A 56579-nucleotide genomic window follows, 5' to 3' on the forward strand; every position below is an offset into this window, starting at 1 on the left:
CGCCCTACAACGCCGCCCTGATCGGTGTCCAGCGCCCCGGCAGCAGATTCGTGCTCACAGCGCGGGCCTGGCGGAAGAGGTTCGGGCGACGGGTGGCCCCCGGAGCCAACCCGCTGGTGATCCTCAAGCCCTTCGGCCCGGTGCAGTTCGTCTACGACGTCGCGGACGTCGAAGGCGAGCCGCTGCCCGACGAGATCATCAGCCCCTTCGCCTCCCGCGGCCCGGTCACCGAGGACGGGTTTGCGCGGTTCACTCGCGCACTGCCCTCCGCCGGCATTGCCTACGCGGAATCGCAGCGTGGGCCCGCCTCCGCGGGCGTGCTCGCGCGGCTCGGGACGCCTCGTTGGCGGCGGGTGGGCGATAGAGAGACCGAGCTGGCCTACGAGATGGTGGTCAACCGTGATCTTGACGTCAACGCGAAGTTCGCGACCGTCGCCCACGAGCTGGGCCACCTGTATTGCGGCCATCTCGGAGCCTTCGCGCCGCCCGTCACGGTCGACCGCCGCGGCATCCGGAGCCGCCCCAAGGTCGTGATCAAGGACAGATCCCGGCTGGGGCATGCCGCCATGGAATACGAGGCCGAGAGCGTTTCGTGGCTCGTGTGCGGGCGGGTCGGGGTCGACACTCCGTCGGCGGAGTATCTCGGCGGGCTGCCGCAGGACGGTTCGGCGTCGAAGGTCTCGCTCGAGGCGATCCTGGGGGCCGTGCACCGGGTGGAATCGCTGGGCGGAGGCGCGGAAAAGCTCGGAGCGATGATCCGCGTGGACATACCGGCCCTGTTCACGGCACGGGCCACCGCCGTTCGGTGATAGCAATTATGTGGTTCTGATATCAATCGCTGGGGGGCGAAAAGAACGAGCCGTCGGTAGCGCACAAGCCGGTGGGGGAGCTACCGATGGGCAAACCTCGGGAGGCGTGCATGGCCGCCATCACGATCCGCAACCTCTCCGCGGAGACGCACCGCGCGCTCAAGGCCCGGGCTGCAATGCACAACCGCAGCACCGAGACGGAGGTGCGCGCGATCGTCGACGCCGCCGTGCTCCCCGCCGACCGCGTACGGCTCGGCAGCCTGCTCGCGGGCATCGGCGAGGAGATCGGCGGCATCGACCTGGACATCGAACGGGATCGCTCGCCGCACGACCCGATGGACCTGACGTGATCATCCTCGACACCAACGTGCTGTCGGAGCCGATCCGCAGTTCTCCGCACGCGGGCGTCATCCGGTGGCTCGACGCGCAGGCGATGGAGACGCTGTGGCTCACGGCCATCACCGTCGCGGAGATCCATTACGGGATAGCGTCACTGGCGGACGGGCGGCGGAGGATCGCGCCCGGCGGCCGGATCGACAACGAGGTGCTCCCGAAGTTCGGCGGGCGGGTGCTCGAATTCGGCCTGGCTGAAGCGGTCGCGTATGCGGATCTGCGGGCCGATGCCCGGCGCGTGGGCCGTGCCATAGGTGGCCTCGACGCGCTGATCGCCGCGATCGCGGTCTCCCGCTCGGCCACGGTCGCCACTAGAGACGCCGCCCCGTTCGTCGCTGCCGGCGTCCCGGTGATCAACCCGTTCGTCGTATCCGATTGATAGCTGTGGAAGGCGGCCCGACATGGAGCCGGCTCGAAATGCGGCACTGCACGATCAGCGGGCGCGGCCGACGTGAGCGTCCGCCCTCACGCCCCGCAGTAGCGCGTGTACCCGTACCGGTCGCTGCACCAGAAATAGCCCTGGTCCCGGTCTGCCGGGTCCTCGCCGGGGCGCGTGAAGTGGAGGGCGGTGGTCGTCCCGTCGGGCTGCATCAACGCGCCCGCGTAGGTATATCCCTGCGACAGGTCGCCGAGCCCGCCACCGGTCGAATCGAGCCGTTCGACGAGGGTGACGGTGATCCCGTCGCCGTCGGTCTCCCAGTGCACGGACCACGTTTCGCCCGTGCAGCAACCGCTGAACAGGGAGATGGTGCCGGTGCCGTCCGGTGCGAGGTCCATGGTGCGGGTGTGGCCGGTCCACTCGCCGGTGACGGCTGCTGCGGTGCCCGAGCCGCTGCCCGGCGTGGTGGCCGGGGCGGCGTCCGTGGTGCCCATGGCGGCGGGCGGGGTGGTGACGGTGGTGGGCGCGGCGGTGACCGTCGGCGGGATGCCGGTGTTCGTCGCGCTGGTGGCAGGCGACGTGGGGGAGACGGTGGTGACGGCGGGCGCGGGCGTGGTGGTGACGGCGGGAAGCGCGTCGCCGCCGGTGGACGACGAGCACGCGGCCAGAGCCAGTGCGGCGGCGAGCACCATAGCGAGTCGTGCACCGCCATGAAGGGCCGTCATGTGCTGAGATTAGCGCCGATCGGCACTGTCCACCGGGTGATGGCGACTGTGCATGCAGGCCACGAACGGCAGTCGTGTAGCACTTCTGGTGCTACGCGTGGGGGTGTGAAGGTCATCGGCGTGCGTGAACTGCGACAGTACGCGTCGCGATGCATCGCCGAGGTGGCAACGGGGGAGGAGATCACGGTGACCAACAGGGGGCGGGCAGTGGCGAGGACCGTGCCCGTGGCGGCGGTGGAGCAGATTCGTGACGACCGGTGCTCCGCTCCCCGGGCGCGATTCATCTGGCGTCGGCGCTGCGGCCGGCCGGAGCTCTCACAGCTTTCGTGGCGTATGACCTGCGCTTGGCCGACGCCGCGGAATCCGCGGGGCTCGAGGTGGCCGCACCGGACTGACGGCGCGCTCACGGAGTCTCCCTGAGGGAAGGGGCGCTAGCGGCCCGTGAACTCCGGCTTCTGCTTCTGCGCGAACGCCCGCGGCCCGATCTTCGCGTCGTCGCTGCGGAACACCTCGACGCCGATCTTCGACTCGATGCGGAACGCGTCCTCCTCGTGCATACCCTCGGTCTCGCGGAGGGTGCGCAGAATCGCCTGCACCGCGACGGGGCCGTTGCCGGCGATGGTCTCCGCCAGCTCGAGCGCCTTGTCCAGCGCGGCGCCCTCGTCCACGACGTGGCCGATCAGGCCGTACTCGCGGGCCTCGTCGGCGCCGATGAGCCGCCCGGTCAGCAGCATGTCCGCGGCGAGTGTGTAGGGGATCTGCCGCGCCAGCCGCACCGCCGAGCCGCCCAGCGGGAACAGTCCCCACTTGGCTTCGGCGACGCCGAACCGCGCGCTGCGCCCCGCCACCCGGATGTCGGTGCCCTGCAGGATCTCGGTGCCCCCGGCCACGGCCGCCCCCTCGACCGCCGCGATCAGCGGCTTGGTCAGCCGACGTCCCTTGAGCAGGGCCGGCAGCCGCGTGACGTCCAGCCCGCCTGCGGACGAGCCCCCGCCGCCCTGGCCCGACTCGTCGCCGGAGCGCATCGACTCGCCGGGCGGGGCGCTGTTCATCGACTTCAGATCCATGCCCGCGCAGAACGCGCCGCCGGCGCCGGTGAGGATCGCGACGCGGATATCCGGGTCCTCGTCGACGAGATCCCACGCGGCCTGCATCGTCGCCATCATGTCCGCGGACAGCGCGTTGCGGGCCTCGGGGCGGTGCATGGTGACGATGAGCGTGTGGCCGCGCTTGTCGACCAGGCAGTGCTCGCTGCTGATGTCCAGGCGGGTGGTCGTGGCGGTCATCGGTCCTCCAGGTCGGCGCTGCGGGTGAGGATGCGGGCGCCGCCGTCCAGGTCCGGGTGTGGCGCGCAGCGGCATCGGTGCTGTTCGTGACGTGGATCTCGAAAAGCTCTTGCCTAGAACCGTAACACGTTCTAGTTTGGATCGTGTGGCCCTGAATATCGCTGACCTCATCGAGCACTGTGTCGACCTCGTGCCGGATCGGATCGCCATCGAGTCCGGCGACCGTGCGTGCACCTACGCGGAGATGGACGAGCGCGCCAACAGGCTTGCGCACCATCTGATCGCGGAGGGCGTGCGCCCCGGCGACCGCGTCGGCCTCTACAGCCGCAACACGATCGAATGCATCGTGGCCATGATCGCCATCTTCAAGGCGCGCGCGGTCATGGTGAACGTGAACTACCGGTATGTGGAAAAGGAGCTCACCCACATCCTCGACGACTCCGACGCGGTGGCGCTGATCTACGAGCGCCAGTACTCGGACAAGGTCGCGGCGATCCTGCCGGGCCTGCCGCTGATCGCCGCCACCGTGGTCATCGAGGACGGCACCGACACCCCCTACGGGACGCACGGTGCGGTGCGGTACGACGACGCGCTGGCCGCGCAGCCGGGCGGGCGATCCTTCGGCGAGCGTTCCGGAGACGACCTCTACTTCCTCTACACCGGCGGCACCACCGGCATGCCCAAGGGCGTGATGTGGCGCCAGGAGGACGTGTGGCGGGTGCTCGGCGGCGGGATCAACTTCGTCACCGGCGAGTACGTGGCGGACGAGTGGCAGCTGGCCCAGGAAGGCGCCGGCAACCCGCAGATGGTGCGCTACCCCATCCCGCCGTTCATCCACGGCGGATCGCAGTGGGCGGTGTTCCAGAGCCTGTTCACCGCGGGCAAGGCCGTGGTCTATCCGGAGTTCGACGGCGACGTCGCCTGGCGGATCATCGAGAAGCACGGGGTCAACGTGCTGTTCATCGTCGGCGACGCGATGGCCCGGCCCATGATCGACGGTCTGCTGTCCGGTGACTACGACACGTCCACCCTCTACGCCATCGCCTCGAGCGCAGCGCTGTTCTCGCCGTCGGTCAAGCGCCAGTACCTCGACGCGCTGCCGAACACCGTGCTCACCGACTCGATCGGGTCGTCGGAGACGGGATTCTCCGGCATGGGTCTGATCACCAAGGACACCGAGCTGGATGCGGGCCCGCGGGTGAAGATCGACGATTCCACTCAGGTCCTGGGCGAGGACGGCGACCCCGTCGAGCCAGGCTCGGGCCAGGTGGGCCTGCTCGCGCGCTGCGGCATCCTGCCGATCGGCTACCACAAGGACGAGGCGAAGTCGGCCAAGACGTTCAGGACCATCAAGGGCGTCCGCTACTCGATCCCCGGCGACTACGCGACCGTCGACGCCGACGGCACCGTGACGATGCTGGGCCGCGGCTCGGTGTCGATCAACACCGGCGGCGAGAAGGTCTTCCCCGAGGAGGTCGAGGGCGCCGTCAAATCGCACCCCGGCGTGTTCGACGCGCTGGTGGTGGGCATCCCGGATGACAGGATGGGCAGTGCCGTCGCCGCGGTGGTGGCGGTGCGTGACGATGCGGTGCCCTCGTTCGAATCGGTGGACTCCGCCGTGCGCGAACACATCGCCGGCTACAAGACGCCGCGCGCCCTGTGGTTCGTCGACGAGATCAAGCGGTCGCCGGCCGGGAAGCCCGACTACAAGTGGGCCAGGTCCGTCACCGAATCCCGCCCCGCCGATGCCCGCAAGGCCGCTGCGGCCTCCAACTCCTGAGGACATTCATGCGCACCCCTATCTGCGAGCAGCTCGGCATCGAACGGCCGGTGTTCGGCTTCACCCCTTCCGAACACGTGGCGGCCGCCATCAGCCGGGCCGGCGGGCTGGGCGTGCTCGGCTGCGTCCGGTTCAACGACCCCGACGAGCTCGAGGCCACGCTGGCCTGGATGGACGAGAACACCGACGGCAAGCCCTACGGGGTGGACGTCGTCATGCCGGCCAAGGTGCCCACCGAGGGCGGGCAGACCGATCTCGAGTCGATGATCCCGCCGGAGCACCGCGCATTCGTCGACCGCACCCTGAACGACCTCGGCGTGCCGCCACTGGACACGTCGGACGAGCATGCGGCCGGCGTGCTCGGCTGGCTGCACTCGGTGGCCCGCGCACAGGTGGACGTGGCGCTGCGGCACCGTCCCGCGCTCATCGCCAACGCGCTCGGCTCCCCGCCGGCGGACATCATCGGCGAGGCGCACGAGCACGGCGTCCCGGTGGCGGCGCTGGCCGGCGCGGTGTCGCACGCGCTGCATCACGTGGACAGCGGCGTCGACATCGTCATCGCCCAGGGGTACGAGGCGGGCGGTCACACCGGTGAGATCGCGTCGATGGTGCTCGTCCCCGAGATCGTCGATGCCGTGCAGGCGGCCGCCGGCGACCGGGTCTCGGTGCTCGCGGCCGGCGGCATCGGCAGTGGCCGGCAGATCGCGGCGGCGCTGGCCCTGGGCGCGGCCGGCGTGTGGATGGGCTCGTACTGGCTCACGGCCTCCGAATACAAGCTGGGCAGCGCGTCGGGGGAGGGGCCGTCGACGATCCAGCGCGCGCTGCTCTCCGCCACGTCCTCGGACACGGTGCGCAGTCGCGTCTACTCGGGCAAACCCGCACGGTTGCTCAAGACCAAGTGGACCGAGGCGTGGTCCGCGCCCGGCGCGCCCGATCCGCTTCCGATGCCGCTGCAGAACATCCTGGTCAGCGAGGCTCACCAGCGGATTTCCGCCGCGGACGACCCGGAGGTGGTGGCCATGCCGGCCGGCCAGATCGTGGGCCGGATGAACGCCATCCGCCCGGTGGCCGAGAGCATGGACCTGCTCGTCGGCGAGTACGAGACGGCGGTGCGGCGGCTGGCGGGGTTGTAGAGCACGCTCAGTCCGTCACCCGGAATATCCCGTGCGCCCCGCGCTCGGCGTCCACCATCGAATGGTCGACGAAGGGATAGTGCCCGGCCTCGGGGAAGGTGAGCTCGACGAAGCCGCCCTGGGCGGGCCCCAGGTCCAGCGCCTGGCTGCCGCCCTTCGACGGGTTCCCCGGGCGCAGCAGGTAGGCGCCCTCCTTCCATACGGTGTCGAACTGCCCGCCGATCACGTGGAACGTGGTGCCGTCGTTCGGCCCGGCCGCCAGCACCCAGATCCGCACCCGCTCACCGGCCTTCGCGGTGAGCGGGTCGTGGTCGTACTGGTTCGGGTAACCGTTGAACACCACCAGGTCCGGCCGCTCGGCGTTGATCTTGGCCTGGTCCGCGATGGCGCCGTCGGCGCCCAGGTACTCCTCGGACTGCACCAGCACGTACTCCTCGTCCACCGGGGGCAGGTCCGGCGGGTCGATGACGACGGCGCCGAACATACCGTTGGCGATGTGCAGCGACATCGGCATGGTGGAGCAGTGGTAGAGCCAGATGCCGGACTTCGTCGCGGTGAACGTGTATGTGAGCGATTCGCCCGGCGCGATGCTGCGCATGGGTCCGTCCGGCGCCAGGCTGCCGGCGTGGAAGTCGATCGAATGGTCCATGGTGGCGTCGTTGCGGAGCGTGATCTCGAACGTGTCGCCCACCTTTCCGCGCAGCACGGGCCCGGGGACGGTGCCGGCCTGCCCGTCGATGCCGTAGGGCCACAGCGTCTGGGTGAACCCCGGCGCCACCTGGATCTTCTCGTCGCGTACATCCAGCGTGACGCGGTGCACCGTGGGCCCGGCGCCGGGCGATTCGACGGCCGGGGCCACGGAGGCATCGCGCGCCCGGAAACCGGGGCCGGGGTCGGCGAGCAGTTCCGGCAGGCCGGGCACGGGGGCACCGCCTGCCCGCGCCGCGTCCGGGCCGGTTGCGGGCTCCGACTCGTCCGCGCCCACCGCGTCGATGCGCAGCACCATGCCCATCTGCCGGTGGCCGGCGATGTCGCACCAGCCGTCGACGTCGCCGTCGATCACGCCCGCGTCGATGCGCGCCGATTGCCCCACCGCCAGCCGCGGCGAGCGGGCGCCGTTGGCGAGGACGAGATCGTGGCGCTGATCGCCGGTGTTCGTCAGCTCGATGATCAGGTTGTCGCCGCGCGGAACCTCGATCGGTGTGCCGGCGCCGAGGGTGCGGCCGTCGGCGCCGACGAACCGCATGCCCTGCACGTGCAGCGCTACCGTCGTCGTCTCGCCCGTCGACCGGCCGTCGGGCCCCGCCGCCTGCGCGGCGGCGCCGGAGTCGAGGCCCGCGGCGGCCGGGTCGACCGCGACCCCTGCCGCCGCGACGAGCACCGCGACGGCGAGCCCGGCGAGCGCGTGGCCCAGGCGCCGGCCCTGGTAGTGGTCGACGCGTGCGCGGCGGTCGGGCGGGGTCATCGGGCCCGACCCGGCCCGGCGCGCCATCACCCATGCCCGCACCAGCAGCGGGATGAACGCGGCGAGCCCGACCACCACGACGATCCAGGAGAACTGCTGCACGCGGGGCGGCGTCGGCAGCACGGCGAGCAGCAGCGCCGCGTTGACCATGGCGATCCGGGCGACGGCGAGGGTGTCGAGGACCTTCGTCGCCTGCTGCGTCGCCGACGGCCGCGAGCCGAGGACCACCGGCATGAGATATGACAGCGCCCCCAGCAGCACCTGCGCGAGGAATCCCGCGACCAGTGCGGGGACGATGCCGCGGAGCGTGTCCTCGGCGGACGACCACGCGGCGGGGCCGCTGTGCGAGGCGGCCACCGCCATGCCCACGGTCAGCGTGACGAGGGACCCGGCCAGCCAGGCGACCCCGGCGAGCACCGACAGCGGCGGGAAGTGGAGCGGCTTCTTGCGGCGGGCCTCGTCGAGGTGCGGCCACAGCACGTACCCGACGGCGGCGGTGTAGGCGGCGACCCCGGCGGCGGTGAGCCAGGCGAGTCCGCCCAGCGCGCCCCCCACCGCGACGGCGAGCGCGGCGATGAGGGCGGGCAGGCCCCGCTTGGCCGCGTCCTCCACTCCGGAACCGATGCGGGTGCGCAGGATCGTCGCCCAGAGCGTGACGAGGGTCCCGAGCACGGTGAGCCCGATCCAGCCGAGCACGTTGAGCATGGCGTGCGCGACGATGAACCGCGAATACCAGTCGCCGGGCAGCCGGCCCCAGGCCATCGCGGCGCCCAGTCCCGCGCCGATCGGCAGCATCAGGCCGGCGGCGGCGTAGAAGCGCACCATGGGGCCGAAGCGCGAGGGCAGTGCGTGGCGCAGCCGGTGGGCCATGGCCGCGCCGTGCCACAGGGCCACGACGCCCACCACGGAGGCGCCGGCCGCGGTGGCCTGCCAGGTGTCCGTGAGAACTCCGGCGACCACCGTGACCGCGCCGGCGTTGAGCCCGGCCAGCCGGGCGGTCTGAGTGCGCCGGCCCTGATCGCGGCCCATCTTGAGCATCGCCTCGGTGAAATACCAGCTCCAGATGAGGATGGCGTTGGTGGCGGCGCCCAGCCCCAGCAGGTGCACGAGAAGCCAAGGCGACTGCGGGATCTGCTCGTGGGCGGCGGCCACGACGGCGAGCGCGACCAGCCACGCGGCGACCACCGAGCCGGTGCGCAGATGCCAGGTGCTCAGCTTCACGGCGCCTCCGCCTTCTGTGGAACGGGTTCGGGGGCCGAGGTGCCCTTCGTGCGCCGGTCCGGCCGCGAACCGAACAGCACCGATCCGGCGGCCACGACGACGAAGGCCAGCAGCGCGGCCACGTTGAGCACGCCGCCCCACTGCAACAGTGCGTCGACGCCGCGGGCGTCACCGCCGATGATGCGCAGGGCCAGGGACGCGTGCAGGAGGATCGCCGGGGCGTACATGGCCGGGCGGTAGGGGAGGGGGCGGCGCAGAACCGCGGGGAAGATGATCGGGGCGTGCGCCATGATCATCGAGATGACGAACCCCAGCAGCACGGCGTGCACGGACGCGTCGTAGAGCGGGCCCGAGCGCACGGGGCCGGCGACGACCCAGATCAGCGCGGTGACGGTGAGCCAGGCGTACCCCGCGAGCAGGCAGGCCGCCGAGAACCGCGGCAGGCCGGAGGCGCGGACAGTCTTCATCGCGATGTCGTAGCGCAGCAGCCAGGCCACCAGCGCCGCGAGCGCGAGCCCCAGAAGCGGATAGCCGACCTGGGGCCAGAGCAGCGTCGCGAGCGTGCCCAGGATGACGGCACCCGCGATCCCGAGCGCGTAGGGCTGTGCGCGCGGATCGGTGAGCGCCACGTGCGCCAGCTCCAGCCGCTCGCCGGCGATGGTGAGCACCAGGAACCCGACCAGCCAGGGCAGCAGCCACGGGACGTCGACCCCGCCGAGCCACAGTCCGGTCCCGCCCAACGCGAGAACGCCGCCGGCGGCCTGCACCAGCACCGCGGGCTGCGCATTGCGGCGCCACAGCGGGAGGTACACGGCGACCAGCGCGGCCGTGCCGACGACGAAGAGCACGGCACCGACGTCCCGGGGTGCGGGTGTCAGCAGCAGGATCGCCCCGCCGCCCAGCGCCGCCGGGGCGAGAAAGCCCCATGTGCGGCCCAGTGCCACCGCGCGCTCTACGGACACGACGGTGCCGACGAAGCCGAGCACCATGAGAACGCCGTGCAGCGAGGTGAGCGACAGGTCCCGGACCGGGGCGCCCACCCCCAGCAGCAGGAGTGCGGCGTCGAGCCCGGCGAGCAACGCGACGCCGCCGGGCGCCAGCAACAGCAGGCGCACCCGGCGGGTGGCCTGCAGGCCGTCGGAGCTCACGCCGGGTCCTGCGGTGCGCCCGCGGGGCCCTGCCCTCCGCAGCCGCAGCCCGAGTCCGTGCCGCCCGGGTTGTCGCGGGGCCGGACGGGGGTGATCTCCAGGCGGCACGCGTCCGGCTCGGCGAATGCGGTCAGCGTGCTGGCGTGCGGGTCTCCGCCGAACTCGGCGAGCGCGCCGCGCACGATGCCGCGGTGCACCGTGCAGACGACGTCGGGATAGGTGCGCGCGGCGTCGATCAGCGGGCATTGGCGCAGCGAAACGCCGTCGCCGCGGAGCGTGGGCGCGAAGCCGAGCTCGGTGAGCAGCTGCACCAGGCGCTGCTCGGGGGTGCCGGTGCCGCGGTGCTCTCGGGCGAGGTTGCGGCCCCACTCGACGCCCGCTGCGAGACCGTCGCGCTCCACGTCGGTGCTGACCCGCCGGAGGATCGACGCGAGCGACATCGCGAGTCCGGCGTAGTCGCGCAGCCGCGGATCGGCGTGCGGGGTCGCGGGTCCGGCGGAGTCCCCCGCGGCGTAGATCCACGCGGGGCGGCCGCGACCTCGCGGGGCCGCACGGCGCCGTTCGACGTATCCGTCCGCGGCCAGCGCATCGAGGTGCTCGCGCAGCGTGTTGGCGTGCAGGCCCGACTCCTCGGCGAGCTCGGATATCCGGGCGCCGTCCGGATGGCGCCGCAGCCGGTCCAGGACGGCGGCACGCTGGTCGGACAGGTGGGCGACGGGGGGCGGCGCCGCGCGGGGGCCGCGGTGGCGTAGCGCGGCCCTGCGTCCGGTCGGGCGGGCGCGTCCCGCCGGGCCTTCCCCGCCCGCCGGGTCCCGGTGCCCTCCCGGATCCGCATTATTAATCACGGAATCCACTGTAGTAAATTACGGGTGAGGAGGCCACAATGAGTCTGACCACGTACGGACAGCCTGTGACCATCTGCAGGCAAGACCTGATGCGCAGGCAGGACCTGAGCGCAGACAAGGCCTGACCGCGCGCGGACAGGCCAGGAGCGATAGCGGCGAGAGGACCCGGACACGATGACGACCAACGATGTGGTCATGGCGACCAGCGCAGACGACGCCCACGCGGTGGACGGGCTGCGGGTGCAGCATGCGGAGATCACCGGGCGGCTCGCGGGGGTGGCCGACGCACTGCGCGGCGCCGCGGGATCGGCCGGGCCGGAGTTCGACCGGGCGTTCACGGGGGCGCGCGATCATGTGGGCGGCGGCCTGCGCGCCTACCTCGACGCGGCGGACGACGCGATCTACGCGGCGGCCCGCACGGTCCCGGCGACGAGGCTGCTCGCCGAGGCGCACCGCGTGTCCGGCCCCGGGATCCACGAGCAGATCCGCAGGCTGGTCGATGCCACCGAGCGTCCCGAGGCCATCGCCGCCGCCGACGCGGTGTCCGCGCTGGTGCGTGCGCGCCTGGCGGTGGAGGACGAGGTGCTGCTGCCCGCGCTCGCGGGGGAGAAGGACGTGGACCTGGCCGCGTTGGCAGCGCGGCTTCCCGACCCGTTCGCGGGCAGCACGCCGCCCGCGGCGGGCGGGGCCGGCGGCCACGTGGGCTGCGCGTGCGGCGAGCACGACGGGCCGGAGGCGCCCGAGCTCGACGTGCGCGCGATCCCGCACGCGATCCGGCACGCGACGGTGTTCGGCGCCTTCGACGCCGTCCCGGCGGGCGGTTCGATGGTGCTGGTCGCGCCGCACGACCCGATCCCGCTGCTGCACCAGCTCAACGAGCGTGCACAGGGGCGCCTCGAGGTGTCCTACGAGGAGCGCGGCCCCGAAGCCTGGCGATTGCGCCTGGCGCGGATCTGATCGGACTCCCCGGGGCGGGGCCGGGACCGACCGCCATCGGTCCCGGCCCCATCCGGCGTCGCCCCGCCGGAGCAAGCGGAGTCAGCCCGCGATCTGCGCGCCGATCCGGGTCAGTTGCGCAGTGGCGGACCCCAGGCGGAACTCGCCGGTCTTGGCGGCGAGGAAGTACCGGTGCACGGGGTGGTCCCGGTCCAGTCCCACGCCGCCGTGCACGTGGACGGTGGTGTGCGCCACGCGGTGCCCGGCGTCCGCGGCCCAGAACTTGGCGATGCGCACGGCGTCGTCGGCGTCGAGCCCCTCCGCCAGCCGCCAGGCGGCCTGCTCGAACGTCAGCCTGGCGGCCTTGACGTCGATGAACGCGTCCGCCAGCCGCTGCGCGACGGCCTGGAAACTGCCGATGGGCCGGTCGAACTGTTCGCGTTCGCGCGCGTACTCGGCGGTCAGCTCGAGGGAGCGTTCGAGTACGCCGAACTGCTGGGCGCACAGCCCCACGGTGCCGTGCTGCAGGATGCGGGTGAGGACGGCCTGACCGTCGGCGTCGGGTCCGGGCCCGTCCACGGCGCCCAGCCGGGCGCCGTCCGGCACCGTGACCGCCTCCAGGTCGACGGCGGCGAGGCTGCTGTGGTCCGTGCCGTCCTGCCGGGTGATCCGCACCTCCGTCGCCGGCACGACGAACACGCCGACCGGTCCCTGGTCCCGGTCCGCGCCCACGAGCGTGGCCGGGACCAGCATCGCCTCGCACTCGTCGGCGAAGGGCACGGCGGTCTTGCCGCCGCTGAGCACCCAGTGACCTCCGTCCGCGCTCCGGGTGGCGGTGGTGGCGGGTGCGGACGGGTCCGCGGTCAACGACTCCTCGAGTGCCGCGGTGAGGATCGTCTCGCCGTCGGCGGCCCGGCAGGCCAGCTCCACGTGTGCGGGGGAGCCGTACGTCGCCAGCGCATCCGCCGCCATCACGATCGACGGAAGGTAGGGGGTGCCGGCCAATGCGCGGCCGAGCTCGCGCAGGACGGCGGTCTGCTCGAGAATCGAGAACCCGCCCCCGGCGGGGGCGGGCACGGCCGCCGAGAGGATCCCCGCATCGGCCAGCGCGGCATGCAGGGCGCTGTCGAAGCGGCCGGGCACCTCGTCGAGTTCCTGCTGGCGATCGGGGGTGCTGAGCTTCTCGCAGATGTCGCGGGTGAGGCCGGCGAGATCGTCCTGGGCCTCGGTTCGGGTGAAATCCATGTGTGGTCCCTGTGGTCGGGCGCCGGAAACGGCGCCGGATGGTCCGTGCGCCGGGCGTCAGCGGCGGGAGGCGGGCTGGCCGAGTGCTGCCATCGCGATGATGTCGCGCTGGACCTCGTTGGTGCCGCCGCCGAACGTGAGGATCAGCGACGAACGGTGCATGCGCTCGAGACGGCCGCGCAGGATCGCCCCGGGCGAGTCCTGGCGCAGAAGGGCGTCGGGCCCGAGGACCTCCATGAGCAGCCGGTAGGCCTCGGTGGCGAACTCGGTGCCGAACACCTTGCAGGCCGACGCGTCGCCGGGGCTCGGCGCGTGCTCGGCGCTCCACGCGATCTCCCAGTTCATCAGCTTCAGGTACTCGACCTTGGCGTGGACGCGGGCCAGGTTCAGCTGCACCCACTCCTGGTCGATCACCCGACGTCCGTCGGTCAGGCGTGTGGACATCGCCCAATCGGTGGCCGCCTCGAGCGCCCCGATGATGGGCGCCGCGGAGGTGAGTGCGACCCGCTCGTGGTTGAGCTGGTTGGTCATCAGCTTCCAGCCGCCGCCGACCTCGCCGACGACGTTCTCCGCGGGGACCCGCACGTCCTGGTAGTAGGTCGCGGAGGTGTCGGGCCCGGCCATGGTGTGCACCGGGGTGTAGGAGAAGCCCTCGGCGTCGGTGGGCACGATCATCATCGTGATGCCGCGGTGCTTCTTGACTTCCCGGTCGGTGCGGGCCGCCAGCCACACGTAGTCCGCGTAGGCGATGAGGCTGGTCCACATCTTCTGCCCGTTGACGATCCAGTCGCCGGAGGCGTCGTCCCGCACCGCGGACGTGCGCAGGCTCGCGAGGTCGGTGCCGGAACCGGGCTCGGAGTAGCCGATGGAGAAGTGCACCTCGCCGGCGGCGATCCGCGGCAGGTAGAACGCCTTCTGCTCCGGCGTGCCGAAGTGCATGATCGTCGGGGCCACCGAGTTGATGGTGAGGAAGGGGACGGGTGCGCCGGCGATCGCCGCCTCGTCGGTGAAGATGAGCTGATCGATGGCGGACCGGTCCTGTCCGCCGAACTCCTCCGGCCAGCCCAGCGCAAGCCAGCCGTCCTCGCCCATCTGGCGGACCACGTCGCGGTAGGCGGTGCCTTCGCCGTACTCGCCGCTCTGCACGGAGAGCGCTTCGCGTCGCTCGGGCGTGATCAGGCGGGAGAAGTACTCGCGAAGCTCGGCGCGCAGCGCCTCCTGCTCCGGACTGTAGGCAATGTGCATGTGACCTCCGTGTACGGGAAGAATGCGTCGCCGGACGGCTCACGGTGCGCCGGCGTCTGTGCGGTGCGTCACGACCGATCATTGCACATGGCTGGAACACGTTCTAGTGTGTGGTGCACGCCGCCTCGGTGGAGGCGATCCGGATCTCAGGAGGAGTGAGCCGATGAGGGTGAAGGTCGACCTGAACCTGTGTGAGGCCAATGCGATCTGCTGCGGGCTCGCACCCAAGGTGTTCGAGCTGGACGACGAGGACATCCTGCACGTCAAGGTGGACGAGGTCCCCGAGGAGCTGGAGAAGCGCGTGCAGATGGCCGTGGACCGCTGCCCCAAGGCGGCGCTGAGCAAGTACTGACTGCCGGCGACGCCGTGCGTGCGGCGTCGCCGCGGTGATGGTCGAGGAATGTGCGCCGGCCGGATGTTCCGGCCGGCGCTCCGCTGCCGGGGTGCCCTGCGGACCGGCGGTGCGACGACGGAGAGGTCGTCCGTTCGGTGCAATCGGGCCACCCCCCGGTGAGGCGGGTCACAGGTGCTGTACGGTGCTTACTGCAACACGTTCTCGTTCGTAGCGGGGAGGCCCGCACGAGGGCCGGGCGATCGCCGGAGTCCGGAGTGCCGGCCGGTGGGCCCGCCGGTGCGGGTGACACGGGTACGGCACGGGGTCACGGATGCGGGCGTCCGCCTGGTGGATACTGTGTCCGCGCCGCGTGAATAGGACGCAGGTCACGTGGCGCGCCCGTGAATCGCAGGTTGAAACGAGTAGCTCTAGGGAGGAGGTCCGGTGAACAAGGTCATGGAAGGCCCCGTCAAAGGCATCGGCGGGTTCTTTGCGATGACGCTGGACTCCTTCCGCTACACCTTCTCCCGGCCCATCCAGTGGCGGGAGTTCATCGAACAGGCGTGGTTCATCGCGCGGGTCTCGATGATCCCCACGATCCTCGTCGCGGTGCCGTTCACGGTGCTCGTCAGCTTCACGCTGAACATCCTGCTGCGCGAGATCGGCGCATCCGACCTCAGTGGCGCCGGCGCGGCGTTCGGCACGATCAGCCAGGTCGGCCCCATGGTGACGGTCCTGATCGTCGCCGGAGCGGGGGCCACGGCGATCTGCGCCGACCTGGGCGCCCGCACCATCCGCGAGGAGATCGCGGCCATGGAGGTGCTCGGCATCGACCCGGTCAAGCGGCTGGTGATCCCGCGGATGTGGGCCTCGATGCTGGTGGCGATCCTGCTCAACGCCATGGTGTCCACCATCGGCATCTTCGGCGGGTTCGTGTTCTCGGTGTTCCTGCAGGACGTCAACCCGGGCGCCTTCGTCAACGGCATCCCGGTGCTGACCGACCTCGGCGACCTGATCATCTCGGAGGTGAAGGCGGGTGTCTTCGGCGTGATCGCGGGCCTGGTCGCCTGCTACCGCGGGCTCACGGTCAAGGGCGGGCCCAAGAGCGTGGGGGACGCCGTCAACGAGACGGTGGTCTACGCGTTCATGGCGCTCTTCGTGGCCAACGTCATCATCACCGCCGTCGGCGTGAAGATCGCGGGGTGACGGCATGGCAGTGATCACCGGCAGGTTGCCCCGCACGCGCAGGCAGATGGGGCGCGCCTCGGACAGCGTCGACGACTTCGGCAGGCAGGCCTTCTTCTACTGGCAGGCCATCATCAACATCCCCTTCGCGCTGCGCAAGTACAAGAAGGAGACGTTGCGGCTGATCGCGGAGATCAGCATGGGCACCGGCGCGCTCGCCATGATCGGCGGCACCGTCGTGATCGTCGGATTCCTGACCCTGATGGCGGGCGGCACCATCGCCACACAGGGGTTCGCCTCGCTCGGCGACATCGGTGTCGAGGCGCTGACGGGCTTCTTCGCGGCATTCATCAACGTGCGCATCGCCGCGCCGGTCGTGGCGGGCATCGGCCTGGCGGCCACCATCGGCGCGGGTTCCACCGCGCAGCTCGGTGCCATGCGGGTCAGCGAGGAGATCGACGCGCTCGAGGCGATGGCCATCGCGTCCGTGCCGTACCTGGTGAGCACGCGTGTGGTCGCCGGCATGATCGCGGTGATCCCGCTCTACTCGCTCGCGGTGATCGCCTCGTTCATCGCCAGCCGCTTCTCCACGGTGGTCCTTTTCGGCCAGTCCGCGGGCATCTACGACCACTACTTCACGACGTTTCTGCAACCATTGGACATCCTGTGGTCGTTCTTCCAGGCGATAGCCATGGCGATCGTCGTGATGCTGGTGCACACCTACCACGGCTACAACGCCTCCGGCGGGCCGGCCGGGGTGGGCGTGGCAGTGGGTAACGCCGTGCGCACGTCGCTGATCTGCGTCGTCACCGTGACCCTGCTCATCTCCCTGGCGATCTACGGAACGTCCGGCAACTTCCATCTCTCGGGTTAGGGGGCGGTGACGATGAGTACGCGCCCCGGAGCCCGGGTCAATTACAAGCTGTTCGCGCTCGTCCTCGCGGCAGTGCTGGTGGGTCTGATCGCCATCGCCGTCACCTCGTTCCTCGGCGGGTTCCAGTCCAAGGAGCACGTGCAGTTGCGCGCGGACCGTGCCGGGCTGGTGATGGAGCCGGACGCCAAGGTCAAGATGCGCGGCGTGCAGGTCGGCTTCGTCGAGTCGATCTCGCACGAGCTCGGCGGCGCGGTGCTGGACCTGGCGATCTACCCGGACCAGATGGACCTGATCCCCGCCAATGTGAAGGCCGACATCCGCTCCACGACGGTGTTCGGCGCCAAGTACGTCAATTTCGAGGAGCCGGCCGAGCCGTCGGCCGAGCACCTGCAGGCCGGCGACGTCATCGATTCGCAGAACGTCACGGTCGAGTTCAACACCCTCTTCCAGCACCTGACCGACGTCCTCAACACCGTGCAGCCGCAGAAGATCAACGCCACGCTGGGCGCTGTGGCGACGGCGCTCGACGGCCAGGGCGAGGCGCTGGGGGAGACCCTCGTGGGCGTCGACGACTACCTCGAGAAGATGAACCCGAGCCTCCCGGACCTGCGCAACGTGCTGCAGAAGTCGGCCCCGGTCACCGACACCTACGCACAGGTCGCGCCCGACCTCATGTCTCTGCTCGACAACACGACCGCGGTGGGCGGGACCATCGTCGACAAGTCCGACGTGCTGGCGCAGAGCCTGGCCGGCGCCAAGACGACGGCGGACACCGGCAAGGCGGTGCTGGACGCCGCGGGCGACGACTTCGTCACCTCGGCGGACCTGCTGCAGCCCACCGTGGGCCTGACCCGCGAATACTCGCCGGTGCTCACGTGCTTCATCGTCGGCATCGCCAACGCCAAGGACGCCGGCCAGGCCGCGTTCGGCGGGGCGCAGCCGGGGCTCTCGCTGACCTCCGGTTTCCTCCCTGGCGCGCCGTCATACCAGTACCCGGAGAACCTTCCGAAGGTCAACGCGAAGAACGCGCCGAGCTGCTACGGCCTGCCGTGGGTGGGCGAAGGCGTGCACGCCCCCTACGTGGTCACCGACTCGGGCGCGAACCCCACCGTCACCGAGCAGCAGCGGGCCAACCCGCAGTCGCTGTGGGCGTTCCTGCTCGGCCCGCCGCCACCCGGATGGACGTGGTGAACCGATGAACAAGACACCCTTGAAGTTCACCGCCCTCAAACTGGGCGTGTTCACGCTGGTGATGCTGCTGATCCTGGCCGGACTGGTCGTCGTGTTCAGCCAGTACCGCACCGGCACCACCGAGGACTACCACGCCGTGTTCGAGAACGCGTCGAGCCTGGAGAGCGGCGACAAGGTCGCCATCGCCGGCGTGACAGTGGGCACTGTGAACGGTGTGCACATCACCGACGACAACCAGGCGATGGTCGACTTCAACGTCGATGAGAAGTACCGGCTCTCCACCACCACGGAGATGGCCGTGCGGTACAAGGACCTCGTCGGCAACCGCTATGTGGAGCTGATCAAGGGCGCCGAGCCGGGCACGCCGCTGGGTATGGGCGCCACGATCCCGGTGGAGCGCACCGAGCCCGCTCTCGACCTGGACACGCTGCTCGGCGGTTTCAAACCGCTGTTCAAGGCGCTGGATCCGCAGCAGGTCAACATGCTGGCGAAGTCGCTCATCGACGTGTTCCAAGGCCAGGGCCAGCAACTCGTGAGCCTGCTGGGCAGCACCAGCTCGTTCTCGAAGACGCTCGCGGACCGAGACCAGTTGATCGGCGACGTCATCGGCAACCTCAACGCGGTCCTGGGGACGATGGACCAGCACAAGCAGGAGTTCAGCGGCATCGTCGACAACGTCCAGAAGGTCGTCAGCACGCTCGCGGCGAGCCGCGACGCGGTGGTGGGAGGCACCAGCAGCATCAACGACGCGACCGGCACGATGGCGTCGCTGCTGGAGGACACGCGCCCCGACCTCAAGGGCGACGTGGCCGAGCTGGACCGGCTCATGGGGCTGTTGTCCACGGACGAGGCCACCTCGGAGTTCGACTGGGTGCTCTCCAACATGCCGGCCGCGTTCCGTCAGGTCGTGCGCGTGGGCACGTACGGCGCGTTCTTCAACTTCTACCTGTGCGGCGTGACGTTCAAGGTGGGCGACGAGAACAACCCCATCTACATTCCGCTCAAGAACCAGACGACGGGAAGGTGTGCGCCCGTTGATGACTAAGCGATCCCGACGGAGTCCTGAAGGCCAGGGCACCCGGAGGAAGCCCGGATTGTGGACGCGCATGCGGTCGCTGCCCCGATTCCGTGACATGAACCCGATCCCGATCGCCATCATCGGGCTGGTCCTCACCGCCGCCGTGGTGCTCGGGGCGTTGCAGTACGACAAGCTGCCGTTCATCAACTCGGCCAACAGCTACCAGGCGCAGGTGGCGGACGCTGCGGGCCTCAAGTCGGGCGACGACGTGTTCGTCGCGGGACTCAAGGTCGGCAAGGTGGGCTCCATCGGGATCCAGGACGACCACGTGGTGGTCGACTTCTCCGTCGATTCGGACATCCGGCTGGGCAAGGACACGGTGGCGGCGATCTCCACCGAGTCGATGCTGGGCAAGCGGGGCCTGCAGGTGCGCCCGGAGGGCGCCGGCGATCTCGGCGACGGCGGAGTGATCCCGTTGTCGCGCACCTCGACCCCCTACGCGCTCACCGAGGCTCTCGGCGACCTGGCCACAAACGTGGGGGAGATCGACACCGACGCGGTCACCGAGGCGCTCGAATCGTTCTCCGACAGCTTCGCCGGTGCGCCGGAGGAGCTCCGCGGGGCGCTGGACGGCGTCACCCGGCTGTCGAAGAGCATCAGCTCGCGCGACCAGCAGTTGCAGCAGCTGCTGAAGAAGGCGAACGGCGTCACCGGTGTGCTCAAGGACCGCAGTGACCAGCTCAACGCCCTGGTGGTGGACGCGAACTCGCTGATGGCCAAGCTGGACGAGCGCAAGCAGATGCTGAACCAGCTGATCGTGCACATCGGCGCGGTGTCCACCCAACTCACAGGCTTTGTGAACGACAACGAGCAGCAGCTCAAGCCGGCGCTCGACAACCTGCACACGGTGATGCAGGTGCTCGAGAAGAACTACAGCAACATCTCGGACTCGCTCGACGGCGTGGCCAAGTACATGTACGCGCTGGGCGATTCGGTCGCCAACGGCCCGTACTTCATGGCGTTCATCCAGAACTTCCTCAACGCCATGGACTATCCGGGCGGAGTGCAGACCACCGACATGCTCAAACCGCTCCTCGCCCAGATGGCGCAGCAGACCCCCGCCGCGGCGCAGCTGTTCGATGCGGCGAAGCAGCCGGCCGGGGCGCCCGCGCCCGGAGGCGATGCGGGCGCAGCGCAGGACGCCGCCGGCGGCGCGGCGCAGCCGGGCGGCGCGCCGGCTGAGAACGACACGAACGGGGGCGGGCGATGACGGCCTACAAGGGCTACCTCCGCTCGGTGATCGCGGTGGTGCTGGTTCTGCTGGTCGGGGTGAGCGCGTGGCTGGTGTGGCCGGGCAACCAGCGGTACACGGTCACGGCGTACTTCACCTCGGCGACGGGGATCTACGAGGGCGATTCGGTCCGGGTCCTGGGCGTGCCGGTGGGCGAGATCACCTCGATCACCCCGGACGGCACCCGCAGCAAGTTCGAGCTTTCGATCGACAAGGGCGTGGACCTCCCCGCCCAGGCCACTGCGATCGTCGTCGCGCAGAGCCTGGTGACCTCACGTTTCGTGCAGCTCACCCCGGTCTACACCGGCGGCGAGAAGCTCGAAGACGACGCGGTGATCCCCATCGACCGCACCGCGGTTCCGGTCGAATGGGACGAGATCAAAAAGGAGCTGTCCAAACTCACCGAGGCGCTGGGGCCGAAGGGCGACGAGCCCGGCGCTCTCACGGACTTCCTCAACGTCACCGGTGACACGCTCGACGGAAACGGCCAGCGGATCCACGACACGATCAAAGAGCTCGCCGCCGCCATGAACACCTTCTCCGACGGCAGCACGGACCTGTTCGGGACCATCAAGAACCTGCAGGTGTTCGTCAACGCTTTGGCGGACAGCAACCAGCAGATCGTGTCCGTCAGCGGCCATCTGGCCCGGGTCTCCGACGTGCTCGCGGACAGCAATCAGCAGCTGGACTCGTCGCTCAAGAGCCTCGATACGGCGGTGCAGGACGTCAAGGGGTTCCTCACCGACAACCGTTCGGAGCTCAGCCGTTCGATCAAGGAGCTCTCGGAGTTCACGAGCGTCATCGCGAAGAAGAAGGACCGGCTCGGTCAGCTGTTGCACGTGGGACCCACCGGTCTGGTGAACTTCTACAACATCTACCAGCCGTACCAGGGCACCTTCACCGGTGCGATCGCGCTGAACAACACGAGCAATCTGGTGGACATGGTGTGCGGCGCGATGGGCGGTTCGGACGGAACCGGCCCCAACCCGGACGTCGACACATGCATCAAGGCGCTGGCGCCAGTCATCGGTTCCATTGCGATGAACTACCCGCCCGCGGGCACAAACCCGATCACGGGCATCACGGCGACCCCCGACCAAGTGGTCTACACCGATCCGAGCATGCACGACGTCCCCAAGCTCGAACCGCCGCGGCTGTTGCCTAACGCGACCCCGCTGAGCGATGCGGACATCCGGCGGACCGACGGCGGCGACGGCAAGACCGACGCGGACGCGACGCCGGGCAGCGGCCTCGGCGACCTGCTCAATCCTGTGCTGCCGGAAGGAGGCGGTGACTGATGCGAAGCCGGCACTGCACCGGACGGCGATTGATCGCCGCGACTGCACTCGGATGCGCCGCCCTGCTCGCGAGCGGATGCACATGGAACGGCCTGAACTCGCTGCCGCTGCCCGGCACCGTCGGGACGGACGACGATTCGTACGAGATCACCGCGGTGGTGCCCAATGTGGGCACGCTGACGCAGAACTCGCCGGTGATGATCGACGATGTCACCGTGGGCAGCGTCCGCAAGATCGTCGCGGACGAGAACTGGAACGCGCGCGTGACGATCGGCCTCAAGGCTGGGACGAATGTTCCGCGTGGGACCCGCGCGATGGTGGGCCAGGCGAGTCTGTTGGGCTCGCAGTACCTCGAGCTCGATCCGCCCGAGGGGACGGACGCGGGGGCGGGGTATCTCAGCGCCGGGGACGTGATCCCGCTGCAGCGCGGCGGCCGGTTCCCCAGCACGGAGCAGACGCTGTCGACGCTGTCGGTGGTGCTCAACGGCGGCGGTCTGGCGCAGCTGCAGGACATCACCACGGAGCTGAACGCCGCGCTCGGCGGCAACGAGGGCAGCCTGCACGATCTCATCCCCAGGCTCGATGAGCTGGTGTCGACGCTGGACGAGCAGCGCGGCGACATCGTCGCGGCGATGGACGGCGTCGATCGCCTGAGCGCCACCGTCAACGAGCAGAACGACGTGCTGGCGAACGCGCTGACCGGTCTGGAACCGGCCACCAAGGTGCTGGCCGACCAGAAGGACACTCTGACCGATGCGATCGTGGCGCTGGGGAACTTCAGCGCGAAGGCCGACACGGTGCTGACGGAGAGCGGCTCGGATCTGCGCTCGCTCACCAAGGACCTGAAGCCGATCCTCGCGGCCCTGGCGGACGCGGGCAAGAAGCTTCCGGAAACGCTCTCGCTGCTGTTCACCTTCCCGTTCCCGATGGAGACGTTGTTCAACGCGATGCGCGGCGACTACACCAACCTGTGGGACGAGGTGGACCTGACGGGGCAGCGCATCCAGCGCTCGCTGCTCGTCGGCAGCCCCGCCCAACCGTGGTCCGACACCGATTGGGCGAAGAAGATGGCGGACGCCGGCGGTGAGATCGGCGACCCGTTCAATCCGCGGATGCCCGATCCGGCAGCGGTCGAGGCGCCCGGGGCCGCACCGGCGGCGGGCGGTCAGGGCACCCCGGGTGCCCCCGCCCCGGAAGCGCAGGCCCCGGAAGCACAGGCCCCGAACGTGCAGGCCCCGAACGTGCAGGCCCCGAATACTCAAGCCTCTGACACGCAGTTGCCGGGCGCGGCAGCGGGCGGGAACGGCCCGGGCGCGGCGCCGTCCGCGGAGCCTGAGCCCGTGTTCGACGCCCCGGTCGAGGATCTCTTCGGCCCGCCGGCGACAGGAGAAGGCAAATGATGCTCAGCCGGTTCATCCGGATCCAGCTGGTGATCTTCCTGATCCTCTCTGTCATCGGCGTGACGGTGATGGCCACGCAGTACATGCGCGTGGGGGATCTGCTGGGGATCGGACAGGACTCGATCACCGTCGACCTGCCCAGCAGCGGCGGACTGTATGAGAACGCGAACGTGACCTACCGCGGCAGCAACGTGGGAAGGGTCAAATCGGTCGATCTCACCCGCGACGGCGTGAAGGCGCGCCTGTCCGTCGACGGCGACGCGCGGATCCCCGTCGACACGGAGGTGGCCGTCCGTAGCGTGTCGGCGATCGGCGAACAGTACGTGGAGTTCCTGCCGCGCACCGACGAGGGGCCGTACCTGGGCGACGGGGCGGAGATCCCCGAGGAACGGGTGAGCATGCCGGTAGACATCGGGCCGATCCTCGACAAGGCCGACGCGCTGCTGTCCACGGTCCCGCGCGACAAGCTGACCAGTCTGGTCGATGAGACGTTCACCGCGTTCGAAGGCGTGGGCCCGGACCTGCGCCGGCTCATCGAGTCCAGCAAGACGCTCATCCAGGACGCGCAGGACAGTTCCGACGCCACCAAGAGCCTCCTCGCCGAGCTGGGGCCGCTGCTGGACACGCAGGTGATCTCCGGGGACGACCTCAAGTCCTGGGTGCGCGATCTGGCCGCGTTCACCGGGCAGGTCAGGGCGAACGACCCCCAGGTGCGGTCCGTGCTGGACAACGCTCCGGACACGTTGCGTGAGGCGCAGCAGACCTTCCAGGACGTGCAGGACACGCTGCCGTTGCTGATGGCGAACGCCGTGACGCTCGGCAAGGTCACCTACACCTACAACGATTCGATCCAGCAGATGCTGGTCGTGTATCCGGCGCTGATGTCCGCGCTGCAGACCGTCACCACCTACGCGTCGAACCACGGCAACAAGCTGCCGCTGGACTTCCACCTCGAGCTCAACGAGCCCCCCGCGTGCACCGTGGGGTACCTGGCTCCGGATCAGCGGCGGCCGCCCAACGAGGTCTCGGTGCCGGTGACGCCGGACGGGATCTACTGCAAGCTGCCGCAGGACTCGCCCATCGCCGTGCGCGGCGCCCGCAACTCTCCCTGCCCGAATCAGCCCGGTAAGCGAGCGCCGACCCCGGCCCTGTGTGAGGACCCGCAAGGGTTTGTACCCTTGGGCGAGAATCCGACGCCGTTCGGCCCGCCGCAGCCGGACGTGCCCGGCGTGCCGCCCGGCACCTACGAGGGGCTGGGGGACCAGCGCAACAGCGCACAGCCCAGCAGCGCCGAGCAAGGCCAGGGACAGATCGGCACCGCGTCCTACGACCCGGGCACGGGCAGGTACGTGGCGCCGGACGGCACAGTGACCGTGGACCGGAGCCTGAAGTCGGCGAACGGCGACGCGGCGGCGGGGGAAGACTCGTGGCAGGCTCTGCTCACCGCGCCGGGCGCGTGAGCCGGTTTCCCTGTCGCGCCGAAAGCACGAGGATAGGCAATTGATAGGACTGCGTAAAAGCGCGCGTGGCGACGGCGACGACGGTCGCGCTGGAGACGGCGCCCACGTCGATTCCGAAGCGAACGACACCGCCGAAGCGAACGACACCGCCGAAGCGATCGACACCGCCGAAGCACAGGACACGCTCGCATCGGCCGACGTCGCGGAAGCGGGGCGGGCGCGAGGGCCCCGCTGGTTGTTCCCCGTCGTATCGGGGGTCGTCATCGTCGCTCTGCTTGTGGCGATGAGCCTGCTGTTGTGGCAGCGATACGGGGCGACGGACTCGAACGGCTCCGGCAGCGGCGTGCAGAGCGCTTTGCAGTCGCCGGCCATCGATGTCGCGGAGAAGGTGGTGCTGGGTGTCACCAACGTCAACCCGGACACGGTGAAGGCCAACGCGGACGAGGTGCTCGCGAACTCCACCGGGTCCTTCCACGACGACTACCAGTCCGCGCAGGGGCAGTTCGCCACCCTCGTCGGCAAAGCGGATGCGACCTCGAAGGGCACGATCGTGCAATCGGGGCTCGAGTCGATCAAGGGCGACACCGCGACGGTTCTGGTGGTGGTGTCCACGGACGTGCAGAACTCCGCGCTGCCGGAGGCGTCGCAGCGCGGGTTCCGCCTCCGGGTGACGCTGGAGAAGGACGGGAACGACTACAAGGTGTCGAATCTGGAGCAGGTGCCGTGACGGTGGACGACGAGCTGACCGGAACCGACCCGATCGACGAAGGCGGGACGTTCGACAACCCGCGCAGGGGCCGTGCACGGCTGTTGCTGCGGGCCGCGACGGTGGCGGTCATCGTGGCGCTGGCGGCCGTGGTGGGCTGGCTCGCGTGGGGATACTTCTCCGAAGACGCGTCGCACACCGATGCGGCCGCAGCCATCGGGCGGACACCGGAGGACGACGCGGACCCCGCCTCCAACGGGGCCGGCGCCCCCGTGGTGTGGGGCCGGGGGACCGGGCCGGCGACGGCGGCGGTCCGGGCAGCGGTGAGCGGCACCGAATCGATTTTCGGATACACCTATGACAAGGCCGAGCAGCAGCTCGGCGACGCTTCCAACGCGCTGACCGGGGACTTCCAGGACGAGTTTCGCGAGTACGTGACCACTCAGCTCGTTCCGGCGGCCAAGGAGAAGAAGGCCTCGGTGGCGGCGACGGTCGTGGGGGCGGCTCCGGTGCGGTTCTCGGACGACTCGGCGGAGGTGCTGGTGTTCATGGACCAGGTCGCCAAGACGGAGGGCGCCGACCAGACGGCGTTCACGCCCAGCCAGATGATGGTCTCGCTGGGGAACACGGACGGAAAATGGCTGATCAGCGACGTGCAGCGCATCGCTTTCTGACCGGGCGGCGGGCCTATTGCGGCTCCTGCGTGGAGGTCGACCTGAGGACCTCGAGAAACATCCGTGCCCACCGGTCGACGTCGTGCGCCAGCACCTGCCTGCGCAGCGCGCGCATACGGCGCCGGCCCGACTCGCGGTCCTGCGAGACGGCGGCCGCCATCGCGTTCTTGACGCCTTCGATATCGTGCGGGTTGACCAGGTAGGCCTGCTTGAACTCGGACGCGGCGCCGGCGAACTCGCTGAGCACGAGTGCCCCGTCCAGCCGCACCTTGCTCGCCACGTACTCCTTCGCCACCAGGTTCATGCCGTCGCGCAGGGGGGTCACCAGCATGACGTCGGCCGCCACGAAGAACGCCGTGAGCTCCTCACGCCCCACCGGCCGGTGCATGTAGTGCACCATCGTGCTGCCGACCTCGCCGTACTCGCCGTTGATGCGGCCGACCTGCTCTTCGATGGACCGCCGCATGATGGCGTACTGCTCGACGCGTTCCCGGCTGGGCGTCGCCAACTGCACCATCACGGTGTCCGAGGGGTCCAGGCGTCCCTCCTGGAGGAGCTCGCCGATCGCGCGCAACCTCATGTCGATGCCCTTGGTGTAGTCCAGGCGGTCCACGCCGAGCATGATCACCCCCGGGTTGCCGAGCTGCCTGCGGATCTCCGCGGCTCTGTCGCGGACGGTGCGGCTGCGGGCGAGGCGATCGATCCTGGTCGAGTCGATGGAGATGGGGAATGCGCCGACGCGCACCGTACGCCCCTCGTGCGTGATCGAGCCGTGGCGCGCGAGCGGGCGGATGTACCCGCGGCTGGTCGGCAGGCCCAGCAGTTTACGGGCGAGGATCATGAAGTTGTCGGCGCCGCCGGGCAGCTGGAACCCGATGAGGTCCGCCCCCAGCATGCCCTCGACGACCTCGCGCCGCCACGGGAGCTGCATGAACAGTTCCACGGGTGGGAACGGGATGTGCAGAAAGAATCCGATGGTGAGGTCGGGGCGCAGCTCGCGGAGCATGCGGGGCACCAGCTGCAGCTGGTAGTCCTGCACCCAGACTGTGGCCCCGGGGGCGGCCGTCTTCGCTGTTGCCTCCGCGAACCGCCTGTTCACGTCCACGTAGCTGTCCCACCACTCGCGGTGGTACATGGGCTTGACGGCCAAGTCGTGGTAGAGCGGCCACAGCGTGCCGTTGGAGAATCCCTCGTAGTAGCGCTCGTAGTCGAGGGAGTCGAGCCGTACCGGGTGGAGTTCCAGGCCGTCCTCGACGAACGGGGCGACGTCGGCGTCGGCCTGTCCGGGCCAGCCCACCCATCCGCCGGAGTTGTTCCGCAGCACCGGTTCGAGTGCGCTGACCAGACCGCCGGGGGAGCGGCGCCACTCAGGCGCGCCGTCCGCGCCGGTGACCATGTCCACCGGAAGCCGGTTGGCCACGACGACGAAGTCCGAACCGACGTCCTTCTCGCTCACGCGGGCCTCCACACCGTCGTCTGCGCCGACCGCCGGACGGCGGTCGGGTCAACACCGATGGTGCCAGGTCATTCTTCGCGGGGCTGCGGGTCGATCCCCAGCATCGACAGGAACATGCGGCACTCCGCCGCATCCGTTGCGAATGCGGCGACGACGCGCTGAGCCTGGTGCGCGGTCTCGTCCGCCAGCGGTGCGAGATCCTCGTCGAGTTCCTGCGCGGCGCTTTCGCCGGTGGTTCGTGCCGCCATCGGTTCCTCCATATTAGGGGTGTTGGCCTGTGACTGGTTGTGTCGGTAGTGGCCCGCGCGGGGTGGACGGTGAGCGTGTGGGCGGAGACCCGGGCAGGGGCCTGCGGTAGGGCCGTTCCGGCCGCAGCCGCATGCCCACAGAGCCGACGCCGCTCGTCCGGAGCGCGGAGGCCGCGCGACCGCTGCGACACGAAGGTGCGGGCGGGGCGCGGATCAGTACGACTCTAGGAGACGGTTCGCTTGTTCCGCCACTTCGATTCCGTGTGTTCTCGGCCATGTCCGATGTCGCGGCCGATGCGCCGGACGATGGGCTTGGGCAACGCCGCGGCGCGCACTATTCGCGGCCGGCGGATGGTGCGGGCCGCCCATTCGCCGAGCACCACGCCTGCCGCGAGGGAACTGCCGATGCCGAACACGGTCGCGAGTCCGCTTAAGCCCGTGAGCGGTTCGTTGGAAAGGAATGAGTACAGGCTGCGATACAGGGACAGGCCGGGCAGCAACGGGGTGATGCCCGCTATGCCGACGATGATCGGCGGGGTCAGCGCGCGGCGGGCGAGCAGGCCGCCCGCGACGCCCACGACGGTGGCCGCGGTGCCCGCCGCGATGATCGGGCCGGTGGCCCAGATTTGCAGCACCGTGTAGACCAGGCTGCCGACCGCGCCCGCCGCGGCGGCCACGCTCACCGCGCGCGCCTCCGCGTAACAGGCCAACGCGAAGAACCCGGCGGCGAAGGCGCCCGCGATCACCTGGACCGGGATGCGGGTGAGGTCCCCGGAGTACTGCGCGGCGCTGATCGGCGGGAGGGTGAGGCCGACCGCATCGGATACGCGCAGACCGATCGCCACGCCGACGATGATGCCCGCTGTCATCATGAGGAGCTCGAAGAACCGGGCCGACGCGGTGATGGGGGCGCCGGTGATGGCGTCCTGGACCGAGCCGACCACGGAGAGGCCGGACAGCAGCACCACGATCCCCGAGGCGATGACCAGGGAAGGGCGCAGGTCCAGGCCCATGGCGTCGCGCGCGGAGTAGAGCCCTGCCGCAGGGATCGTGGCGATGAATCCGCCGACGATTTGCTGGAAGAAGTACGGCAGCCCGACTCTGTTGAGCACCAGGTTGGTCTGGTAGATCGCCATGGTGCACAGCAGCGCCACCGACGCGACGATCACGCCCGCGCCCAGCAACACCGCGATGGCGCCGGCCATTCCGGCCCACGCCACTGTCGAAACCCAGCGAGGGTACGGATGCGGCGAGTTGGTGATCGATTCGAGCTCGTTCCGGGCCTCGACGGGGCTGACCGCGCCGACGCGAATACGCCGGACCAGCCGGTCGATGGCCGCCAGCCTGCTGAAGTCGTGGGAACGGTGTTCGACGATCCGGATCGACCCGGCCGGTGGCAGCGTCGACCCGCGGCGGGCGCTGATCGCGATCGAGTTGAAGGTGACGTCCACGTCGCACTCCGCCAGGCCGTACGCCGCGGCGACCTGGCGGACCTGGATCTGTGTGTCGATGGCGCCGGTGCCCGACGCCATCAGGACCTCGCCCACCCAGATGGCGAGGCGGAGCACCTCGGTGACGGCGGTGTCGTCCGTGAGATCGATCGGCTGCAGCGGCGACGGCGGCGGCGTCGTCGTATCGACCGTGGCACGACGCACTTTGCGCGGGCGGCGCAGATCCTTGCGGCGGGTCAGACGCTGCGCGAGCGACCGCCGCGGAGGTGCCACGGCCGTCGGTGCGGAGGCCGCGGCGCCACCGACGTCCGCAGGAGTCGACCCCGGCGGGTCCGGAGGCTGAACCCCGGCGGGGTCGGCTGGTTCGGCGCTGTCAGTCTTCGACAAGATCCCCGTCCCCGAGTCCGGTCGCGGCAAAGGCGCTGGCGAGGTCCGGGTGCACGAACACGGAGCCGACCTGGTCGCCGGTGATCTGGAAAGCCGCGGCGATGGTGCGGGAGTCCGGCGCCTCGCCCGGAGTCGCCGAGCCGCTGGCGACGCTTTCCGAAACGACGAGATCGCCCCGCATGAACACGCGCTCGGGGGTCATCGTGGTGTGGGATTCGGACGCCCACTTGTTGAGCACTGCGAGGCCCTGTCCGCCGCCGTGATCGCCGGCGATCTCGATGCCGTCGCTGGATAACTCCAGAAGGGTGTCGATGTCCCCGGACGTCAGGGCTTCCTGCCAGGCGAGGGCAGTGGCGTAGGCGGTTGTGCTCATGCCGTCAACCGTAGTGGGTCCGGTGGCGGCGCACACTGTTCCCGGCGCGGATCCGCAGACTTGCGACGGCGATTCCGCGCGCAGGCGTCCGACGGCTACGATGTGATGCGGTCCGGCGGACCGGGCCGGTGCTGGAGTGGCGCAATTGGTAGCGCACCCGACTTGTAATCGGGCGGTTGCGAGTTCAAGTCTCGTCTCCAGCTCCGCCGAAACGCCAGGTCGCAGCAGGTGGTGACCTGGCGTTTCGCCGTGCTCGGACCGTGTCTCGCGGCCGGCGCTTCCTGCCTGCCGCCTCCACCCCGCTCGGCAGTGCGCCCCTCCGAGGGGGGCGATCAGGACTCGACGTGGGTGGACAGGTAGAGCGGTTCGCCGAGCTGGTTGATCAAGTCCAGCTGCCGGTCGAGGTAGTCGATGTGCTCCTCTTCGTCCTCGAGGATCGTCTCGAAGATCCGGGCGGAGGTGACGTCGCCTACGGAGCGCATGTATTCGATGCCGCGCTGCAGGCGGTCCACCGCGGCCACCTCGATCTGCTTGTCCGCCTCGAACATCTCGCTGACGGTCTGGCCGATGGCGATGACGCCGAGCCGCTGGTAGTTCGGCAGGCCGTCGAGGAACAGGATCCTGTCGGTGAGGATCTCCGCGTGCTTCATCTCGTCGATCGACTCGGCCCGGGTGTGGGAGGCCAGGCGCGCCCAGCCTCGGTCCTCCTGCATCTTGGAATGCAGGAAGTACTGGTTGATGGCGGTGAGCTCGGCGGTGAGCTGCTCGTTCAGAAAGTCGATGACCTGCTTGTCGCCCTGCATCGTGTCCTCCTCGTGGGGGTGGGATGACACGTGCCGCCGACAGCGAGGCAAGGCCGCCCGCGACACCGAGTCGAGTACTGGAAACAGTACAAGAATCCGGGGCGCGGATGCGCCTTAGTGCGAGACCGGCCGGTCAGCCCGCGATCTTCAGCTCGATCGTCCCACCCTCAGCGGGCTTCGACCGGAGAATCGCCTGAATCTTCTTCACGCACGCGCCGCAGTCGCGGCCGGCTCCGCAGCTGCGGCCGATCTTGTTGACGGAGGTGTGACCGCAGGCGATCTGTGCCCGGATGTCCTCGTCCGTGAAGGCGTGGCACATGCACACATACATCGGGATCCTCCACGGTCGTCGGGTGCGGCCTGCCGGAACGATGCCGACGGTCCGCCCTGGGCTGGCAGGCTCAGGTTAGCCTGCCCATACTTTAACAAGCATGGGCCCGATTCTCGTGTGATGTGAGTCTCAATTCCGCTTGGCGGGAGACGGACCGCATGTCCGCGCCCGCCCGCGCGTCAGTGCGGGTCGTGTTCTATCTCGGTGTAGACGTCGCGCACGGACCTCCGCCGGCGGCCGCCCGGGATCCGGTTGACGAGTTCGGTCAGCGGCTCGACGGCGGCGTTGAGCGTGATCACGGCGTCGTGCAGCCGGTCGATGGTGTCGCCCAGATCCACCAGCTGGTCGAGGGTGCCGCCCTCGGCGGTGAGCTTCTCCACGAAGCCCTCCTCCGCCAGCAGGCGCTCGGCCAGGCCGTCCTCGCCCAGGATGCGGTCGATGACGCCGCCCTCCGCCGTGATGCGGTCGAGGGCGCCGCCGTCGGAGAGCAGGCGGTCGATGGGGCCGTCCGCGGCGACGAGGTGGTCCAGCCCGCCGCCTTCGCGCAGGAAACGGTCGACGGGACTGCCGGGCCGGGCGAGGCGCTGCACCGGCCCCTCCTCGGACAGCACCCTGTCGAGGGCGCCGCCCGGCGCCATCGCCTGGCCCAGCGGGCGGTCGTTCGCGGTGACCTCCGCCAGCCGTTGCAGCAGTGCGATGGGGCCGTTCGGGTCGGTGAGGAGCTTGTTGATCTGCTCGGCCAGCCCGCCCGGGCCCACCACGGCGGAGAACTGGTCCGCGTACCCGCCGGGCCGGCGCAGCGGTCCGTCGGGCGCGACGAGCTGGCCCATGCCGAGGGTCGCCTGCGTCGCGGCCACGGCGACCTTGGCAGGAAGAGTGATCAGGTCGACGAATCCCATGCCGAAACATTAACCGAGCGGCGTGCAGTCCATGCTCCGGCGACCATGCTCCGGCGACCCGCCGGGGCGGCGCGGGTTCAGGCGCCGGCGACCTGCGCGCCGTGGCCCTGGGCCCGGAGCGCGGCCCGGATCCGCTCGGCTGCCACGTCCATCTGCTCCGGCGGGGCCTGCGGATCCGCCAGTGACAGGTCGAACCCCGACATGTCCGCAGCCGGGAACACGTGCAGGTGCAGGTGCGGCACCTCGAATCCGGCGATGAGCATCCCCGCGCGAGGCGCATCGAACGCGCTGCACACGGCCTTCCCGATGTGCTGAGCGACAGTCGAGCAGTGGGCGAACAGCGACGGGTCGACGTCCTGCCAGTTGTCGACCTCGTCGCGCGGGACGACGAGCGTGTGGCCCTGCGCGACCGGGGCGATGGTCAGGAAGGCGACCACCCGGTCGTCCGACCAGACGAACCGGCCCGGGATCTCGCCGGCGATGATCTTGCTGAATACGGTTGCCATGCGTACGAGCATCGCCGATGGCGGTCCATCCCGCTACCGCGCCCGCCGACGTCTCCGTAGCCGCGACTGCGCGCCCCGACCGCGTGCCCCGACGGCTCCCTCCCGAGCCCGGCACCGGTGCGTCGGCGCACCTCGGTCCACGTAGTCTGTCCGGGTGCGCGTACTCGTGATCGGCTCCGGAGCCCGTGAACATGCCCTCGTGTCGGCTCTCGCCGACGACCCCGCAGTGGAGGCGGTCGTCTGCGCCCCCGGTAACGCGGGCATCGCCGCCCGGGCGCAGGTCCTGCCTGTGGACGCGGCGTCGGGCGACGCCGTCGTCGGGCTGGCGAGGGACACGGCCGCCGACCTGGTCGTCGTCGGGCCCGAGGTGCCGTTGGTGCTCGGCGTCGCGGACGCGGTGCGGGCGGCGGGGATCGCCTGCTTCGGGCCGTCGGCCGCCGCGGCCCGGATCGAGGGGTCGAAGGCGTTCGCGAAGGACGTCATGGCCGCGGCCGGGGTGCGCACCGCGCGCGCCGAGTCCGTGGACAACGCCGGCGACCTGGACGCCGCGCTCGGCCGATTCGGCCCCACCTGGGTGGTCAAGGACGACGGCCTGGCCGCGGGCAAGGGCGTTGTCGTCACGGCCGACCTCGAGGAGGCGCGCGCACACGCCGCCGCGGTCCTCGACGGCGGGCACCCGGTGCTGCTGGAATCCTTCCTGTCCGGGCCCGAGGTTTCGCTCTTCTGCCTGGTGCATGGGCGCACCGTGGTCCCGCTGCTGCCCGCACAGGATCACAAGCGCGCTGGTGATGGCGACGCCGGGCCCAACACCGGCGGCATGGGCGCCTATGCGCCGCTGCCCTGGCTGCCGCAGGAGATGACCGACCGGATCGTCGACGAGGTCGTCGCCCCCGTGGCCGCGGAGATGGCCGACCGCGGCTGCCCCTACACCGGGCTGCTGTACGCGGGGCTCGCCATCGACTCCGAGGGGCCCGCGGTGGTGGAGTTCAACTGCCGGTTCGGCGACCCGGAGACGCAGGCGATCCTGCCGCTGCTGCGCACGCCGCTGGGCGCGGTGCTCGCTGCTGCGGCCGACGGCACCCTGGCCGGCCTGCCGCCACTGGAATGGCGCGCCGGCGCGGCGGTCACGGTGGTGCTCGCCGCGCAGAACTACCCCGCCATCCCGCGCACCGGCGACGTCATCAGCGGGGCCGGGCTCGCGGACGGTCCGGACGGGACGGCGGTGCTGCACGCCGGCACCGCGCGAGGTGAGGATGGCCGGCTGGTCTCGGCGGGCGGGCGCGTCCTGAACGTCACCGGCACCGGGGACGATCTGGCGCAGGCGCGGGCGGCGGCCTACGCACGCCTGGCACAGATCAACCTCCCCGGGGCCCACCACCGCACCGACATCGGACTCGCCGCGGAGCAGGGGCGCATCAGCGTCTAGGGGTGCCGGGCCGGGAGCGGCCACGCGGGCCGGGAGTGCGCCGCGGCACGAGCTAGTGTCATGGCGTGGTCACACAGTCGCGGCGCTCAGGCATCGAGCCCTTCCATGTCATGGACGTGCTCAAAGCGGCGGGAGAGCGCTCCCGCGCGCACGGAGATCTGGTGAGCCTGGCCGCCGGGCAGCCGTCCACGCCCGCCCCCACACCGGTGCTCGCCGCGGCGCGAGAGGCGCTCGGATCGCACCTCCTCGGCTACACCGAGGCGCTGGGCATCCCGGAACTGCGCGAGGCCATCGCCCGGTACCACCACGAGCGTTCCGGCGTGGCCGTGGACGCGGACGACGTCATCGTCACCACCGGGTCCTCGGGAGGATTCACGCTGATCTTCCTGGCGGCGTTCGATGCCGGGGACACGGTCGTGATGGCCCGTCCCGGATACCCGGCCTACCGCAACACGCTGGCCGCCCTGGGTTGCCGCGTGGTGGAGATCGACTGTGGGGCCGACACCCGGTTCCAGCCCACGGTGGAGATGCTCGAAGAGCACACACGCCGGGCGGGGGCGGCGCCCGCGGGGCTCATCGTCGCGAGCCCCGCCAACCCCACGGGCACCGTGATCGATCCCGCCGGTCTGGCCGCGCTGGCCCGCTGGTGCGAAGAGCACGGCACACTGCTCGTCTCCGACGAGATCTACCACGGGATCGAGTTCTCCTCCGGGGCGGACGCGGGCGGCCCAGCCCCGGGCGGCCCAGCCCCGGACGGCCCAGCCCCGGACGGCCCTGCGGGCCGTGCGGAGGCGCTGCCGCCGACCAGCAGCGCCTGGGAGACGTCCCGCGAGGCCGTGGTCATGGGCTCGGTGTCCAAATACTTCTCGATGACGGGGTGGCGTCTGGGCTGGATGCTCGTGCCGCGCGGGCTGCGGCGCGCGGTCGACCGGCTCACCGGCAACATGAACATCTGCCCGCCCGCGCTCTCCCAGGTGGCCGCCGTCGCCGCCTTCTCGCCCGAATCGCGTGCGGAACTGGATGCGCACGTGCGCCGGTACGCCCGCAACCGGGCCCTGATGCTCGAGGGGCTGCCGTCGATCGGGATCGGCGACCTGGCGCCCGCGGACGGCGCCTTCTACGTCTACGCCGACATCGGTCACCTCACCCGGGACTCGCTGCGGTGGTCCACGGGCCTGCTGCGGGACACGGGCGTCGCCGTCACCCCGGGTGTGGATTTCGACACCCGCCGCGGCGGCGCCACCATCCGGATGAGCTTCGCGGGGGCCGAGGAGGAGATCGCGGAGGCGCTGGACCGGATGGGCAGCTACCTGCCGCACCGCGCCTGAGCGCGCTGCCGGACGAGCGTCCGGATCGTGGCGTCGCATTTCCGCGCAGGCGGACATCGGCATGCGCGGAGCGGGGCGTGCACGGCGTCGGGTTATGACACTATTGCGCCATGCCGACCGCATCCACGAGCAAGGGGGAGCTGCGGCGCCGATGCCTGGTCGACGCCGCAGTGGAGTTGCTGCGCGAGGGCGGCATCAGCGCCATCCGCCACCGGGCCGTGGCCGAGCGGGCGCACGTGCCCCTGTCCGCCACCACCTACTACTTCAGTTCCATCGACGACCTCGTGGCCAGTGCCATCGAGAAGTGCTCGCTGCACGAGCACGAGCGCATGCAGGACCTCGTCGATCGCATCACGGTGCGGCGCCGGGGCGGCCCCGCCACAGCGGATCTGCTCGCGGATCTGTTCGCCGCGCCCGGCGGAGTAGTGGAGCGCGACATGCTCATCGCGCGCTACGAGCGCCTGACGGGTTCCGCGCGCGTGCCGGGCCTGCGCGAACTGCAGCTGGGCCTGGCCCGGCCGTACGGGTGGATGCTCGCCGAGGTGCTGCGCAAGTGTCGCCGCCGGGCGGAACCCGAGGGCATGGCGGGCATCACCGCGATCATCAACGGCACGATCCTGGCCGGCCTGCTCGACACCTCGGCCGACCTGCACGCGGCCACCCGCGACGCGCTGCTTCCCGTGCTCGGCGTCTTCGCTCCGCCGCTGGCGGGCGGGGAGGTGCGGGGCGCCGCCGCCGATCCCGCATAATGGGCGGCGTGGCCGATTCGACGCACGCAGACTCCCCTTCCTTCTCGCCCGCAGCCTCCCCCGCAGCAGCCCCCGCGGCGCCTCCCGTGATCATGGACGTCCTCGCCCAGCGGTACGCGAGCGGCGAGCTGGTCCGCCTGTGGTCCGCCGAGCGCAAGATCGTCGCCGAGCGGCGGTTGTGGCTGGCGGTGCTCCGCGCACAGGCCGAGCTGGGCATCGAGGTGCCCGCCGGGGCCTTCGACGACTATTCGCGCGTTCTGGAACAGGTGGACCTGGCGTCCATCGCGGCACGCGAGCGGGTCACCCGCCACGACGTCAAGGCCCGCATCGAGGAGTTCAACGCGCTCGCGGGGCACGAGCACATCCACAAGGGCATGACCAGCCGCGACCTGACCGAGAACGTCGAGCAGCTGCAGGTGCGCGATTCCCTCGAGCACGTGTACCGGCGGGGTATCGCGGTGGCCGCGCGCCTGGGCGAGCGGGCGGCGCAGTACTCGACGCTGGTGATGGCCGGCCGCAGCCACAACGTGGCGGCGCAGGCGACCACGCTGGGCAAGCGCTTCGCATCGGCGGCCGACGAACTGCTTCTGGCGCTCACGCGGCTGCGCGAACTCATCGACCGCTACCCGCTGCGGGGCATCAAGGGGCCGATGGGCACGGCGCAGGACATGCTCGACCTGCTCGGCGGCGACGCGGCCAAGCTCGCCCGGCTCGAGGAGAGCGTGGCCGGGCACCTCGGCTTCCCGCACGTGTTCACCAGCGTGGGCCAGGTCTACCCGCGTTCCCTCGACCACGATGCGCTTTCCGCGCTGGTCCAGGTGGCCGCGGGGCCGTCGTCGCTTGCGCACACGATCCGGCTGATGGCCGGCAACGAGCTGGTCACCGAGGGTTTCCAGCCTGGCCAGGTCGGCTCGTCGGCGATGCCGCACAAGATGAACACGCGCTCGTGCGAACGGGTCAACGGGCTGCAGGTGGTCCTGCGGGGCTACGCGTCGATGGCGGCGGAACTCGCCGGCGCACAGTGGAACGAAGGCGACGTGTTCTGCTCCGTCGTGCGGCGCGTGGCGCTGCCGGACGCCTTCTTCGCCATCGACGGGCTTTTCGAGACCTTCCTGACCGTGCTCGGCGAGTTCGGCGCGTATCCCGCCGTGATCGGCAAGGAGCTCGACAGGTACCTGCCGTTCCTCGCCACCACGAAGATCCTCATGGCCGCGGTGCGGGCCGGTGTGGGGCGCGAGACCGCCCACGAGGTCATCAAGGAGCACGCGGTGGCCGTCGCGTTGGCGATGCGGGAGGAAGGCCGCGAGCCGGACCTCGTCGATCGCCTCGCCGCAGACCCCCGCCTTCCTCTCGACCGTGACGGTCTCGAAGCGGCGCTCGCGGACAAGGCCGCGTTCATCGGGGCCGCCGGCGCGCAGACCGCCGGGGTGGTCGCGCGCGTGCAGGAACTGGTCGATTCGGATCCGGCCGCGGCCGCCTACACCCCGGGTTCCATCCTCTAGCGGATAGGATGTACCACCGTGCGTCCCACACTGTCTGACTACAAGCACTTGAGCACCGGCAAGGTCCGGGAGCTCTACGAGATCGACGAGAAGACCCTGCTCATGGTCGCCTCGGATCGGATCTCCGCGTATGACCACATCCTGAGCACCCCCATCCCCGATAAGGGCAAGTTGCTCACCGCGATGAGCGTCTACTTCTTCGACCAGCTGTCCGTGCCGAACCACCTCGCCGGTGATGCGGAGGACGAGCGGATCCCCGAAGAGGTGCTGGGCCGTGCGCTGGTGGTGCACAAGCTCGAGATGATCCCGGTCGAATGCGTGGCACGCGGATTCCTCACCGGCTCCGGGATGGCCGACTATCGCGCCACGGGGGCGGTGTGCGGCGTCGCATTGCCGGACGGCCTGGTGGAGGCGAGCAGGCTGCCGGAACCGATCTTCACGCCGGCCCGCAAGGCCGCGGTGGGGGACCACGACGAGAACATCACCTTCGACCAGGTGGTGGCGGCGATCGGCGCAGACCTCGCCGTCAAACTGCGCGACGACACCATCGACATCTACTCGCGCGCGTCGATGCTCGCTTACGATCGTGGGATCCTGCTCGCCGACACGAAGTTCGAGTTCGGCACGGACCCCGGCGGCAACCTTGTGCTGGCGGACGAGGTGCTGACGGCGGATTCCTCCCGGTTCTGGCCGGTGGACGGGTATGCGGAGGGCAGCGCGCAGCCCAGCTACGACAAACAGTTCGTGCGTGACTGGCTCACCTCGGACGAGTCCGGGTGGGACCGCGCGTCGGACACGCCGCCCCCGCCGCTGCCGCAGCACGTCGTCGACGCGACCCGGCAGCGCTACGTGGAGGCCTACGAGCGGCTCAGCGGCCGCTCCTTCGACGACTGGCCGGGCGGAGAGTGATTCCCCGGCGGCCCCCCATTGCGCCTCGCCACCCGGAGCGGCGCACCCACCACGGCGACGGGTTCGTCGACGATTACGAGTGGTTGCGCGACAAGGACGCGCCGGAGGTGCGTGCCCACCTCGAGGCGGAGAACGCCTACACCGAGGCGCGGACCGCCGGGCTGACCCCGCTGCGCGATGCGGTGTTCGAGGAGATCCGCTCCCGCGTGCAGGAGACCGACCTGTCGGTGCCGGTGCGCGACGGCGGCTGGTGGTACTACAGCCGTACGGTCGAGGGCAGGCAGTACGCCCTGCACTGCCGGGCGCCCGCGGCCGCGGACGATTGGACTCCGCCGGTGCTCGCGCCCGGCGTCGCCGTGCCCGGCGAACAGGTGCTGCTCGACGGCAACGCCGAGGCGGAGGGGCACGAGTTCTTCGCGTTGGGCAGCTTCGCCGTCTCCGACGACGGGACGCTGCTGGCGTTCGCCGTCGACACCGCGGGCGACGAGCGGTACACGCTGCGGATCAAGGACCTGCGCACGGGAGAACTGCTGGGCGACGAGATCCCGGGCACCTTCCCCGGCGCGGTGTTCTCGCCCGACGGCCGCTACGTGTTCTACCCGACCGTCGACGACGCATGGCGTCCCGACACCGTCTGGCGGCACCGCGTGGGCACGGGCCGCGGCGACGACGTGCGGGTGTTCACGGAGCCGGACGAGCGCTACTGGCTCGGCATCGGCGTGACCCGCAGCCGCCGGTATATCGTGATCGAACTCGGCTCCAAGATCACGTCCGAGTCGTGGATCCTGGGCGCCGACGATCCCGCCGGCGAGTTCCGGGTGGTCCTGCCCCGAAGTGAGGGCGTCGAGTACGAGATCGATCACGCGGTGGTGGGCGGTGACGACCGCCTGCTGATCCTGCACAACGCCGACGGTGCGGAGAACTTCGCGCTCGCCCAGGCGCCGGTGGACCAGCCCGGGCGGATGACCGAGGTCATCGCGTATCGCGACGACGTGCGCCTGGAGCAGATCGACGTCTTCGCCGGGCACGTCGCTGTGGGCTACCGCAGCGGTGCCATTCCGCGTATCGGCGTGATGGCGGTGACCGCATCCGGGTTCGGCCCCGTGCGGGAGATCGGCTTCGACGAGGAGCTGTACTCGGCGGGCCTCGGCGCCACCTCCGAGTGGGAGTCGCCGCTGCTGCGCGTCGGCCAGACCTCGTTCGTCACCCCTGCACGGATCTACGACTACGAGTTCTCCACCGGGGAGCTGCACCTGCGCAAACAGCAGCCGGTGCTGCCCGACCCGTCGGGGCGGGCGTTCGACCCCGCCGACTACGAGCAGAAGCGCGAGTGGGCGACGGCGCCGGACGGCACCCGAATCCCGATCTCGATCATCCGGCGAGTGCCCGGCACCGACGGCCCGGCGGCCCCGGCGCCGACGCTGCTGTACGGCTACGGCTCGTACGAGATCAGCGTGGACCCGGAGTTCTCCATAGCGCGGCTGTCGCTGCTCGACAGGGGGATGGTCTACGCCGTGGCGCACGTCCGCGGCGGCGGCGAGATGGGGCGCCGCTGGTACGACGACGGCAAGCAGCTGGCCAAGCGGAACACGTTCACCGACTTCGTCGCTTGCACCCGCCACCTGGTGGACAGCGGGCTCACCACGCCCGCGCAGCTGGTGGCGGAGGGCGGCAGCGCGGGTGGGCTGCTGATGGGGGCGGTGGCGAACATCGCGCCGGAACTGTTCGCCGGCATCCTCGCCGTGGTCCCGTTCGTGGACCCGCTGACGTCCATCCTCGACCCGTCGCTGCCGTTGACCGTCATCGAATGGGACGAGTGGGGCGACCCGCTGCACGACCCCGAGGTGTACCGGTACATGAAGACGTACTCGCCGTACGAGAACGTCGAGAACCGCCAGTACCCGGCGATCCTCGCGGTCACCAGCATCAACGACACCCGGGTGCTGTACGTGGAGCCGGCCAAGTGGGTGGCCCGCCTGCGCGAGGTGGTCGACGAGAAGACGTCCGAGGGGATCCTGCTGAAGACGGAGATGGCCGCGGGGCACGGCGGGGTCAGCGGTCGCTACGACAAGTGGCGGCAGACGGCATTCGAGTACGCGTGGGTGCTGACCGCCGCGGGGGCGGCGTAGGCCGCGCGGGCTTCGCCGATTCGACACGGTTCGAGCACCGCGTGTGCACGCCGAGCGCCTGATCACGCGCTGACGGCGGGAGACGGTGTGCGGAACCGGGCGGGCGGCGGGCGCGCCGGAGTCAGCGGAATCCGGCGTCGTGCAGGATCCGCTGCCCTTTCTCGCCGGTGACGATGCCGACGAAATCGCGCGCCGCGCCCGCCTGGCCGCCGGCGCCGCCGAGCACGGCGATGGGGTAGTGGTTCACCGCGTGCCGGGCCTCCGGGAAGTCCACGGTGTCGACCCGGTTTCCGGCGGCCGCGGCGTCGGTGACGTAGACGAGTCCGGCGTCGGCCTGGCCCGCGAGTACTTTGCCGAGCACATCGGTGACGCTGTTCTCCTCGCTGACCGGGCTCAGTCGAACCCCCGCACCGTCCTCCACCCGTACGGCCGCGTCGCCGCACGGCACCTGCGGCGCGCACACGACCACTGAGACGCCCGGCCGGGCCAGATCGGCGAACGAGGCGATGCCGGCAGGGTTGCCGGGCGGGGTCACGATGGTGAGCACGTTGGAGGTGAACGTCTCCGGGTCCCCATCGGTGAGCCCCGCCGATGCGGCGTCCTGCATGACCGCCTCGTTGGCCGAGGCGAACACGTCCGCGTCGGCGCCGCTCGCGATCTGCTGCTCGAGCGTGTTGGAACCGCCGAAGGAGAATTCCACGTTCCGGCCCGGGTACTGCTCCTCGTAGACGTGGCCGATCTGCGTGAAGGTGTCCTTGAGCGAGGCCGCGGCGTAGACGGTGAGCGTGTCGGACGTGCCGGATGCGCAGGCCGACACTACGAGCACGGCGAGCGATGCCGCTGCGGCGCCGCACGCCCGGAGGGCCGGCCGCGTCCGCGGTGACCTCCCCGCCTTCATCGGGGCCCGTCCTCGGGGGCAGCCGGCGTCTCGACGATGACGTTGGTGGACTTGACCACGGCGACCGCGAGCACGCCGGGCGCGAGCCCCAGTTCGCGGGCCGAATCAGCGCTGATCAGAGAGACCACCGCGTGCGGGCCGGCCTGGATCTCCACCTGGGCCATCACGCCGTCCGTCTTGACCTCGGTGACGAGCCCCACCAGTCGGTTGCGTGCGGACCGCCCCACGGAGGAGGGGTCGTTCGCGGCGGCGGCGTGCGCGCGGGCGTGGCGGGCGAGCGCCGCACCGTCGATCATCGTCACCCCGCCGGGGCGGCTCTCGGCAGGCAGAGCGCCGGTGTCGATGAGGCGGCGCACGGTGTCGGTGCTGACGCCGAGGAGATCGGCGGCATGGCGGACGCGATACTCAGGCATGCGACCATCAAAGCTCATTATCGACGCAAATGCGACAATAATGGGCGTTGTCGTCGAGATTGGTGCATCGGGTGCCGCCGCGGCGGATCGGCGGCCGTTCCTGGCCTGCGCTCTTTGTGGGTAGCGTTGGGGCATGAGCGCAGACGACCTGATGAACCTGTCCGTCAACACCCTGGCCGGCGAGCCGACGACGATCGCGCATGCGACGGGCTCCGGCCCAGTGCTGGCGGTGAACGTGGCCTCCAAGTGCGGGCTCACGCCGCAGTACACGGCGCTGGAGCAGTTGGCGAAGGACTACGCCGCGCGCGGCCTCACCGTGGTGGGCTTCCCGTGCAACCAGTTCATGGGCCAGGAGCCCGGTACTGCGGAGGAGATCGCGGAGTTCTGCTCCGCGACCTACGGAGTCACCTTCCCGATGATGGAGAAGATCGAGGTGAACGGGAAGGGCCGGCACCCGATCTACGGCGTGCTGACGGAGAAGGCCGACGACGCGGGCGAGGCCGGCGACGTCCAGTGGAACTTCGAGAAGTTCCTCATCGGCGCCGACGGCGCCGTGTTGCGGCGCTTCCGGCCCACGACGACGCCCGACGACCCGGCTGTCATCGAGGCCCTGGAAGCTGCGCTGGGCTGAGCTGCGCTGGGCTGAGTAGAGCTGGGGCCGGGGCGGGGGTCAGGCGATCTCCACCGCCTCCTCGCGCGGCGGCGTCAGGAACCGCGAGTCCGCCGGACCGAGGTTCTGCAGCTGGCCCAGGTAGATCCCCAGCCCGGGCTCCGACACGATGGCGGTGTGGATCGGGATCGCGACGCGCGGCGCGACGGCGCGGAAGTAGTCGACGGTCTCCTGCAGCTTGGACCACGGTGCGGTGGCGGGCAGGGCCAGTACGTCGATGGGTTGTTCGGGGACGAACAGCGCGTCGCCCGGGTGCATGAATGCGCCCGCCTGCTGCGCCGTGGACAGGATGTAGCTCGCGTTGTCGACCAGCGGGATGTCCGGGTGGATCGTCGCGTGGGTGCCGCCGCCCACGTCCACGCGCACGTCGGCGATGACGAACTCGTCGCCGACGTGCGCCGCAGTGAACCGCGGACCCCATGCCTCGTCCGCCCACAGCCGGGCGCTCTGCGGGTCGCAGTACGCGGCGGCCTGCGGGTTGGCGTTGAGCAGTGCAGGCAGACGCGCCACGTCTCCGTGGTCCGGATGCTGGTGCGTCACCAGGATCGCATCGAGCCCCGTGAGCGGTTCGAAGCCGCCGGAGAGGTTGCCGGGATCGATGAGGATGCGCGCCCCGCCGAGCTCGACGAGCAGGCACGAGTGTCCGAAATGTGTCAGTCGCATGGCACCAGTATGCGACGGAACCGGACCGGTAGACTGCCACGTGGCCGACGGGTGTCGGCCGGGCGCCTCAGCCGGGGTTCCCGCAATCCATTCCGGATCCGGCCGCCGGATCCGATCTTTCGTTTCGACTTCGAGGAGCGACGCGTGGCCCGTGTAGTGGTGGACGTCATGCCCAAGGAAGAGATCCTGGACCCCCAGGGGCAGGCTATCGCCGGCGCGCTCGGCCGGCTCGGGTACGCCGGGGTGGCGGGTGTGCGGCAGGGCAAGCGCTTCGAGCTCGAGGTCGACGGTTCCGTCTCGGACGCGGACCTGGCCAAGATCGCCGAGGACGTGCTGGCCAACACGGTCATCGAGGACTGGAACGTCACCCGGGTGCAGCAGTCGTGAGCGCGCGCATCGGTGTCATCACGTTCCCCGGCACGCTCGACGATGTGGACGCGGCCCGTGCGGTGCGGGCGTCCGGCGCGGAGGCCGTGAGCCTCTGGCACGGCGACGCGGACCTCAAGGGAGTCGACGCGGTGGTCGTGCCCGGCGGCTTCTCCTACGGCGACTACCTGCGCTGCGGCGCCATCGCGCGCTTCTCGCCGGTGATGGGCGAGGTGGTCGAGGCGGCGGGCAGGGGCATGCCCGTGCTGGGGATCTGCAACGGTTTCCAGGTGCTGTGCGAGGCCGGCCTGCTGCCGGGCGCACTCACCCGTAACGAGGACCTGCTGTTCATCTGCCGCGATCAATGGCTGCGCGTGGAGTCCGACGCGACCGCGTGGACGGCGCGGTACGACGCGGGTGCGGAGATCCTCATCCCGCTCAAGTCCGGTGAGGGCCGATATCAGGCTCCGGCCGACGTGCTCGAGCAGCTCGAGGGCGACGGCCGTGTGGTGTTCCGCTACGTGGGCGACAACCCCAATGGTTCCCAGAGTGCGATCGCCGGTGTGGCCTCAGAGAACGGCCGGGTGGTGGGGCTTATGCCGCACCCGGAGCACGCCACCGAGGCGCTCACCGGCCCCAGCGACGACGGCCTCGGCATGTTCCTGTCGGTACTCGACGGGGTGCTCGCAGGGGCCTGACGGGTACGGCACGCAGACGCGGTTCCGGGGCACGTTCACCAGTGGTGAACGTGCCCCGGACTCTGTGCGAGGAGGGTTCGGCCGCCCCTACTTGCCGAGCGTCACCGCGGCTTCGTCGGAGTAGACCGCGAAGGTGAACGACTCGGTCAGGTACAGCTCGATGCTCTCGGCGTCGTGCGAGGTGTAGCCGATCGACAGGTCCTGGCCGATGTGCAGCGCGAAGTCGCCACCGCGGGTGGTGAGCACCACCGCGCCCTCGAGCCCCGGCGCCCACACGATGTCGCCGTCGATGAGCCGCTTGAGGTGCTCCTTGATGGGGTAGCCGTGGTCGGTGGTCTCGGACACGGCGGTGTACGCCTCGGCATCCATCAGGATCGAATACGGGCCGTCCACGCCGTCGAGGCGCAGGATGCTCAGCGCCTGGGCCAGTGCGGTGGGCGCCTGCAGCGGGTCGCCGGGCAGCGCCATCGGCTCGTGCGAGGCGGCCTGCTTGATGCCCGTGATGTGCGCGGCCGCATAGCCCTCGAAGATCGCGCGGTCCTCGTGCAGCGCGATGGTCTTGGCGGCCTCCTTCACCGGATCCCAGTCGGAGTCCTGCGAGCCGCGCTCCACGTCGTCGACGGCGGCCCGCGTCACCGTGAACGGCACCCGCAACTCGACGACGGGCCGGGCGGTGCGTAGCCGGGCCTGGACGCCGCCGCCGGGCGCGTCGATCGCCTCGGTGTGGCCGGTGCCCACGGCGGCGAGGTCGAGGCCCGCGGGGCCGACGACGTCGACGACGCGGCGGCCGGCGATGTTCCGCTTGAACGTGCGCCGGGCCTCCTCCTCGATCTCGGCCCAGGCGCCGTCGGTGATCGGTGCGAGTTCACGGTGCAGATTGCTCATCATGCGTCACTCCTACTTGAGGCTGCCGATTCCGAGGGAACCGTGGGTGTCGGGGGCGGGGGCGTCGCCGGCCTCGTCCGCCGCAGCGCGTCCCGCGACCGGTGCGGGGGGCAGATCGCCGAGGAAGGACTGGGACGGAACGAAGTACAGGTTGCCGGTCTGCGGCGTGGAGAAGTCGAGGAGTCGATCGTAGTTGCCGGGCGGGTCGCCCAGGAACATGTTGCGCAGCATGCGCTCGAGCGTGTCCGCGCGTTTGGCGTACCCGATGAAGTAGGTGCCGTGCAGGTCCTCGGTGGGGGCGCCGAAGGGCATGTTGGCGCGATAGATGGCCAGGTCGTTTCCGTCGTCGTCGGCGATGTCGGTGAGCGCCACGTGGGAGTTCGTCGGCCGGTCGTCGCCCAGCTCGATGTCGTCGAGCTTCGTGCGGCCCACCACCCGCTGCTGTTCCTCGACGGAGACGGCGTTCCAGGAGTCCATGTCGTGCAGGTACTTCTGCACGATGACATAGCTGCCGGCGGCGAAGGGGTCTCCGGCGTCGATGTAGGCGGCGCCGGCCGCTTCCGCGCCCTCCGGGTTCTCCGTGCCGTCGACGAAGCCGAGGAGGTTGCGGCGGTCGAAATACTGGAAGCCGTGCACCTCGTCGACGGGGCTTACTGCGCCGCGCAGTGCGCTCATGATCTGGTCGGCCAGCGCGAAGCATGCGCCGGGCGACCCGGCCTGGATGTGGAAGAGCAGGTCGCCGGGGGTGGAGGGGGCACTGTGGCGGCCGCCGTCGAGTTCGACGAACGGGTGCAGCTCCGGCGGCGGTTCCGCCGCGAACAGCCGGGGCCAGGCGTCGGCGCCGATGCCGATGACGACCTCCGGTGCGGAGTCGGGTTTGCGGAACGCGATCGCCCTGCGCAGACCGGCGACGTCGGGCAGCAGTACGCGCACCGCCTCCTCGCCGCCGGTGTCGATGGTGAGCGTCAGGAAGATCGCGGCGGACGTCAGCGGCGTCGCGACCGACTGGGGTTTGGCGGGCGGCAGGCTCGTTCCGCCGGAGCGGTTCTCGTGCCCCTCGGTCATCGATCGTCTCCTGTCCATGGTCGGCCTTCGTGCGTGGCCTTCGTGCGTGGCGGCCGGGCGCAGCACCGGTTCGCGCCCGGACGATTCAGCACCCGGACGATTCAGCGCCCGGCCGGGTGCACTTGCGCGCTACTCGAACATGCGTCTCCCACCGTAATGGAACGCGTGTCTCCGGGCACCCGGTCGGCGGAGAAGACGCTGTCGGTGGCGCCTGCCATGATGGCGTCATGGCCACCGCTGATACCTCCCGCTTCGAAGGTTCCGACAGCCCCGAAGGTTCCGGCAGCCCCGTCACGTCCGCGGACGCCGCGGGTCTGTGCGAGTTCATCGACGCCTCGCCGTCCCCGTTCCATGCGTGCGAGACGGCGGCGGCGCGTCTGCGGGCCGCCGGCTTCCGCGAGCTCGACGAGACCGATTCGTGGCCGGAGGAACCCGGCGGGTACTTCCTGATCCGCGGCGGCTCGCTCATCGCCTGGCGGTCCCGCGGCCACCGCACGGAAACCTTTGTCCCGACGGCGTATGCGGCGCGCCCGTTCCGCATCATCGGCGCCCACACCGACAGCCCCAACCTGCGGGTCAAGCAGCACCCGGAGATCGACTCGGCGGGCTGGCGGATGGTGGGCCTGGAGCCGTACGGCGGCGCCTGGCTCAACTCGTGGCTGGACCGCGACCTGGGTGTTTCCGGCCGCCTGGCGGTGTCCGCCGGGCGCGGGGTGGAGCACCGGCTCGTGCGCGTGGACCAGCCGGTGCTGCGCGTGCCGCAGCTCGCGATCCACCTGTCGGAGGACCGCAAGGGCGTGCAGCTCGACCCGCAGCGGCACGTCGACGCGGTGTACGGGCTGGGCTCGTGGGCGGACGGGCCGGAGGGCGGATTCCTCGGCATGCTCGCGGACCGGGCGGGGGTCCCGGCGCAGTCGGTGTTGGGCTGGGAGCTCATGACGCACGACCTCGCGCCCAGCGCCCTCACCGGGGCGGACGGTGAGCTGGTCAGCGCGCCGCGGCTGGACAACCAGGCGACGTGCTATGCCGGGCTCAGCGCGCTGCTGGACGCGGCGGCGGAGGAGCAGGACGCGGCGGACCCGGTGCTGGTGCTGTTCGATCACGAGGAGGTCGGGAGCATGTCCGCGCGCGGCGCGTTTTCCGACCTGCTCGGGACGGTGCTCGAGCGGGTGGTGCTGGCGCGCGGCGGCGGGCGCGACGACTACCTGCGGGCGCTGGCCGGGTCGCTCTGTGTCTCCGGCGACATGGCGCACGCCACCCACCCCAACTATGCGGAGCGGCACGAACCCCGGCACACCATCCTCGCGGGGGGCGGTCCCGTGCTCAAGGTCAATCAGAACCTCCGCTACGCCTCCGACGCCACCGGCGCCGCCGAGTTCGCGCTGGCCTGCGAGCGGGCCGGAGTGCCGTTGCAGCGGTACGTGCATCGCGCGGACCTGCCGTGCGGTTCGACCATCGGTCCCATCACCGCCTCGCGCACCGGCATCACCACCGTCGACGTGGGGGCGCCGCAGCTGGCCATGCACTCGGCGCGCGAGCTGATGGCCGCGTCGGACGTCGCGGCGTACGCGGCGGCGCTGGCGGCGTTCCTGGCGGGCTGAGACGCATGTTCGACGGGGATCGCACGCCGCCCCCCGTCGGGTGCACCTGCCAGCGCCGGAGGAACCCGCACGGATAGACTGACCGTGCCATCGCCGTGGGCATTCCGCTGCACCGAAAGGACCCTTCCACCCGTGTCAGCACAGTCACCCGTGTCAGCGCAGCAGTCAGCGTCAGCACAGCCGTCCGTCGTCTCGGAACAGGCCGTGGACACGGTCTCGAACGCAGCCGCCACCCCGGACCTCGAGCAGCCTTTCCGCGAGCTGGGCTTGAAGGACGACGAGTACGCGCGCGTCCGCGAGATCCTGGGCCGCCGCCCCACGGACGCCGAACTGGCCATGTATTCGGTGATGTGGAGCGAGCACTGCTCCTACAAGTCGTCCAAGGTGCACCTGAAGTACTTCGGCGAGACCACCACGGAGCAGATGCGCTCGAAGATGCTCGCCGGCATCGGCGAGAACGCGGGCGTGGTCGACATCGGCGACGGCTGGGCGGTGACCTTCAAGGTGGAGAGCCACAACCATCCGTCCTATGTGGAGCCGTATCAGGGTGCGGCCACCGGCGTGGGCGGCATCGTGCGCGACATCATGGCGATGGGCGCGCGGCCGATCGCGGTCATGGATCAGCTGCGGTTCGGTGCCGTCGAGCACGCCGACACCCGGCGCGTGGTCGACGGCGTCGTGGCGGGCGTCGGCGGATACGGCAACTGCCTGGGCCTGCCGAACATCGGCGGCGAGACCGTCTTCGACTCCTCCTATCAGGGTAACCCCCTGGTCAACGCGCTGTGTGCGGGCGTGATGCGCAAGGAGGACCTGCACCTGGCGCACGCGTCGGGCACCGGCAACCGGATCATCCTGTTCGGCGCCCGCACCGGCCTGGACGGCATCGGGGGCGTCTCGGTGCTGGCGTCGGAGACCTTCGACGAATCGCAGGGCCGCCGCAAGCTTCCCGCCGTGCAGGTGGGCGACCCGTTCACGGAGAAGGTCCTCATCGAATGCTGCCTGGAGCTCTACGCGGCGGAGCTCGTCGTGGGGATCCAGGACCTCGGCGGCGCGGGGCTCGCCTGCGCCACCTCTGAGCTGGCCGCGGCCGGCGACGGCGGCATGCTGGTCCGGTTGGACCGGGTCCCGCTGCGTGCCGAGGGCATGACCCCGGCGGAGGTGCTCTCCAGCGAGTCGCAGGAACGCATGTGCGCGGTCGTCGCGCCGGAGAACGTCGACGCGTTCATGGCGGTCTGCGCCAAGTGGGACGTGCTGGCCACCGACATCGGCGAGGTGACCGACGGCGACAACCTCGTCATCCAATGGAACGGGCGGACCGTGGTGGACGCGCCGCCGTCGAGCCTCGCCGACGAGGGCCCGGTGTACCACCGGCCGGTCGCGCGCCCGGACTCCCAGGATGCGCTGATCGGGAACACCACGGCGTCGTTGGCGCGCCCGCAGACGTCCGCGGATCTGCGCGCCACGCTGATGCGGATGATCGCCTCGCCGCAGCTGTGCAGCCGCAAATGGATCACCGAGCAGTACGACCGCTACGTGCGCGGCAACACCGTGCTGGCGGAGAACGCCGACTCCGGCGTGATCCGCATCGACGAGGAGACGGGGCGCGGCATCGCCCTGGCCACCGACGCCTCCGGCCGGTACACGGCGCTCGACCCCTATGCGGGTGCGCAGCTGGCCCTGGCCGAGGCCTACCGCAGCGTGTCCGTCAGCGGCGCGGTGCCCGCGGCGGTCACGAACTGCCTCAACTTCGGTTCGCCCGAGGACCCGGGCGTGATGTGGCAGTTCCAGCAGGCGGTGCGCGGGCTGGCGGACGGATGCGCCCAGCTGGGCATCCCCGTGACCGGCGGCAACGTGAGCTTCTACAACCAGACCGGCAGCGAGCCGATCCTGCCCACTCCCGTGGCGGGCGTGCTCGGCGTTTTCGACGACGTCCACCGCCGCCTCCCGACGGGGCTGGGGCGCGAGCCGGGGGAGACCCTGATCCTGCTCGGCGAGACGCGCGACGAGCTCGACGGCTCCGCGTGGTCGCAGGTGGAGCACGGCCACCTCGGCGGCGTGCCGCCGCGCGTCGACCTGGAGCGCGAGCGGCTGCTCTCCGAGATCCTCGTCGCCGGCAGCCGCGACGGACTGCTCAGCGCCGCACATGACCTGTCCGAGGGCGGACTGGCCCAGGCGGTCATCGAATCCGCGTTGGCGGGCGAGACGGGCTGCCGGGTCATCATCCCCGAGGGCGCCGACCCGTTCGTGACGCTGTTCTCGGAGTCCGCCGGCCGGGCGCTGGTGGCGGTGCCGCGCACCGAGGAGAGCCGGTTCATCGCGATGTGCGACGCGCGTGCGATGCCGTGGGTGCGCATCGGCGTCGTCGACCAGGGGTCCGACTCGGTGGAGGTGCAGGACCACTTCCAGGTGACCCTCGACGAGCTGCGTGAGGTGCACGAATCGACGCTGCCGAAGCTGTTCGGCTGACGCCGGGCGCGGGGCGGCGGTCAGCCGGGGACGGCGTCGTCGAGCCAGTCGAAGACGACCTCGTTGCGGCGGGCCGGCGCCATCGGGGCGCAGTGGTACTGGGCGCCGTCGGCGGCGGTGAGCGTGACCAGTGTCTTGTCATCGACTGTGAGCAGTGACAGGAACTCCTCTGGTTGCCCGGGATAGAAGCTCTCGCCCTCGTAGTCGAGCACAAGCGTGGGGCACCGGATCCGGGGCGTGTCCTCGGCGACGGTGAACTTCTTCATCCGTGCCGCGACGGCGGCGAAATCGCGGGTGGGATGTCCTGCGAGCGCCGCGCGGTGCGCCTCCGGGGTGTAGATCTCCATGCGCTTGGCCACGGTGAACCGCTGCTCCGGCGACATCCCGGGGACCATGTGCTCGTTCCAGATCGTGTTCGTCCGTTCGGGGTCGTCGGGGTCGACGATCTGCCGCACCTGGTCGGGAAGTGTCCGCCACATGTCCACTGCGGGCGGATCGGCGACGAGCGCGGCGAGCCGATGCTCGTAGGCCGCCGCCCGGGCCACGAGCTCTCCTCCCATGCTCCACCCGGTGAGTGCGATGGCGTTTGCGGCGACGTCGTCGCGCCCGGAGAGCAGATCGACGATCGGCGTGATCACTTTCTCCCAGTCGGGGCGGAAGGGGATGCCCCGCTCGAACAGCATCGCGCCCTGTCCCGGGCCCTCGAAGACCAGGGCGTTCCAGTCCCGGTCCAGCGCCGCGCGGACGCCGTAGGCGATCAGCTCGACGCCCTGCGCGTCGCTGCCGTTGTTGACTATCACGGTGCGCCGCGCCGTTCCGGAGTCGTCGGGCCTGAACAGCCACCCCGTCAGGCCGCCGTCGCCGTACGGGATCTGCACGATCTCGGCGGCGGGACGCGACCCGATCGCCAGACCGGCGCCGGAAACGCCCCGGTCCCATCCCTTGCGGTACTCCGCGTAGAGGGCCTTCTCGTCGCCCGGGTCGGCGGTGCCGAGCACGAAGAACACGGCGCGCGTGTAGTACGACGCGGCGCGGAGCGCGGTATCGCGGGCCGTGACGCGGTCGCCGGCCGCCGTCGCGGCATCGGAGGCCGCTGCCAGGCGGTCGCCCATCGCCCGGAATGCGGTGACGTAGCCGTCGTAGCCTGCGCCGGCGGCGTTCGCCTGGTTCACCGCGGTGACGACCTCGCCGGCCTCGGAGATCCCGTAGGCCGATTCGCCGAGGCCGAACAGCGCGTCGAAGTTCATCGACTCGTCGGCGAAGAGCCGGAACGGGGGAAGCGGCGTGGCACCGGGCCCGGGAGGGCCGGGAGGAGGAGGCGTGAGGGTGGTCGGCGGTGCGATCGGGCCGGCGGCCGCCGGCGCGGTGCCTCCGGCCGCATTCGACCCGCACGCCGCGAGCCCGAGGGCGGCGCCGGCGCCGAGGGCGCCGGCGAGGAAACCGCGACGGGTGGCGGTGGCGGGGTCCATGGTTTCCGGCCTCCTCGTGCCGGCCCGCGTGGGGGACCGGCGGCGTGGTCCGCGAGGTGATTCATGCTAGGGAATTCCGTGGGGGTCCGTGCCGGTTCGGGCAGAACCCGCATGGACGAAGATGGAACCCGCATGGACGAAGATGGAACCCGCATGGACGAAGATGGAACCCGCATGGACGAAGATGGAACCCGCATGGACGAGGACGGGCACCTCGGCGGGTGGAGGGCCGACGTACGGCCCGACGGTGCTCGCGCGGGTAATAGCATGAGCCTGTCCGTCCTGGAATGACGAAGCGGGAAGGGGGCATCCGGTGTCCATGGTTCCGGCGTCCCGCCTCGCCCGTGCCCGCCGCCGTGCTCGTTAGGCCCGGCGACGCGGAGCGCGGCGCCGCCCCCGCGGACGACCCGGCCGGCGGCGACGCCGGCGCACCGCGCGTCGGGGAGATCGGCGAGGACGGCCCGCGGCGGTACCCTCGCCTGCGCGGGGCGGGCCGGTGGGCCGCCGGACTGGCGAAGTTCGACATCACCGGCGTCTTCTTCGCGACGCTGTTCCTGTGCTGGTCGCTGACCCCGTCGCTGCTGCCGCGCGGGTGGCTGTACCAAGGCCTCATCGGCGGAATCAGCGCGGCTCTGGGGTACGGCGTGGGGCTGGTCGCCGGCTGGGCGGTGCGGCGCGTCTACCTGGACCGCCGGCCATGGTGGCCGCTGCGGCGGCCCCGCCTGCACGCGGTGCGCGTCGCCGTGGTGCTCGTGTGCGTGGTGGCCACGATCGGCATGCTGATCCTGTCGTCGATGTGGCAGCGCGACCTCGCCGCGCTCATGGGCGAGCAGGGGGCGAGCGCCGGCGGATACATCCGGGCCGGTCTGGTCACCGTCGGCGTGCTCGCCGCCGTCGTCACCGCGGCGCGGTTGCTGCGGGACGCGGCGGTGGGGATCGGCAGGGTGCTGTCCCGGCGCACCGGCATGCCCCGGGCGGCGGCGGTCGCGATGGGATCGGTCGCCGTCGCCGCCATTGTGTTGGTGGTGGTCGACGAGGTGCTGCTGCGCGTCACGGAAGGCGTCACCAACCGCATCTTCAGCGCCAACAACGAGGCGACGCCGCCCGGGATCGAGCAGCCGCTGCAACCGGAGCGCTCGGGCAGCGGCGCGTCGCTGATCCCCTGGGACACCCTCGGTTACGAGGGGCGGTACTTCGTGGCGCGGGGCTGGCGCCAGGACGAGCTGCAGCGGCAGACGGGCGAACCCGCGAAGCAGCCGATACGGCTGTACGTCGGCCTCGATTCGGCGCCCACGCCGCAGGACCGCATGCGGCTGCTGCGCGAGGAGATCGCGCGCACGGGCGCGTTCGACCGTGAAGCCGTCATCGTCATCCCCACCACCGGCACGGGATGGGTCAATCCCACCGCCGCGCAGGCCATCGAGCTGATGTACGGCGGGGACACGGCGATCATCGCCTCCCAATACTCCTACAAGCCCAGCGCAGTGTCGTTTCTGACCGACCGCGACGCCGCGGCGGAGGCCGGGAAGCGACTGATCGACACTGTGCACGACGAGTACGAGGAGACTGTGGCCGGGCGGCCGGACGGAGACCGGCCCGAGTTGTACGTCTACGGGGAGAGCCTGGGCGTCACGGCGGGCGAGGGGGCCTTCGAGTCACTCGCGGACGTCAGGGAGACCGTGGACGGGGTCCTGTGGGTGGGGCCGCCCAACAGCAGCCGGCTGTGGCGCAGCATCGTCACGCGCCGGGATCCGGGCACCGACGAGATCGAGCCCACCTACGCGGGCGGATTGGTGGTGCGATTCGCGAACGACGCCGAAGACATCCGGGCCGACGAGCTGCAGGAGGCGCGCGGCCAGGGGACGTGGCTGAAGCCGCGGGTGCTCTATATCCAGCACCCGTCCGACCCGGTGGTGTGGTGGTCGACCGACCTGCTGCTGCACCGGCCGGCCTGGCTGTCCGAGACGCCGGGGTACGACCGCCTGGAGGCGATGCGCTGGTTCCCGCTGGTCACCTTCTGGCAGGTGAGCGCGGACCTGGCGATGGCGGCGGACGTCCCCGACGGGCACGGCCACAACTACGGCACCCAGATGCTCGACGGGTGGGCGGCCGTGGCGGCGCCGCCCGGCTGGACCGACGGCGACACCGAACGGACGCGCGTACTTCTGCAACGGGCCCGTGATCACCAGGGGCCGGAGAAATGAGCGGGCCGTGAGGCCGCCCCGCCGTTGCGGGCGCAAGAACGAAGGCGGATGCGCTCCGACGGGCGCACGGACGGAGGCAGGTGGCTGTGGCAGGACGGAGAACGGCGGACCCGGCGCGCACGCGGGCGGCGATGCTCGCGGTGCGCGCGTGGCTGGACGCTGCAGATGGTGACGCCGCTGGCGGTGACGCCGCTGTCGGTGACGCCGCCGCCGGTGGTGCCACGGACGGTGGTGCCACGGACGGTGGTGCCACGGACGGTGGCGGCGGGGCGCCCGCAGCCGGGGGCAGGCCCGCGCGGGCCGTCGTCGCGGAGGCGGTGCGCCTGAGCGCGCGCACGCTGGAGGCGGTCGCGCCGGGGCACAGCGTGGAGGTGCGTGTTCCGCCGTTCGTCGCCGTGCAATGCATCGAAGGACCCCGGCACACGCGGGGGACGCCGCCGAACGTGGTGGAGACCGATGCGCTGACATGGCTCCGGCTCGCGTCGGGACGGTGGACGTGGGAGCGGGCGGTCGCGGGCGGCGCGGTGACGGCGTCGGGCTCGCGCGCGGCGGAGATCGCACGCTGGTTGCCGATCGTGCCGCTGTGAACACCGCCGGCGCCGTCGGCGAGGGTGTGACCGACCACGCCCGGTGGCGCGGCGGCGGTGGCCGTAGAATGAGTGGCGCATCGCCCAGCCGCGCAAGGGAGCACTCAGTGGTGACCGACGTCGATCCGACGAGCACCGACAGCACACCCCACGTCATGACGCATCCGGAGGCCGACGAGCCGGAGCCGCGCGAGGAATGCGGCGTGTTCGGCGTCTGGGCGCCGGGCGAGGACGTCGCCAAGATGACCTACTACGGCCTCTACGCGCTGCAGCACCGCGGACAGGAGGCCGCCGGTATCGCCGCGGCGGACGGCGCGCAGATCCTCGTCTTCAAGGATCTGGGCCTGGTCTCCCAGGTGTTCGACGAGCAGACCTTGGGATCGATGCGCGGCCATATCGCCATCGGGCACACGCGCTATTCCACAACGGGCGCCACCACGTGGGAGAACGCGCAGCCGATCTTCCGCACCACCACCGCGGGCACCGGCATCGCGCTCGGCCACAACGGCAACCTCGTCAACACCGCGGAACTCGCGGCGGAGGCGTCGGAGAAGGGGCTGCTTGGCCGCAGCCGCGGCGCCGGGCGTGGCAGTTCCGACTCCGACCTCATCGGCGCCCTGCTGGCGTACGCGGCGGCGGACAGCACCATCGAGCAGGCGGCGATAGAGCTCCTCCCGCGGCTGCGCGGCGCATTCTGCCTGACCTTCATGGACGAGAACACCCTCTACGCCGCGCGCGACCCGCATGGCGTGCGCCCGCTATGCCTGGGGCGGTTGGAACGCGGCTGGGTGGTCGCCAGCGAATCGTCGGCGCTCGACATCGTCGGCGCCTCGTTCGTCCGCGACATCGAACCGGGTGAGCTGCTCGCGATCGACGCGGACGGGGTGCGTTCCTCGCGTTTCGCCGAGCCCACGGTCAAGTCGTGCGTGTTCGAGTACGTGTACCTGGCGCGGCCGGACAGCGTGATCGACGGCCGCTCGGTGCACGCCACCAGGGTCGAGATCGGTCGCAGGCTGGCGGGGGAGTGCCCTGCGCCGGAAGGCGAACTGGTCATCCCGGTCCCGGAGTCGGGCACGCCCGCGGCCATCGGCTACGCGCAGGGGTCCGGCATCTCCTACGGGCAGGGGCTGGTCAAGAACGCCTACGTGGGCCGCACGTTCATCCAGCCGAGCCAGACCATCCGCCAGTTGGGCATCCGGCTCAAGCTCAACCCGCTGCGCGAGGTGATCCGCGGCAAGAGGCTCGTCGTCGTCGACGATTCGATCGTGCGCGGCAACACCCAGCGCGCACTCGTCCGCATGCTCCGCGAAGCCGGCGCCGCCGAGGTGCATGTGCGCATCGCCTCACCGCCGGTGCGCTGGCCCTGCTTCTACGGCATCGACTTCGCCTCGCCCGCCGAACTGATCGCCAACAACACGGGCAGCGGCACCGGCCGTGCACCCGCGGCGGACGGCGACGTCCATCATGCCGATCGCGTGGCGGACCTGGTGGAGGGAGTGCGGCAGAGCATCGGCGCGGACTCGCTGGGCTACATCTCCACGGACGGGATGATCGCCGCCACGCAGCAGCCTTCTTCGCGATTGTGCGCGGCCTGTTTCGACGGCACGTACCCCATCGCGCTTCCCGCGGAGGAGTCGCTGGGCAAGAACGTCCTGGAGCCGATGTTCGAGCGGGCAGACGCCGACGGCGGTGCCGGCGAACGCGGCGGCATCGTCGAGGACCGCGGTGGCGATGAGCCCGCTGACGCCATGAGCGGGCGCAACGACAATGTCGACGCTCTGCGCAGGCCCTGACCGGGCCGGGAAGCGCGAGGGAGCCACGGTGGCGCGGCTGTGCGCCGCCGGGGCCGCGGAACCGGGCCGGTTGCGGCGGGGGCGCGGCTGCGGTCCGGTATCGTGGGCGTGCAAGTCCGCCCTGATGCAGATGCCCGAACACAGGCACCTCGAACACAGGCGCCCGGAACGCAGGCCCCCATCGCAGGGGCCGGACCGGCGTGGTGGTGTCTGCACGATCGTGCTTGCGTGACCGTCCGTCCCGCCCGAGCCGAGTGACCCCG

Annotated in this window: 53 protein-coding genes and 1 tRNA gene (1 of these 54 cut by a window edge); 33 read left to right on the forward strand and 21 right to left on the reverse strand. The window is 70.7% G+C overall.

Annotation, left to right across the window (positions count from 1 at the left end; translation table 11 throughout):
* The 3 genes from FO059_RS04990 to FO059_RS05000 form a co-directional block, all read left to right on the forward strand.
* Positions 1–809, forward strand: the 3' portion of a protein-coding gene (locus FO059_RS04990) for a hypothetical protein (RefSeq protein WP_143906877.1). Its footprint begins 130 nt before the window's first position; the window shows 809 of its 939 coding nt (coding positions 131–939); the start codon falls outside the window, past its left edge; its stop codon occupies positions 807–809.
* Between the two features lie 110 nt (positions 810–919).
* Positions 920–1159, forward strand: coding sequence for a FitA-like ribbon-helix-helix domain-containing protein (locus tag FO059_RS04995; RefSeq protein WP_143906879.1), 240 nt, complete (start codon positions 920–922; stop codon positions 1157–1159).
* Positions 1156–1581 (forward strand): type II toxin-antitoxin system VapC family toxin, encoded by a 426-nt coding sequence (locus FO059_RS05000; RefSeq protein WP_143906881.1) that lies wholly within the window; start codon positions 1156–1158, stop codon positions 1579–1581. The genes FO059_RS04995 and FO059_RS05000 overlap by 4 nt, the downstream gene beginning before the upstream one ends.
* An 86-nt stretch (positions 1582–1667) precedes the next feature.
* Here FO059_RS05000 and FO059_RS05005 read toward each other — a convergent pair whose 3' ends face one another.
* Positions 1668–2306, reverse strand: coding sequence for a hypothetical protein (locus FO059_RS05005; RefSeq protein ID WP_143906883.1), 639 nt, complete (start codon positions 2304–2306; stop codon positions 1668–1670).
* 39 nt (positions 2307–2345) lie between these two features.
* Between FO059_RS05005 and FO059_RS18995 the strand changes: the two genes are divergently transcribed.
* On the forward strand, positions 2346–2726 hold the full coding sequence (locus FO059_RS18995) for a type II toxin-antitoxin system Phd/YefM family antitoxin (protein ID WP_408033855.1): 381 nt from the start codon (positions 2346–2348) through the stop codon (positions 2724–2726).
* An 11-nt stretch (positions 2727–2737) separates the two neighbouring features.
* Here FO059_RS18995 and FO059_RS05015 read toward each other — a convergent pair whose 3' ends face one another.
* Positions 2738–3592, reverse strand: coding sequence for a crotonase/enoyl-CoA hydratase family protein (locus tag FO059_RS05015; RefSeq protein WP_143906887.1), 855 nt, complete (start codon positions 3590–3592; stop codon positions 2738–2740).
* A gap of 145 nt (positions 3593–3737) precedes the next feature.
* Between FO059_RS05015 and FO059_RS05020 the strand changes: the two genes are divergently transcribed.
* Complete coding sequence (locus FO059_RS05020; RefSeq protein ID WP_143906889.1) at positions 3738–5372, forward strand: acyl-CoA synthetase; 1635 nt, start codon at positions 3738–3740, stop codon at positions 5370–5372.
* Positions 5373–5380: 8 nt separating this feature from the next.
* Positions 5381–6505 carry an NAD(P)H-dependent flavin oxidoreductase gene (locus FO059_RS05025; protein ID WP_143906891.1) on the forward strand — a complete coding sequence of 375 codons (1125 nt, stop codon included), beginning with the start codon at positions 5381–5383 and terminating at the stop codon, positions 6503–6505.
* 7 nt (positions 6506–6512) lie between these two features.
* Here FO059_RS05025 and FO059_RS05030 read toward each other — a convergent pair whose 3' ends face one another.
* Genes FO059_RS05030 through FO059_RS05040 form a run of 3 tightly spaced genes read right to left on the reverse strand, consistent with a single transcriptional unit; the run spans position 6513 to position 11193 of the window.
* On the reverse strand, positions 6513–9191 hold the full coding sequence (locus FO059_RS05030) for a multicopper oxidase domain-containing protein (protein ID WP_143906893.1): 2679 nt from the start codon (positions 9189–9191) through the stop codon (positions 6513–6515).
* Positions 9188–10339, reverse strand: a complete 1152-nt coding sequence (locus FO059_RS05035; RefSeq protein WP_233266903.1) for a hypothetical protein — start codon at positions 10337–10339, stop codon at positions 9188–9190. Before FO059_RS05035 ends, FO059_RS05030 begins: the two co-directional genes overlap by 4 nt.
* Positions 10336–11193, reverse strand: a complete 858-nt coding sequence (locus tag FO059_RS05040; RefSeq protein WP_235671116.1) for a helix-turn-helix transcriptional regulator — start codon at positions 11191–11193, stop codon at positions 10336–10338. The genes FO059_RS05035 and FO059_RS05040 overlap by 4 nt, the downstream gene beginning before the upstream one ends.
* Before the next feature lie 165 nt (positions 11194–11358).
* Between FO059_RS05040 and FO059_RS05045 the strand changes: the two genes are divergently transcribed.
* The gene (locus FO059_RS05045; protein WP_143906895.1) at positions 11359–12141 is read left to right on the forward strand and encodes a DUF2249 domain-containing protein; all 783 of its coding nucleotides are present in this window, start codon (positions 11359–11361) and stop codon (positions 12139–12141) included.
* A gap of 81 nt (positions 12142–12222) precedes the next feature.
* On the opposite strand, the gene FO059_RS05050 is transcribed toward FO059_RS05045, so the two are convergent.
* Together FO059_RS05050 and FO059_RS05055 are read right to left on the reverse strand one after the other, a co-directional pair.
* On the reverse strand, positions 12223–13365 hold the full coding sequence (locus FO059_RS05050; protein WP_143906897.1) for an acyl-CoA dehydrogenase family protein: 1143 nt from the start codon (positions 13363–13365) through the stop codon (positions 12223–12225).
* A 57-nt stretch (positions 13366–13422) separates the two neighbouring features.
* Complete coding sequence (locus tag FO059_RS05055; RefSeq protein WP_143906899.1) at positions 13423–14610, reverse strand: acyl-CoA dehydrogenase family protein; 1188 nt, start codon at positions 14608–14610, stop codon at positions 13423–13425.
* A 163-nt stretch (positions 14611–14773) separates the two neighbouring features.
* On the opposite strand from FO059_RS05055, the gene FO059_RS05060 reads away from it, so the two are divergent.
* The 11 genes from FO059_RS05060 to FO059_RS05110 all read left to right on the forward strand — a co-directional run bounded on the left by FO059_RS05060 (position 14774) and on the right by FO059_RS05110 (position 26041).
* Complete coding sequence (locus tag FO059_RS05060; RefSeq protein WP_143906901.1) at positions 14774–14962, forward strand: ferredoxin; 189 nt, start codon at positions 14774–14776, stop codon at positions 14960–14962.
* 438 nt (positions 14963–15400) lie between these two features.
* Complete coding sequence (locus tag FO059_RS05065; RefSeq protein ID WP_282451167.1) at positions 15401–16150, forward strand: MlaE family ABC transporter permease; 750 nt, start codon at positions 15401–15403, stop codon at positions 16148–16150.
* 4 nt (positions 16151–16154) lie between these two features.
* Complete coding sequence (locus FO059_RS05070) at positions 16155–17003, forward strand: MlaE family ABC transporter permease (protein WP_143906905.1); 849 nt, start codon at positions 16155–16157, stop codon at positions 17001–17003.
* 12 nt (positions 17004–17015) lie between these two features.
* Positions 17016–18194: an MCE family protein gene (locus tag FO059_RS05075; RefSeq protein WP_143906907.1), complete on the forward strand. Its 1179-nt coding sequence runs from the start codon at positions 17016–17018 to the stop codon at positions 18192–18194.
* Positions 18195–18198: 4 nt separating this feature from the next.
* On the forward strand, positions 18199–19239 hold the full coding sequence (locus FO059_RS05080; protein WP_199257067.1) for an MCE family protein: 1041 nt from the start codon (positions 18199–18201) through the stop codon (positions 19237–19239).
* A gap of 88 nt (positions 19240–19327) precedes the next feature.
* Positions 19328–20482, forward strand: coding sequence for an MCE family protein (locus tag FO059_RS05085; RefSeq protein ID WP_158726605.1), 1155 nt, complete (start codon positions 19328–19330; stop codon positions 20480–20482).
* Positions 20479–21801, forward strand: a complete 1323-nt coding sequence (locus tag FO059_RS05090) for an MCE family protein (protein ID WP_143906911.1) — start codon at positions 20479–20481, stop codon at positions 21799–21801. Before FO059_RS05085 ends, FO059_RS05090 begins: the two co-directional genes overlap by 4 nt.
* The gene (locus FO059_RS05095) at positions 21801–23201 is read left to right on the forward strand and encodes an MCE family protein (protein WP_143906913.1); all 1401 of its coding nucleotides are present in this window, start codon (positions 21801–21803) and stop codon (positions 23199–23201) included. Before FO059_RS05090 ends, FO059_RS05095 begins: the two co-directional genes overlap by 1 nt.
* Positions 23198–24661: an MCE family protein gene (locus FO059_RS05100; protein ID WP_143906915.1), complete on the forward strand. Its 1464-nt coding sequence runs from the start codon at positions 23198–23200 to the stop codon at positions 24659–24661. Before FO059_RS05095 ends, FO059_RS05100 begins: the two co-directional genes overlap by 4 nt.
* A gap of 40 nt (positions 24662–24701) precedes the next feature.
* Positions 24702–25388 (forward strand): hypothetical protein, encoded by a 687-nt coding sequence (locus FO059_RS05105; protein WP_143906917.1) that lies wholly within the window; start codon positions 24702–24704, stop codon positions 25386–25388.
* A complete protein-coding gene (locus tag FO059_RS05110) occupies positions 25385–26041 on the forward strand; it encodes a hypothetical protein (RefSeq protein WP_143906919.1) in 657 nt (218 codons plus the stop codon). Before FO059_RS05105 ends, FO059_RS05110 begins: the two co-directional genes overlap by 4 nt.
* Positions 26042–26054: 13 nt before the next feature.
* Here the strand turns inward: FO059_RS05110 and FO059_RS05115 are convergent, their stop codons facing one another.
* The 4 genes from FO059_RS05115 to FO059_RS05130 all read right to left on the reverse strand — a co-directional run bounded on the left by FO059_RS05115 (position 26055) and on the right by FO059_RS05130 (position 29956).
* Positions 26055–27509 carry an alpha,alpha-trehalose-phosphate synthase (UDP-forming) gene (locus FO059_RS05115; protein ID WP_233266901.1) on the reverse strand — a complete coding sequence of 485 codons (1455 nt, stop codon included), beginning with the start codon at positions 27507–27509 and terminating at the stop codon, positions 26055–26057.
* Between the two features lie 56 nt (positions 27510–27565).
* On the reverse strand, positions 27566–27745 hold the full coding sequence (locus FO059_RS05120; protein ID WP_199257066.1) for a hypothetical protein: 180 nt from the start codon (positions 27743–27745) through the stop codon (positions 27566–27568).
* 224 nt (positions 27746–27969) lie between these two features.
* Positions 27970–29436, reverse strand: coding sequence for a threonine/serine exporter family protein (locus tag FO059_RS05125; protein WP_143910454.1), 1467 nt, complete (start codon positions 29434–29436; stop codon positions 27970–27972).
* A 133-nt stretch (positions 29437–29569) separates the two neighbouring features.
* On the reverse strand, positions 29570–29956 hold the full coding sequence (locus tag FO059_RS05130; RefSeq protein WP_143906923.1) for a nuclear transport factor 2-like protein: 387 nt from the start codon (positions 29954–29956) through the stop codon (positions 29570–29572).
* 130 nt (positions 29957–30086) lie between these two features.
* Here FO059_RS05130 and FO059_RS05135 point away from each other — a divergent pair.
* Positions 30087–30159 (forward strand) — tRNA-Thr (locus FO059_RS05135).
* 129 nt (positions 30160–30288) lie between these two features.
* Here FO059_RS05135 and bfr read toward each other — a convergent pair.
* The 4 genes from bfr to FO059_RS05155 form a co-directional block, all read right to left on the reverse strand.
* On the reverse strand, positions 30289–30759 hold the full coding sequence (gene bfr / locus FO059_RS05140; protein ID WP_143906925.1) for a bacterioferritin: 471 nt from the start codon (positions 30757–30759) through the stop codon (positions 30289–30291).
* A 133-nt stretch (positions 30760–30892) separates the two neighbouring features.
* Positions 30893–31090 (reverse strand): (2Fe-2S)-binding protein, encoded by a 198-nt coding sequence (locus FO059_RS05145; RefSeq protein ID WP_143906927.1) that lies wholly within the window; start codon positions 31088–31090, stop codon positions 30893–30895.
* A gap of 179 nt (positions 31091–31269) precedes the next feature.
* On the reverse strand, positions 31270–31989 hold the full coding sequence (locus tag FO059_RS05150) for an ABC transporter (protein ID WP_143906929.1): 720 nt from the start codon (positions 31987–31989) through the stop codon (positions 31270–31272).
* Between the two features lie 77 nt (positions 31990–32066).
* The gene (locus FO059_RS05155; RefSeq protein ID WP_143906931.1) at positions 32067–32495 is read right to left on the reverse strand and encodes an HIT family protein; all 429 of its coding nucleotides are present in this window, start codon (positions 32493–32495) and stop codon (positions 32067–32069) included.
* Between the two features lie 154 nt (positions 32496–32649).
* Between FO059_RS05155 and purD the strand changes: the two genes are divergently transcribed.
* The 6 genes from purD to FO059_RS05185 all read left to right on the forward strand — a co-directional run bounded on the left by purD (position 32650) and on the right by FO059_RS05185 (position 40538).
* Positions 32650–33921 (forward strand): phosphoribosylamine--glycine ligase, encoded by a 1272-nt coding sequence (gene purD, locus FO059_RS05160; RefSeq protein WP_143906934.1) that lies wholly within the window; start codon positions 32650–32652, stop codon positions 33919–33921.
* Positions 33922–34031: 110 nt separating this feature from the next.
* Positions 34032–35249 carry a pyridoxal phosphate-dependent aminotransferase gene (locus tag FO059_RS05165; RefSeq protein WP_168226648.1) on the forward strand — a complete coding sequence of 406 codons (1218 nt, stop codon included), beginning with the start codon at positions 34032–34034 and terminating at the stop codon, positions 35247–35249.
* A 110-nt stretch (positions 35250–35359) separates the two neighbouring features.
* Positions 35360–35998, forward strand: coding sequence for a TetR/AcrR family transcriptional regulator (locus FO059_RS05170; RefSeq protein ID WP_143906937.1), 639 nt, complete (start codon positions 35360–35362; stop codon positions 35996–35998).
* A gap of 92 nt (positions 35999–36090) precedes the next feature.
* Positions 36091–37500 carry an adenylosuccinate lyase gene (purB, locus tag FO059_RS05175; RefSeq protein WP_143910455.1) on the forward strand — a complete coding sequence of 470 codons (1410 nt, stop codon included), beginning with the start codon at positions 36091–36093 and terminating at the stop codon, positions 37498–37500.
* A gap of 18 nt (positions 37501–37518) precedes the next feature.
* On the forward strand, positions 37519–38409 hold the full coding sequence (locus tag FO059_RS05180) for a phosphoribosylaminoimidazolesuccinocarboxamide synthase (RefSeq protein WP_143906940.1): 891 nt from the start codon (positions 37519–37521) through the stop codon (positions 38407–38409).
* Entirely contained in the window at positions 38406–40538 is a 2133-nt protein-coding gene (locus tag FO059_RS05185; RefSeq protein ID WP_143906942.1) for a S9 family peptidase, read from the forward strand. The genes FO059_RS05180 and FO059_RS05185 overlap by 4 nt, the downstream gene beginning before the upstream one ends.
* Positions 40539–40659: 121 nt before the next feature.
* On the opposite strand, the gene modA is transcribed toward FO059_RS05185, so the two are convergent.
* Both modA and FO059_RS05195 read right to left on the reverse strand, forming a co-directional pair.
* A complete protein-coding gene (gene modA, locus FO059_RS05190) occupies positions 40660–41436 on the reverse strand; it encodes a molybdate ABC transporter substrate-binding protein (RefSeq protein WP_143906944.1) in 777 nt (258 codons plus the stop codon).
* Positions 41433–41849 (reverse strand): TOBE domain-containing protein, encoded by a 417-nt coding sequence (locus FO059_RS05195; RefSeq protein ID WP_143906946.1) that lies wholly within the window; start codon positions 41847–41849, stop codon positions 41433–41435. Before FO059_RS05195 ends, modA begins: the two co-directional genes overlap by 4 nt.
* Positions 41850–41982: 133 nt before the next feature.
* On the opposite strand from FO059_RS05195, the gene FO059_RS05200 reads away from it, so the two are divergent.
* The gene (locus FO059_RS05200; protein WP_143906948.1) at positions 41983–42480 is read left to right on the forward strand and encodes a glutathione peroxidase; all 498 of its coding nucleotides are present in this window, start codon (positions 41983–41985) and stop codon (positions 42478–42480) included.
* A gap of 39 nt (positions 42481–42519) precedes the next feature.
* On the opposite strand, the gene FO059_RS05205 is transcribed toward FO059_RS05200, so the two are convergent.
* Positions 42520–43182 carry an MBL fold metallo-hydrolase gene (locus FO059_RS05205; protein WP_143906950.1) on the reverse strand — a complete coding sequence of 221 codons (663 nt, stop codon included), beginning with the start codon at positions 43180–43182 and terminating at the stop codon, positions 42520–42522.
* Between the two features lie 144 nt (positions 43183–43326).
* Here FO059_RS05205 and purS point away from each other — a divergent pair, with 144 nt between their 5' ends.
* Positions 43327–43569 carry a phosphoribosylformylglycinamidine synthase subunit PurS gene (gene purS, locus FO059_RS05210; protein WP_143906952.1) on the forward strand — a complete coding sequence of 81 codons (243 nt, stop codon included), beginning with the start codon at positions 43327–43329 and terminating at the stop codon, positions 43567–43569.
* Complete coding sequence (gene purQ / locus FO059_RS05215; protein WP_143906954.1) at positions 43566–44246, forward strand: phosphoribosylformylglycinamidine synthase subunit PurQ; 681 nt, start codon at positions 43566–43568, stop codon at positions 44244–44246. Before purS ends, purQ begins: the two co-directional genes overlap by 4 nt.
* Positions 44247–44333: 87 nt before the next feature.
* Here the strand turns inward: purQ and FO059_RS05220 are convergent, their stop codons facing one another.
* Together FO059_RS05220 and FO059_RS05225 are read right to left on the reverse strand one after the other, a co-directional pair.
* On the reverse strand, positions 44334–45131 hold the full coding sequence (locus FO059_RS05220; protein WP_143910456.1) for a family 1 encapsulin nanocompartment shell protein: 798 nt from the start codon (positions 45129–45131) through the stop codon (positions 44334–44336).
* Between the two features lie 12 nt (positions 45132–45143).
* A complete protein-coding gene (locus tag FO059_RS05225; RefSeq protein ID WP_143910457.1) occupies positions 45144–46157 on the reverse strand; it encodes a Dyp-type peroxidase in 1014 nt (337 codons plus the stop codon).
* A 266-nt stretch (positions 46158–46423) separates the two neighbouring features.
* On the opposite strand from FO059_RS05225, the gene FO059_RS05230 reads away from it, so the two are divergent.
* Together FO059_RS05230 and purL are read left to right on the forward strand one after the other, a co-directional pair.
* A complete protein-coding gene (locus tag FO059_RS05230; protein ID WP_143906956.1) occupies positions 46424–47797 on the forward strand; it encodes a M18 family aminopeptidase in 1374 nt (457 codons plus the stop codon).
* A gap of 150 nt (positions 47798–47947) precedes the next feature.
* Positions 47948–50263 carry a phosphoribosylformylglycinamidine synthase subunit PurL gene (gene purL, locus FO059_RS05235; RefSeq protein WP_143910458.1) on the forward strand — a complete coding sequence of 772 codons (2316 nt, stop codon included), beginning with the start codon at positions 47948–47950 and terminating at the stop codon, positions 50261–50263.
* Positions 50264–50283: 20 nt separating this feature from the next.
* On the opposite strand, the gene FO059_RS05240 is transcribed toward purL, so the two are convergent.
* Positions 50284–51732 carry an alpha/beta hydrolase gene (locus FO059_RS05240; RefSeq protein ID WP_143906958.1) on the reverse strand — a complete coding sequence of 483 codons (1449 nt, stop codon included), beginning with the start codon at positions 51730–51732 and terminating at the stop codon, positions 50284–50286.
* 356 nt (positions 51733–52088) lie between these two features.
* Here FO059_RS05240 and FO059_RS05245 point away from each other — a divergent pair, with 356 nt between their 5' ends.
* From FO059_RS05245 to purF, 3 genes are all read left to right on the forward strand, one after another.
* Positions 52089–53936 carry an alpha/beta hydrolase gene (locus FO059_RS05245; protein WP_233266900.1) on the forward strand — a complete coding sequence of 616 codons (1848 nt, stop codon included), beginning with the start codon at positions 52089–52091 and terminating at the stop codon, positions 53934–53936.
* Positions 53937–54067: 131 nt separating this feature from the next.
* The gene (locus tag FO059_RS05250) at positions 54068–54523 is read left to right on the forward strand and encodes a sterol carrier family protein (protein ID WP_158726613.1); all 456 of its coding nucleotides are present in this window, start codon (positions 54068–54070) and stop codon (positions 54521–54523) included.
* Between the two features lie 155 nt (positions 54524–54678).
* On the forward strand, positions 54679–56316 hold the full coding sequence (purF, locus tag FO059_RS05255) for an amidophosphoribosyltransferase (RefSeq protein WP_143910459.1): 1638 nt from the start codon (positions 54679–54681) through the stop codon (positions 56314–56316).
* The last annotated feature ends 263 nt before the right edge of the window (positions 56317–56579 follow it).

The sequence above is a fragment of the Tomitella fengzijianii genome (assembly GCF_007559025.1).
In the GTDB taxonomy this organism is placed as follows: domain Bacteria; phylum Actinomycetota; class Actinomycetes; order Mycobacteriales; family Mycobacteriaceae; genus Tomitella; species Tomitella fengzijianii.

What these genes read in the sequence shown, in the direction of transcription:
- FO059_RS04995 (WP_143906879.1), top strand. Translation starts at nt 920, where the DNA reads ATGGCCGCCATCACGATCCGCAACCTCTCCGCGGAGACGCACCGCGCG.
- FO059_RS05120 (WP_199257066.1), bottom strand. Translation starts at nt 27,745, where the DNA reads ATGGCGGCACGAACCACCGGCGAAAGCGCCGCGCAGGAACTCGACGAG.
- FO059_RS05230 (WP_143906956.1), top strand. Translation starts at nt 46,424, where the DNA reads ATGGCCACCGCTGATACCTCCCGCTTCGAAGGTTCCGACAGCCCCGAA.
- FO059_RS05220 (WP_143910456.1), bottom strand. Translation starts at nt 45,131, where the DNA reads ATGAGCAATCTGCACCGTGAACTCGCACCGATCACCGACGGCGCCTGG.
- modA (WP_143906944.1), bottom strand. Translation starts at nt 41,436, where the DNA reads ATGAAGGCGGGGAGGTCACCGCGGACGCGGCCGGCCCTCCGGGCGTGC.
- FO059_RS05085 (WP_158726605.1), top strand. Translation starts at nt 19,328, where the DNA reads ATGAACCCGATCCCGATCGCCATCATCGGGCTGGTCCTCACCGCCGCC.
- bfr (WP_143906925.1), bottom strand. Translation starts at nt 30,759, where the DNA reads ATGCAGGGCGACAAGCAGGTCATCGACTTTCTGAACGAGCAGCTCACC.
- FO059_RS05150 (WP_143906929.1), bottom strand. Translation starts at nt 31,989, where the DNA reads ATGGGATTCGTCGACCTGATCACTCTTCCTGCCAAGGTCGCCGTGGCC.
- FO059_RS05155 (WP_143906931.1), bottom strand. Translation starts at nt 32,495, where the DNA reads ATGGCAACCGTATTCAGCAAGATCATCGCCGGCGAGATCCCGGGCCGG.
- FO059_RS05170 (WP_143906937.1), top strand. Translation starts at nt 35,360, where the DNA reads ATGCCGACCGCATCCACGAGCAAGGGGGAGCTGCGGCGCCGATGCCTG.
- FO059_RS05080 (WP_199257067.1), top strand. Translation starts at nt 18,199, where the DNA reads ATGAACAAGACACCCTTGAAGTTCACCGCCCTCAAACTGGGCGTGTTC.
- FO059_RS05130 (WP_143906923.1), bottom strand. Translation starts at nt 29,956, where the DNA reads ATGAGCACAACCGCCTACGCCACTGCCCTCGCCTGGCAGGAAGCCCTG.
- FO059_RS05005 (WP_143906883.1), bottom strand. Translation starts at nt 2,306, where the DNA reads ATGACGGCCCTTCATGGCGGTGCACGACTCGCTATGGTGCTCGCCGCC.
- FO059_RS05100 (WP_143906915.1), top strand. Translation starts at nt 23,198, where the DNA reads ATGATGCTCAGCCGGTTCATCCGGATCCAGCTGGTGATCTTCCTGATC.
- FO059_RS18995 (WP_408033855.1), top strand. Translation starts at nt 2,346, where the DNA reads ATGGCGACTGTGCATGCAGGCCACGAACGGCAGTCGTGTAGCACTTCT.
- purF (WP_143910459.1), top strand. Translation starts at nt 54,679, where the DNA reads ATGACGCATCCGGAGGCCGACGAGCCGGAGCCGCGCGAGGAATGCGGC.
- FO059_RS05195 (WP_143906946.1), bottom strand. Translation starts at nt 41,849, where the DNA reads ATGCCTGAGTATCGCGTCCGCCATGCCGCCGATCTCCTCGGCGTCAGC.
- FO059_RS05070 (WP_143906905.1), top strand. Translation starts at nt 16,155, where the DNA reads ATGGCAGTGATCACCGGCAGGTTGCCCCGCACGCGCAGGCAGATGGGG.
- FO059_RS05045 (WP_143906895.1), top strand. Translation starts at nt 11,359, where the DNA reads ATGACGACCAACGATGTGGTCATGGCGACCAGCGCAGACGACGCCCAC.
- FO059_RS05165 (WP_168226648.1), top strand. Translation starts at nt 34,032, where the DNA reads ATGGACGTGCTCAAAGCGGCGGGAGAGCGCTCCCGCGCGCACGGAGAT.
- FO059_RS05025 (WP_143906891.1), top strand. Translation starts at nt 5,381, where the DNA reads ATGCGCACCCCTATCTGCGAGCAGCTCGGCATCGAACGGCCGGTGTTC.
- FO059_RS05200 (WP_143906948.1), top strand. Translation starts at nt 41,983, where the DNA reads ATGAGCGCAGACGACCTGATGAACCTGTCCGTCAACACCCTGGCCGGC.
- FO059_RS05090 (WP_143906911.1), top strand. Translation starts at nt 20,479, where the DNA reads ATGACGGCCTACAAGGGCTACCTCCGCTCGGTGATCGCGGTGGTGCTG.
- FO059_RS05015 (WP_143906887.1), bottom strand. Translation starts at nt 3,592, where the DNA reads ATGACCGCCACGACCACCCGCCTGGACATCAGCAGCGAGCACTGCCTG.
- FO059_RS05205 (WP_143906950.1), bottom strand. Translation starts at nt 43,182, where the DNA reads ATGCGACTGACACATTTCGGACACTCGTGCCTGCTCGTCGAGCTCGGC.
- FO059_RS05065 (WP_282451167.1), top strand. Translation starts at nt 15,401, where the DNA reads ATGGAAGGCCCCGTCAAAGGCATCGGCGGGTTCTTTGCGATGACGCTG.
- purB (WP_143910455.1), top strand. Translation starts at nt 36,091, where the DNA reads ATGGACGTCCTCGCCCAGCGGTACGCGAGCGGCGAGCTGGTCCGCCTG.
- FO059_RS05060 (WP_143906901.1), top strand. Translation starts at nt 14,774, where the DNA reads ATGAGGGTGAAGGTCGACCTGAACCTGTGTGAGGCCAATGCGATCTGC.
- FO059_RS05240 (WP_143906958.1), bottom strand. Translation starts at nt 51,732, where the DNA reads ATGGACCCCGCCACCGCCACCCGTCGCGGTTTCCTCGCCGGCGCCCTC.
- FO059_RS05050 (WP_143906897.1), bottom strand. Translation starts at nt 13,365, where the DNA reads ATGGATTTCACCCGAACCGAGGCCCAGGACGATCTCGCCGGCCTCACC.
- FO059_RS05075 (WP_143906907.1), top strand. Translation starts at nt 17,016, where the DNA reads ATGAGTACGCGCCCCGGAGCCCGGGTCAATTACAAGCTGTTCGCGCTC.
- FO059_RS05145 (WP_143906927.1), bottom strand. Translation starts at nt 31,090, where the DNA reads ATGTATGTGTGCATGTGCCACGCCTTCACGGACGAGGACATCCGGGCA.
- FO059_RS05250 (WP_158726613.1), top strand. Translation starts at nt 54,068, where the DNA reads ATGCTCGCGGTGCGCGCGTGGCTGGACGCTGCAGATGGTGACGCCGCT.
- FO059_RS05055 (WP_143906899.1), bottom strand. Translation starts at nt 14,610, where the DNA reads ATGCACATTGCCTACAGTCCGGAGCAGGAGGCGCTGCGCGCCGAGCTT.
- FO059_RS05095 (WP_143906913.1), top strand. Translation starts at nt 21,801, where the DNA reads ATGCGAAGCCGGCACTGCACCGGACGGCGATTGATCGCCGCGACTGCA.